Raw genomic sequence first — 57,671 nt, 5'->3', positions numbered from 1 at the left:
TGCGGGCAGATGCAGCTCACCTTGATGCCGCGGTCGCCGTAAGTGATCGACAGCCATTCCGCGAAGCCGATGGCCGCATGCTTGGTCACCGCGTACGGCGCCGAACCGATCTGCGACAGCAGCCCCGCGGCCGACACGGTATTGACGAAGTAGCCGTCACCGCGCTCGAGCATCTGCGGCAGCACCGCCTTGGCCGCGTGGATGTGCGCCATGACGTTGATGTCCCAGATGCGCTGCCATTCCCCGGCGCTGGCGTCGAGCCCCTTGCGCAGGATGATGCCGGCGTTGGAGCAGAACACATCGACCTGGCCGAAGCGGCGCGTCGCCTCGTCCGTCAGCGCCTGCACGGCGCTGGCATCGGCGACATCCACCGCCTGCCCGAATACCTTGCAGTCGGGGGCGGCCGCCTGCACTTCGGCGGCCACCGAGGCAGCGCCGGCGGCGTTCAGATCGGCGATGGCCACGCCGCGCGCCCCGGCCTGCGCGAAGGCCAGGGCCAGCGCACGGCCGATGCCCGTGGCACCGCCCGTCACGACGACGGTCTTGTCTTTGACTTGCATGCGTGTGTCTCCTCGTGTCTGTGTTGTCTTTCAGTTGGCTTCACGCGCGTCGGGTGTTGCCGGCGCGGGTCGTGTCGATCCTTGCTGCCCGGCACCGGCCTGCCACAACCGCGCCTGCAGCGTCTGGGCCAGGTCGCGGATGCGGGGGCCCAGGTTGCCTTCCAGGATTTCGGGTGACAGCCGCGCCGCGGCGCCACCGATATTCAGCGCCAGCACCTCGCCGCTGCCTTCGAGCCGCAGCGGCGCAGCGGCACCGCTGACGGTACGGTCCCACTCGGCATGGGCCACGCAGAAACCGCGCCGCGCGTGGTCGCGCAGCGAACGTTCGATCTTGCCGCGCACCGGCGCCCAGCGCGCGCCATAGTGGCGCTCCAGTTCGGCCAGCGCGGCTTCGCGGCGCGCTTCGTCGAGCCCCGCCAGCCATGCGCGTCCCATCGCCGAGGTAGCCATCGGCAGGCGCGCGCCGGGCGCGAGCCGGATCACCAGCGCGCCGCGCGGCTGGCACGATTCGAGGTAGACCATAGCGTGGCGGTCGGGCATGGCCAGCGCAACGGTGCAGTCGGTCGCGAACGAAAGCGACTGCATCAGCGGCTGCGCGATGTCGCGGATGCCCGCGCCGGAAATATAGCGATGCCCCAGCACCATCGCGCCCTGCCCCAGCCGGTACTTCTCCGTCGACTCGATATAGGCGAGGTAGCCGAGCGAGGCCAGCGTATAGGTCAGGCGCGACACCGAAGGCCGCGGGATTCCCGTGCGGCGCGACAACTCAGCGTTGCCCAGGTAGTCGTCATGCGGCCCGAACGCGCGCAGCAACTCCATGCCGCGCGCCAGCGCGGTGACGAAGTTGCGGTCTTCAGCGGGCTCCGCCGCACCGCAAGGCATGGCGGGCATGACGTGGGCGGCATCGGGCGGCGGGGCCGGGATGGAGGTGGAGCGCTTCATGCAAAGCCGGATGTTGTCCAGCTTCACTAGATACCAGTTCGCGCCTCGCTCAAGCCGGCTATGTAGCGAATACATAGGGGTCATAGGTGCCATGGATGGCCCGGTCCGCCGACCAAGGTGGCCCGCGCATCGCGCACCGGGCGAGCCTGTCAGGGATTTCCTCTAGACCGTGCGCCCTCAGCGAGTCCCGTGGCGCGCAGCTATTTCGCTGTGCGGAATACTGGGCCAGTTTCCTTGACTCCCCTTCGACCCCATGCAAAAGTCGTTGAAAACGAACGACCGTGCGGGAATTGTCACTTCCACGCAACGGCGTTGCCGGCAACGACCGGCACACCGCGGCGCAACAGCGCAGACCGCATCGCATAGGAGACAACCATGCAACACCCGCAGTACGCATCTGTCCGCGAGCACCACCCCCGACTGGCGCAAGGCGCCCACCCGGCCCCGGCACCGCTCGCCGCGGCCCGGATCCTCGACTGATCCCCTCTTTCACATGCGCGGCAGCCCGCGGGCTGCCGCCATGAACCCACGCGCCCGCTTGCGGCCGGCGCGTGCCCTGTTTCGTGAACTTCACGAGGTGAGCCTGTGGCATTGTTCCTTCAACAGATCCTGAACGGCCTGACGCTGGGCGGCGTGTACAGCCTGGTGGCTCTTGGCCTGACGCTGGTCTACGGCATCCTGCACGTGCCGAATTTCGCGCACGGCGCTTTCTACATGGCCGGCGCCTACGTCTCGTACTACCTGATGACCACGCTCGGCCTGAACTACTGGCTGGCGATGCTCGGCGCGGCCGTGGTGGTGGCGATGCTGTCCATGCTGGCCGACCGGCTGGTGTTCCATCCGCTGCGCAATGCGCCCGAGCTGCACGACATGATCGCGGCCATCGGCATCCTGCTGTTCCTCGAAGCCGGCGCGCAGGCGCTGTGGGGCGCGGATTTCCACCGCATGCCGACGCCTTATGGTCAGGTCGTTGAACTGTTCGGCCTGACCGCGCCGCTGCAGCGCCTGCTGATCATCGCCGCGGCGTTCGCGCTGATGGTGCTGCTGCACCTGTTCCTCACGCGGACCATGACCGGCGCCACCATCATGGCCATGGCGCAGAACCGCGAAGGCGCCGCGCTGGTCGGCATCGACGCCACGCGCGTGACGCTGCTGGTGTTCGCCATCTCGGGCGCGCTCGCCGCCATCGCCGCCACGCTCTACGCGCCGATCAACCTGGTCTACCCGAGCATGGGCAACCTGGTCATCACCAAGGCCTTCGTCATCATCATCCTGGGCGGCATGGGCAGCATCCCGGGCGCCATTGCCGGCGGGCTCATCATCGGCATGGCCGAGAGCTTCGGCGGCTTCTATGTTTCGACCGACTACAAGGACATCATCGCCTTCGTGCTGCTGGTGGTGATCCTGTCGATCCGGCCGCAAGGCCTGTTCGCCGGCAAGGCGGCCTGAGGACTACGACGATGAAAGCACTGCAAGGAAAGACCGGCTGGATCCTGCTGCTGGCGCTGGCGATTGCGTTCCCGCTGATCACGCCCAACAGCTACTACCTGACCGTGATGACGCTGGCGTTCATCTACGCCATCGCCACGCTGGGGCTGAACCTCATCACCGGCTACACCGGCCAGCTCAACCTCGCGCACGGCGGCTTCATGGCCATCGGCGCCTACACGCTGGGCATCCTGACGGTCGACCACCAGGTGCCGTTCTGGCTGGCGTTCGCGCTGTCCGGCGTGGTCAGCATGGCGATCGGCTATGTGGTGGGCCTGGTATCGCTGCGGCTGAAAGGCCATTACTTCTCGATCTTCACGATGTGCATCGGCTACATCATCTACCTGCTGATCGAGAAGTGGGAAAGCCTGACGCATGGCACCGTGGGCCTGATCGGCATTCCGGTGCCGGCGGCGATCGGCCCGGTCACGTTCGACAGCGTGCCGGCGCAGTACTACCTGGTGCTGGCCTTCCTGGTGATCGGCACTTACCTGATGCATCGCATCGTCACCTCGCTGCTGGGCCGCAGCTTCATGGCCGTGCGCAACAGCGACGCGCTGGCCGAGGCGCTGGGCATCAACCTGATGCGCACCAAGGTGCTGTCCTTCGTGCTGTCGGTCGGCTATGCCGGTTTCGCGGGCGCGCTCTATGCGGGCCAGGTGCGCTTCCTCGGCCCCGATATCGCGCGCACCGACCTGACCTTCGACATGGTGATGGCGATGCTGGTCGGCGGCACCGGCACGCTGTTCGGGCCGCTGCTGGGCGCGGTGCTGGTGCCGTGGGTCACGCAGACGCTGCAGTTCCTGCAGGACTACCGCATGCTGGTGTTCGGCCCGGTGCTGATCCTGCTGATCATCTTCTTCCCGGACGGCATCGTCGGCTCCTGGCTGAAAAAGCAGGCGCGCAAGGCTGCCGCCGCGCGCCGCGGCAACCGCCGGCCTGCCGCATCCCCCGCCGCCGCACCCGTAGCCACCACCGCCGGAGCCGACCGTGCTTGAGATCCGCAACCTGACCAAGAAATTTGGCGGCCTGACCGCGGTCAACGATGTCTCCGTGACCTTCGAGCAGGGCCATATCAACGCCATCATCGGCCCCAACGGCGCCGGCAAGACCACGTTCTTCAACCTGATCGCCGGCACGCACGCGCCGAGTTCCGGGCAGGTCCTGTTCAAGGGGCAGGATGTGGCCGGCCTGCGCGCCGACCAGATCGCGCGGCTCGGCGTGGCGCGCACGTTCCAGGCCACGGCGCTGTTCGACCGCGCCACGGTGCTGGACAACCTGATCGTGGGCCACCGCCTGCGCACGCGCTCGGGCCTTGGCGATGTGCTGTTCAACACGCGCCGCCTGCGTGAAGAAGAGCGCCTGTGCCGCGACAAGGCCGAAGCCGCGCTCGACTTCGTCGGCCTCGCGCATCTGGCGCACGAGATCGCCGCCGATATCACGCAGGAAGCGCGCAAGCGTGTGGCCTTTGCGCTGGCGCTGGCCACCGACCCCGAACTGCTGCTGCTCGACGAGCCCGCCGGCGGCGTCAACCCGGAGGAAACCGTGGGCCTGGCGGAACTGATCCGCAAGATGGTCCGCCACGGCAAGACGGTCTGCCTGATCGAACACAAGATGGACATGATCATGCGCCTGGCCGACAAGATCATGGTGCTGAACTACGGCGAGAAGATCGCCGAAGGCACGCCGGCGCAGATCCAGCAGGATCCGCATGTCATCGAGGCCTACCTGGGAGCCGACCATGTTGCAGCTTGAACGCGTCTCGCTGTCGTACGGCAGCTTCCGAGCCCTGGACAACATCACGCTGCATGCCGGCGCCGGCGAACTGGTGGTGCTGCTCGGCGCCAACGGTGCGGGCAAGAGTTCCATCTTCCTGGCGATGAGCGCGATCCACCGCATCAGCGGCGGCAGCATGCGCTTCGACGGCCGCGAGCTCTCGGGCATGAAGCCGTCGCAGATCGTGCAGGCCGGACTCGTGCATTGCCCGGAAGGCCGCAAGCTGTTTCCGGCCATGAGCGTCGAGAAGAACCTGACGCTCGGCGCCTACGTGCACCGGCGCGATTCGGCCGGTATCCGCAAGACGCTCGAAGAGGTGTACGAGATGTTCCCGATCCTGCGGCAAAAGAAGGACGACCCCGCAGGTTCGCTGTCAGGCGGCCAGCAGCAGATGGTGGCATTGGGCCGCGCGCTGATGAGCCGTCCGCGCGCGCTGCTGCTCGACGAGCCTTCGCTGGGCCTGGCGCCGCTGGTGGTCAAGCAGATGTTCGAGATCATCCAGCGCATCAACCGCGCGGGCACCACGGTGCTGCTGGCGGAACAGAACGCGTACGCGGCGCTGGGGATTGCACATCGCGCGTATGTGATCGAAAGCGGCCGCATCGTGATGGAGGGCGACCGCGATTCGCTGCTGAAGGATGAAGGCATTCGCAAGGCATACATCGGCGGCTAGCAAGCCGCGCTTCTATCAACCCGGACAAGCGCAGTAAGAATCCATCAAGGAGACAGACATGCAGAGCAACATCATCCGCCGCATTTTCCCGCTGGCCGCCACCGCCGTCGCCGCCATGCTGGCCTCCGGCGCCGCACTGGCCCAGGAAGTCGTCAAGATCGGCTACACCGGGCCGCTATCAGGCGGCGCGGCGCTGTATGGCAAGAACGTGCTGTCCGGCGTGCAGATGGCCGTGGACGAGATCAACGCCTCGGGCCTGGAGGTCAAGGGCAAGAAGGTGAAGCTCGAAGTCGTGGCGCTCGATGACAAGTACTCGCCCGCCGAAGCCGCCATCAACGCGCGCCGCCTGGTGCAGCAGCACAAGACCCCCGCCGTGTTCGTGCCGCATTCGGGCGGCATCTTCGCGCTGCAGGCCTTCAACGAGCAGGAGAAGTTCCTGGTCATGGCCTATTCGAGCGTGCCGCGCATCACCGACGCCGGCAACAAGCTGACCATCCGCATCCCGCCCGCCTACACCGGCTACATCGAGCCCTTCGTCAAGGCGCAGATGAAGCGCTACGGCAAGAACGTGGCGCTGGCGCCGGCCGACCACGACTACGCCAAGGCGTGGGTGCAGGCCTTTGTCCCGGCCTGGGAAGGCGCGGGCGGCAAGGTCGTCGGCAACAACCCGATGTCCTATACCAAGGCCACCGACTTCTACAGCGGCGTGTCGCGCGCCATCACCGACAAGCCGGACGTGATGTTCGTCGGCGGGCCGTCCGAGCCGACCGCACTGGTGGTCAAGCAGGCCCGCGAACTAGGCTTCAAGGGCGGCTTCATCATCATGGACCAGGCCAAGATGGACGAGATGGCCAAGGTCACCAACGGCCTGGCCATGCTGGAAGGCTCGATCGGCGTGCTGCCGCTGGTCAGCGACGGCCGCCCGGCCGCGCAGACGTTCAATGCCAAGTACAAGAAGCTGCATGACGGACGCGATGCCACCACCGAGATGTCGCTGAACTACACCATGGTGTATGCGCTGGCCGGTGCGATGAAGCTGGCCGGCACCACCAGCGATGCCGTTGCGATCCGCGCGAAGATGCCGGAAGCCGTCAAGGCGCTGCCGAAGGACGCCAACCCGAACGAGGTGGAAGGCATCGACGCCAAGGGCGGTTCGGTCGCCGATACCGTGGTGGGCTGGGTGCAGAACGGCAAGATCTCGCCGGTGCGCCTGTCGGAACTGGCGAAGTAAGGCGTTGACATAACGATGCGGGCCGTCAGGGTGCACCCCTGACGGCCCGCATTGCCTTGTGCTGTCGCCGTTCTGCTAGCGGCCGTCGTTGCGGGCTTCCTGATGCCCGCGGTCATGTTGAGCGCGCTGCTGCTGGCGCTGCTGTTCCATCTGCTGCTGTTGCTGCTGTTGCTGCTGCTGTTGCTGCTGCCGCTGGCGTTCCTGCATCTGCCGCTGCTGATCCTGCTGCTGGCGCTGCTGCTCCTGTATGGCACGCTGCTGTTGCTGCATCGCGCGCTGCTGCTCCTGGGCGGCGCGCTGTTGTTCCTGCGCGGCGCGTTGCTGGTCCTGTGCCCGCCGCTGCTGCTCCTGCATCTGGCGCTGCTGCTCCATCTGCTGGCGCTGCATGGCCTGCTGCTGGCGCTGCTGGTCGGCCATCTGCCGCTGCTGCTCCTGCTGGTGGCGCTGTTGCTCCTGCATCTGGCGCTGCTGTTCCATCTGCTGGCGCTGGGCCGCCTGCTGCTGGCGCTGCTGCTCGGCCATCTGCCGTTGCTGCTCCGCCTGCTGGCGCTGCGACTCCATCATGTGGCGCTGCTCTGACTGCTGGCGCTGCTGCTCCTGCAACTGCCGCTGTTGCTCCATCTGCTGGCGCTGCACGGCCTGTTGCTGCCGCTGCTGATCGGCCTGCTGTCGCTGCGTGTCCATCTGCTGGCGCTGCATGGCTTGTTGCTGCTGACGCTGCATCGCCTGCGCCTGGTCTTGCGCTTCATGGCCCTGGCGCTGCTGCTCCCATTGCTGGCGCTCCTGCGCCTGTTGCTGCTGCCGGCGCAGGTCGGCGCCCTGCCGTTGCTGCTCCTGTTGCTGGCGTTGCTGTTCCATCTGCTGGCGCTGCATCACCTGTTGCTGCTGGCGCTGGAGTTCCTGCCCCTGGCGCTGGGCGTCGGGCATCTGGACCAGCCCCTGCACCTGGTCGGGCCGCGTGGTGAAACCGCGGCCATTGCCACGCCAGGGATCGCCGCCCATCGCCGGGGCGCCGCGTTCGGCACCGGCCGGCGGGCGCCGCCCGGCATCGTCGTCGTGGCGCTGCGGCGGTATGGCGGGCCGCGCGGCCACGGCAGCCTGGCTCATGCGCACGTTCGGCGCGACTTGCTGCGCGTCCCTGCCGCGTGGCCGCGTGTCGCCGCCGCGCCATACGGGGCCAGCGCCCGACACCACGCCGCCTTCGCGGGCGAAGCGCCGGGCCAGTTCGTCATGCGCGGGTTGTCCGGGCGGGCGCGCCGCAATCGCCTGGCGCTCGAACCCCTGGCGCGCCTGTGGCGGAAGCTGGCGGACCGGCGCCGCGCCGAGCAGGCTGCCCTTGACCGGCGCTACCGGCGGCGCGCCGCGGGCCTCGCCCTGCGGCAAGTTGCGCCATTCATTGCCGCGCAGATTGCGCGGTACCGGCCGGCCTTCGACGAAATTGCGCGCCGGCATGCCGCGGATCGCGCCCGGTACATCACGGTTCGGGCGCTGCTCGCCGCGGAAGCGGTAGTCGTTGGACAGGTAATTGACGTTCACGCGGTTGATCCGCGTGACATAGGCCGGGCTCGCGCGGTACACGGGCCGGTAGGCGTCGCGCGGGCCAAGCGGATACCAGGCCACGCCCGGGCCGCCGCCCACGCGCACGCTCCAGTTGGGGCCGGCGCCCACAAAGCCGACCAGCGCCGGCGCGTAACACGGCCGCGGCACGCGCGGTCCCGGCACCCAGCCCCAGCGGCTGCCGATATAGGCCCAGCGCCCATAGTGGAACGGCGCAAACCCCCACGGCGCATCGTCGATCCAGGTCCAGCCCCACGGCGCGACCCAGGCCCAGTGGCCGGTGCTGTATGGCGCCCACCCCGTATCCACCGCGCGCGGAAACCATACCGCGCCGTAACCGGCGTCTTCCTGCCAGTCGCCGTAGCCGTCCAGCGCGGCATAGCCGGGCATGTCGCGCGGCACGTAGCGGGCCGAGGGCGACGCGTCTTCGCGCGCATCGCGGGCGGCGGTCCAGCGGTCGAAATCGTCCTCGGGCGGCAGGTTGCCCGGGCCGGCATCGGCCAGGTCGGTCCCGCCAAAACTCATGCGCTCGCCGCGGTTCATCTCCAGCGAGCGGCTGTCGCCATAGATCACGGCGCGGCCATGGCGCATGGTCACGGTGGTGACACTGCCATCGGGCGACACGTCCAGCCGGTAGTCGCCCGGCTCGCGCGGCACGAAGGCCAGGTTGGGCGTGTCGACTTCCACCGGCTGGTCCTGCGGCAACGCGCGCACCCGCAACTGCAGCGTACCCTGCGTGAGCTTGACCTGCGTGGCGTTGTCGTCCAGGTTAAGCACGCTGACGGCCGTCGCGCTGCCCAGGCGGACGGTCACGGCGCCGGCATGCATCTCGGCACGGCCGCCGTTGTCGACCCACAGGCGGTCGCCGGTGGTGATCGGCCGGTTCAGGCCGGCCGCGGCCCACTCGTCAGAGCCGGCCGGGGCAAAGCTGAGGTTGCCCGCCGCCTCGGTCAGGGTAGCGACGCGCGATGGCGGATCGGTCTGCTCGACCACCGCTCCTGGCTCGCCAAGCGGCGAAGGCTGGGCATGACCCGGCCATGGCGCGAAGGTCAGGGCCAGGCCGGCCGTCACGGCCAGCATGGGCAGCCAGGTTGTGACGCTGGCCTTCAGGCGGCGAGGGCCAATGGCGGAATTTCGGTCAGGCGCAGGTGAGCGATACATGGATTCGAGAAGCTGGGAGAACAAGGCCCACGGCGCAAGGCCCACGGCGGCCGGCGGCCGGCGGCCGTCCTGATGTCACCATACATGGAGCAACGTCCCCGGGAGTCCGGCGCGGACAAGACTTTGTAAGCGGTTATTTCCTCTGGCCGCGGCATGGCGGGAGGATACGTGCCGGCGAAGCACGATGGAGGCCGGAACCGGCGGTATGGATGAAGGCGGCAGTGCAAGCGGCCGTCAAAGGCGGAAACAACTCCTTGACTCTCGCCGTCTCCTGGTACCGCCAGCGCCCTGGCAACAACGGGCGCGCGCGGTTCCGGTGTCAGTTCCCTGATTGCTCGCGCAAGTGCTCTGTAAGCCGCTCCGCGGGGACGGGCCGGCTGTACAGATAGCCTTGCGCCTCCCAGCAGCCATTGGCCAGCAGGAAGTCGCGCTGTTCGACCGTTTCGACGCCCTCCGCCACCACGCCGATCTGCAGGCTCTGCCCGACGTTGATGACGGAGCGGACGATGGCGGCATCCACCGGATCCTGCGTCACGTTGCGCACGAAGGACTGGTCGATCTTCAGACGGTCAACCGGGAACGACTTGAGGAAGCTCAGCGAGGCGTAACCCGTACCGAAGTCGTCGCAGGTCAGGGTCACGCCGTCGCGGCGCAGCGCCTGGAGCTGGTCGGATACCTCGTCGCCCTGCTGCAGCGCGATGGTCTCGGTGATCTCGATTTCCAGGCTGGACGGCGGCAGTTCCAGCGCGCGCAAGACATGGCGCACCTCGGTCACCAGCCGGCTTTCGGCCAGTTGCGCGGCGAACAGGTTGATGGCCACGCGCGGCGCCTGGGGCAAGGTCAGCGCCCACGCCCGCGCCTGCGCGCAGGCAGTCTGCAGCAGCCACATGCCCACGTCGCTGGCCACGCTGCTGGCCGCCAGCGCATCGATGAAGCTTGCCGGCGCGAGCAGGCCGCGCGTCGGATGGCGCCAGCGCAGCAGCGCCTCGGCGCCCATGATGCGGCCGTCGCGCAAGTCGACCTGGGGCTGGTAGTGAAGCTCGAACTGGCGCTGCGCGTAAGCCTCGTGCAGCGCCTGCACCAGCGACAGCCGCGTGGTCACGTCCTGGCGCATCTGCGGCTTGAAGAAGCGGATGGTGCGCCCGCCATCGTGCTTGGCACGGGCCAGCGCCAGGCTGGCGGCCGCGAGCGCGTCGGAGGCTAGATCGCCGGCGGCCGGCAGCACGCACGCGCCCACGCTGGCAAGCACGTGATGGCGGCGCCCGCTGTATTCGTGCGGCGAGGACAGCATGGAAAGGATTGCGGCGCAGACGTGCCGAACCAGGGTCGGATCCGAAATGGAAGGCAGCAGCACCGAGAACTCGTCGCTGCCGACGCGGGCGATCACGGCATCGCGCGGCGATGCGTCGCGCAGCCGGCGTGCCACGCCTTGCAGGATCAGGTCGCCCTCGGCATGGCCGTGCATGTCATTGAAGGCGCGGAAATCATCAATGCCGATCAACAGCAATGCGCAGCGGGGCACCGCCTCGCTTTGCAGGCGTGCCTCCAGCCGCTTTAAGAATCCCCCCCGATTCCCGACCCCGGTCAGCGGATCGGTCTCCCCGTCTGGCGAAGCGCCAGCCGCTTTCGCCCCCGACTTGGCCACCATCCCTGCCTCTTTTGCAATTATCGACATTGTTACCAGATCTGCAATTCAGGGAAGTGTGACGAAAACCATGAAAAAAGCAAGCGCTTCGGGAATTCCGGCGTGCGCGCCAATGCGGCTTAGCAACGCCCGGCTCCTGCCAGTCGCGCGGCGTTGAAACCGCCCCGGGGTTACAGTACCCTACCGCGCATTGCCGCACTGCCGGCCGGGCGCCGCGGCTGCCCTGAAGAAGAACACGGAATACGGGAACCAAGCCTTGAACCACTGGACCATCCGCAAGCGCATCCTGGCAAGCTTTACCTTCATCCTGCTGGTCATGGCACTGATGGGGGTTGTGGCCTACAACCGGCTCTCGTCGATCGAGCGGGAAACCAACCTGATGCTCAAGGACGCCCTGCCGGGCCTCCAATACAGCACCAGCATCCGCGGCGCCTGGGGCGAGATCTATGTGCTGGGCTGGGAAACCATCAAGGCCACCGGCGACAGCCAGCGCCAGGAGTACCGGCAGCAAGTGGCCGACGTCCGCGCGCGGCTGGAGCGGCTCGAACAACAGTACGAGACCACCATCACCCGCGACAACGACCGCGCCACCTTCAACCAGTACAAGACGGCCAAGGCCAGGTATGAGCAGGTGGCGCTGCCGCTGTTGCAAGCGACCAGCGGGAAAGGCGTCGATTCCACCGAAGCGCTGCTGCGCGGCGATGCCCACCAGGCCTGGCAGGATGTGCGCAAGCTCGCGCAGGCCATGGTGGACGACAACAATGCCGTGAACGAGCGTTCCGCGCACGGCATCAATGCGGCCGTCAACTCGGCCAAGGTCGGCATCGAGGTGGCGCTGCTGGTCGCGCTGGCGGTGGCGGTCATCTGTGGCTACCTGCTGCTGCGCGCCATCACCGTGCCGATGCGCTCGATCGTCGGCCTGCTGGCCGGCATCCGCGGCGGCGACCTGCGCCTGCGCATGGCACTGAAGCGCGGCGACGAATTCCAGGACGTCGAGGAAGGCTTCAACCAGATGACGGGCGAGCTGACTTCGCTGGTCGGCCAGGCCCAGCGCTCCGCGATCCAGGTCACCACCTCGGTCAACGAGATTGCCGCGACCGCGCGACAGCAACAGGCCACCGCCACGGAAACCGCCGCGACCACGACGCAGATCGGCGCCACCTCGCGCGAGATTTCCGCCACGGCGCGCGACCTGGTCCGCACCATCAACGAGGTCTCGAACGCGGCCGAGCAGACCGCCGGGCTCGCCGGGACCGGCCAGGTCGGCCTGTCGCGCATGGAAGCCACCATGCAGCACGTGATGGACGCGGCCGGCTCGGTCAATGCCAAGCTCGCCACGCTCAATGAACGGGCCGGCAATATCAACCAGGTGGTCACCACCATCGCCAAGGTGGCGGACCAGACCAACCTGCTGTCGCTCAATGCCGCGATCGAGGCCGAAAAGGCCGGCGAATACGGCCGCGGCTTCTCGGTGGTGGCCACCGAGATCCGCCGCCTGGCCGACCAGACCGCCGTCGCCACCTACGACATCGAGCAGATGGTGCGCGAGATCCAGTCCGCCGTGGCCGCCGGCGTGATGGGCATGGACAAGTTCTCGGAAGAAGTGCGCCGCGGCATGTCCGACGTGACCCAGGTCGGCGACCAGCTGTCGCAGATCATCGGGCAGGTGCAGTCGCTCGCGCCGCGCGTGCAGATGGTCAACGAAGGCATGCAGGCGCAGGCCGGAGGCGCCGAGCAGATCAACCAGGCGCTGATGCAATTGTCCGAAGCCGCGCAGCAGACGGTCGAGTCGCTGCGCCAGTCGGGCCAGGCCATCGACGAGCTGACGCTGGTGGCCAACGAGCTGCGCAGCGGCGTTTCACGCTTCAAGGTATAGCGCCGTGGGGCGGGAGGCCACGCGCCGATGAAATTGTTCCTGCTGTTCCGGCTTGGCCATGATCACTATGCGATCGATGCCACCGAGGTCGCCGAGGTGCTGCCGCTGACCGCGCTCAAGCAGATTCCCGGCAGCCCTGCCTGGGTGGCCGGCGTGCTGTCGCGGCGCGGGCAGGCGGTGCCTGTGATCGACCTGTGCGCGCTGGCCACGGGCGTGGCGTCGGCGCAGCGCACCAGCACGCGCACGGTGCTGGTCCATTACCGCCGCCGCGAAGGCGAAGGCGATGCGCCGCGCCTGCTCGGGCTGCGCCTGGAGCAGGCCACCGAGACGCTGCGCTGCGCGCCGGAATCGTTCATCGAAACGGGCATCGACACCGGCACGGCACGCTACCTGGGGCCGGTGCGCGCCGATGAACAGCGCGGCCTGGTGCAATGGGTGCGGGTCCACGCCCTGCTGCCCGACGATGTCCACGCCATGCTGTTCGACGCGGCGCGGGACGCGTGCCTGCCATGAGCACGGCCACCCATATCGAGGCCTTGCTGAAGGCGCGCATCGGGCTGGATGCGCGCTCGATCGGCCCCGGCGCGCTCGAACGCGCGCTGCGCGAGCGCCAGGCCGCGTTGCAGGCGCATGATGTGGCGGCCTACTGGAACCTGCTGCACAGCCACCCCGACGAGTTCCAGGCGCTGATTGAAGCCGTGGTGGTCCCCGAGACCTGGTTCTTCCGGCACCGGGAGGCCCTGGTGGCGCTTGGGCGCTTTGCGGCCGAGCGCGTGTTCGGCGACCCCACGCGGCAGATTCGTGTGCTGAGCCTGCCCTGCGCGAGCGGCGAAGAGCCCTATTCCATCGCCATGGCCCTGCTCGACGCCGGCATTGCACCCGCGCGTTTCCGCATCGACGCGCTGGATATCAGCGCCCGCGCCCTGGCGCGCGCACGTGCCGGCCTCTACGGCGGCAATGCCTTCCGCGGCGCCGCGCTCGATTTCCGCGACCGCTACTTCAAGCCCTGCCCGGGCGGCTTCGCACTGGACGCGCGGGTGCGCGAACTGGTGCAGCCGCGCCTGGGCAACATTGTCGACCCCGACCTGCTGGCCGGCGAGGCGCCCTACGACTTCGTCTTCTGCCGCAACCTGCTGATCTATTTCGATGCCGACGTGCAGCGGCGTACCGTCCAGACCCTGGCCCGGCTGACCGCGAGCGACGGCATGATCTTCGTGGGCCCGGCCGAAGCCAGCCTGCTCAGCGCGCAAGGGCTGCAGTCCGCCGGCGTGCCGCTCGCCTTCGCGTTCCGCAAGTCCCCCACGGAGGAAGCACGGAGCGTGCGCCCGATCCAGCGCAGCACCGCGCTTGCGCCGGCGCCTGCCCGCATGCCGCCGAGGCCGGCCAGGCTTCATGCACGCCCCACGCCGGCGCTGCGCAAGCCCGCACCGCCTCGCGTCGCCGAGCCGGCCGATGCGCTCGCCAGCATCTCGGCGCTAGCCGATCGCGGCGAACTGGACGCCGCCACCGCGGCCTGCGAAGCGCTGATCGCCAGCCAGGGCCCGAGCGCGGATGCCTGTTGCCTGCTGGGCGTGCTCCATGACGCCGCCGGCCGCACGCCGAGCGCGCGCGACGCCTATCGCCGCGCAATCTATCTCGACCCGGGCCACCAGGAGGCCCTCTATCACCTGGCCGCGCGGCTCGAAGCCGAGGGCGACCACGCCGGCGCCGCGCGCCTGCGCCAGCGCGCCCAGCGCCATACCCGTACCGGCTAGCCATGGCTGACGACCTGACTCTTTCCGCCAACACACCTGTCGACAGTACGCCTGTAGACGACTGCTGGCGCCGCATCGGCGTGCGGGGCGACGGCAGCTGCGCGCTGCTGGCCACGCACGTCCATTGCCGCAACTGTCCGACCTATTCCCGCGCGGCCACGGTCCTGCTCGATTCACATGCCATGACCCGGTTGCCCGACGCACCGGCCGACCGCGAACCGGATGCGGCGTCGTCCGGCACCGGCCTGTCCTGCCTGGTGTTCCGCGTCGGCGAGGAATGGCTGGCCCTGCCCACCGAGGCCATTGGCGAAGTCACCGCGCCGTGCCCCGTGCACTCGCTCCCGCATCGCCGCGACGCCGCAGTGCTGGGGCTGGCCAGCGTGCGCGGCAGCCTGCTGGCCTGCCTGTCGCTGGCCCGGTTGTTCGGCATGGACGAGGCACCCGATGCCCAGGCGAACGCGCGGCACGGACAGCGTTTCCTGGTGCTCGGCCAGGGCCGCGGCGCCATCGCCCTGCCGGTGGCCGAAGTCAGCGGCGTGCGCCGCGTGCCCGGCAGTGCGCTGCGGCCGCTGCCGGCCACGCTGGCGCGGGCCTCCACGCGCTACAGCCAGGCCTTGTTTGAAGACCAGGGCCGCAGCGTCGGCCTGCTGGATGCCGCGCTGGTGCGCCAGGCACTGACCCGGAGCCTGGCATGAACCCCGACCAGTTGCGCGACGCTTCGCTGCTCGAACTGTTCGCGCTCGAAGCCGAATCCCAGGCCGAGGTGCTCAATGCGGGCCTGCTCGCGCTGGAACGCGACCCCGCCGCCGCCAGCCAGCTAGACGCCTGCATGCGCGCGGCGCATTCCATCAAGGGCGCGGCGCGCATTGTCGGGCTCGATGGCGGAGTGCACCTGGCGCATGCCATGGAAGATTGCCTGGTGGCCGCACAAGCCGGCATGGCGCTGAGCGCCGCGCATATCGATGCGCTGCTGCAAGGCACCGACCTGCTGCAGCGGATCGGCCAGCCGCCTGATGGCGACCCGGCCTGGGCCGACCGCCAGGGCCGCGCCGAGATCCTCGCCGTGGTGCAACGCTTGCAGGCGTTGCCGGGCGGAGAAGGCGCGTCAGCACCGGTTGCGGCGGAGCCGCCAGTTGCGTCGGCCGACGCCGAGCCCAGCCCCGCCGCGCCGCCCCAGCCAGCCGTGCCACCGGGAGCCGCCCCGGAATCGCACGAGCGCATGCTGCGCGTCGGCGCCGAGTCGCTCGACCAGTTGCTGGCGCTGTCGGGAGAGGCCATGGTGGAATCGCACTGGCTGCGCCCGTTCGGCCGGGCCATGCTGCAGGCGCGCCGGCAACAGGCGCGCGCGCTGCAGGCCCTGGACACACTGAGCGGCGCGCTCGCGGGCAGCGGCGCCGACGCCAGCGCCATGGCCGCTCTGTCCGATGCGCGGCAACTGCTGGCAGACGGCGCGCAAGACCTGTCGCAGCGGCAGGAAGAGCTGGACCAGTACGAGCACCGCACTGCGCGGCTGGCGCGGCGTCTCTACGACACCGCGCTGGCCTGCCGCATGCGCCCGCTGTCCGACGGGTTGGCAGGTTACGCGCGCATGGTGCGCGATCTTGCGCGCTCGCTCGGCAAGGCAGCGCACCTGGAACTGGTCGGCGCCGGCACGCAGGTGGACCGCGACATCCTCGAGGCTCTGGATGCGCCGCTGGCGCACTTGCTGCGCAATGCCGTGGATCACGGCATCGAGCCGTCCGCGGTGCGCGTGGCCGCCGGCAAGCCCGCCGAAGGACGCATCCTGCTGCAGGCGCGGCACAATGCCGGCCGGCTCGTGATCGAGATCGGCGACGACGGCGCGGGCGTGGATCTCGAATTGCTGCGCCACGCGATCGTGCGGCGGCGCCTGGCGAGCGAGGACACCGCCGCGCGGCTGTCGCAGGCCGAGCTGCTCGAGTTCCTGCTGCTGCCGGGCTTCAGCCTGCGCGAGACCGTGTCCGAAGTCTCGGGCCGCGGCGTCGGCCTGGACGCAGTGCAGGAAATGGTGCGCCGCGTGCGCGGCAGCCTGCGCCTGGCGCAGCCGCCCGGGGGCGGCCTGCAGTTCCACCTGGAGCTGCCGCTGACGCTGTCGGTGGTGCGCGCGCTGCTGGTGGAAGTAGCCGGCGAAGCCTATGCGTTCCCGCTGGGCCACGTCCTGCGCGCCGCCACGGTGGCCCGGCAGGACGTGGCGCAGACCGAGAGCCACCAGCATTTCCGGCACGCGGGCCGCGCAGTCGGGCTGGTCAGTGCCGCGCAGGTCCTGCAGCGCCCGGAACGCGCGCTCGACGGCGACGAGATTCCCGTCGTCATCCTCGGCGAACAGGACCGCGTGTACGGCATTGCCGTCGACCGCATGCTGGGCGAACGCCTGCTGGTGGTGCAGCCGCTCGCGCCGGCGCTGGGCAAGATCAAGGATATTGCCGCGGGCGCCCTGACCGATGACGGCACGCCGGTCCTGATCTTCGACGTGGATGACCTGCTGCGCTCGGTCGAGAAGCTCGTCAGCGACGGACGCATCGAGCCTGTACGCCAGGCAGGTATGGCCGCCACGCAGGCGCGGCGCAAGCGCGTGCTGGTGGTCGACGACTCCCTCACCGTGCGCGAGCTGGAGCGCAAGCTGCTGGCCGGGCGCGGCTACGACGTGGTGGTCGCCGTGGATGGCATGGACGGCTGGAACGTGCTGCGCGCCGAGCCCTTCGACCTGGTCATCACCGATATCGACATGCCGCGCATGGACGGGATCGAACTGGTCACGCTGATCCGCAAGGAGCCGCGCCTGCAGCAGTTGCCGGTGATGGTGGTGTCGTACAAGGACCGCGAGCAGGATCGCCAGCGCGGCCTGGAGGCCGGCGCGGATTACTATCTGGCAAAAGGCAGTTTCCATGACGCTGCGCTGCTCGATGCGGTGCACGACCTGATCGGCGAGGCAACTTCATGAGAGTCGGCATCGTCAATGATTCGGCGCTGGCCGTGGCCGCGCTGCGCCGCGCCATCGCGCTCGATCCCGCCTTCGAGATTGCATGGGTCGCCGGGGACGGCGAACAGGCGATCCAGCTCGCGGCTTCGCACCCGCCCGACCTGATCCTGATGGACCTGTTGATGCCGGTCATGGACGGCGTGGAGGCCACGCGCCGCATCATGGCGGCCACGCCGTGCCCGATCGTGGTGGTTACCACGGACCTGGGCCGCAACGCCAACCAGGTGTTCGACGCCATGGGGCATGGCGCCATCGATGCCGTGGACACACCCACGCTGACCGAATCCGATGCCAGGCTGACCGCCGGCCCGCTGCTGCGCAAGATGCGCAATGTCAGGCGGCTGGTGACGGGACGGGTGGCACCGCGTCCAGCCGTGGCCGAAGTAACAGGCCGGCCGGCAGCGTCGCGCCTGGTTGCGATCGGCGCCTCGGCCGGCGGCCCGGCGGCGCTGGCCACGCTGCTGTCCGCCCTGCCCGCGGATTTCTGCGCGGCCGTCGTGGCCGTGCAGCATGTCGACGAAGCCTTCGCACCCGGCATGGCGGAATGGCTCGATGGACAGTGCGCGCTGCCGGTGCGCGTAGCCGCCGCCGGCGAAGTGCCGCAGGCCGGCACGGTCCTGATCGCCGGCACCAACAACCATCTGCGGCTGCTAGGGTCAAACCGCATGGCCTATACCGAGCAGCCCAGCGATTATCTCTACCGCCCCTCCATCGACGTGTTCTTTGAAAGCGTGGTGGAGCATTGGCGCGGACAAGCCATTGGCGTGCTGCTCACCGGCATGGGCCGCGACGGCGCCAGCGGGTTGAAGGCCATGCGCGACCAGGGTTGCCTGACGATTGCGCAGGACCAGGCCACCAGCGCCGTCTACGGCATGCCCAAGGCGGCGGCGGCCATCGGCGCCGCCAGCGAGATCCTGCCGCTCGCGGCCGTTGCGCCGCGCCTGGTGCAGGCCTGCAGCCACCTGTGGCCGGCTCCGAGCCGGGCACTGTAGCGAAGACAACAGAGAAGACGACACAAGATCGCCGATGCCTCATCCAGGAACATTTTGGGGTCGAGCCATCCGGGAAGCCAGCATGCAAGAACTCGAGAACCACGCCATCACCGACACTACCCCAGCGCACACCTATCCCGTCATGGTGCTGCTGGTGGACGACCAGGCCATGATCGGCGAAGCTGTCCGCCGCGCCCTGGCCTCCGAGCCCGACATCGATTTCCACTACTGCGCGACGCCGGACGACGCCGTGGCCGTGGCCGAGCGCACCCGCCCCACCGTGATCCTGCAGGACCTGGTCATGCCCGGCGTGGATGGCCTGACGCTGGTGCGCCGCTATCGCGACTACGCCGCCACGCGCGATATCCCGATCATCGTGCTGTCCACCAAGGAAGAGGCGGCGACGAAGAGCGCGGCCTTCGCCGCGGGCGCCAACGATTACCTGGTGAAACTGCCGGACAGCATCGAGCTGATCGCGCGCATCCGCTATCACTCGCGCTCGTACCTGAACCTGCAGCAGCGCGACGAGGCCTACCGCGCGCTGCGGCAAAGCCAGCAGCAACTGCTCGAGACCAACCTTGAACTGCAGCGGCTCACCAACTCGGACGGCCTCACTGGATTGTCCAATCGACGCTATTTCGACGAATACCTGAACGCCGAGTGGAAGCGGGCCCAGCGTGACAAGAGCCAGCTCGCCCTGCTGATGATCGACGTCGATGCGTTCAAGGCCTACAACGATACGTACGGGCACGTCGCCGGCGATGATGTCTTGCGGCGCGTCGCCGCCGTACTGCGCGACAACTGCTCGCGGCCCACGGACCTGCCCGCGCGCTTCGGCGGTGAAGAGTTCTCGATGATTCTCCCTTCGACTTCGCCCGGCGGCGCGCGGCTGCTCGCGGAAAAAGCGCGGCGTGCGGTTGAAGCGCTCGGCATCGCCCACAACGGGCTGGGCGCGGGCGGCAGCCTGACTGTCAGCATCGGCGCGGCGGTGCTGGTGCCGGAAGAGAACCAGCCCAGTAGCCGGCTGGTCGAAGTGGCCGATGCGGGGCTGTACGAGGCCAAGAGAAATGGCAGGAACCAGGTGGTGATGGCCTGGCCCAAAAGCTAGCCCCAATTCGGGATACGGTGTCGTGCGCCGCCAGTCACGACAGCGCCTCGCATACCGTCCCATCCCCTTCTCCTGTGGGAATCCTCCGACACCGGTTTCGGATACCTGCGGCTGCCTCCGCTGAAAGTTCCTTTCTATCGTTGCAATAAGGCCACCTGACTCGCGAAACGGCGTCAACGGCCTGAAGGGCATCCCCTGCCCTATGCAGCCGCCGCAACGCCGCGGCCGTTCCTGGCACTCGCCCCAAACCAACGCAACGGAGAGAGGTGATTTTATGTTCCGCTCAAGAAAAACCAGTCTTATCCTTGGCCTCGCGATCGCAAGTGCGGCAGTCCTGTCTGCCTGCGGCGGAGGCGGTGACGACGGCATTGCCGCCCGCGTCGGCCTCAGCAAGCCGACGGTCCGCCTGATTCATGCCATACCGGGCGGCCCGAACGTCGACATCTTGCAGAACGGCGTGAAAACCAATCTGCTGAACGAGCCCTACAAGTTCGTGTCGACCTATCGCACGGTCGACGAAGGCAACCAGCTGTTTGCGTTCAACGTGGCCGGTACCAATACCGAGTTGGGGCATACGACCATCAACACCCATACGGGCCACAAGTACACGGCAGTTGCCATGCCAGGCAGCGAAAGCGCGGCGGACGTGATACAGATCGATGATCCGTTCGAAGTGGGCCTGTTCTCGGACAAGGCGCGTGTCAGGGCACTGAACGCATCGTTCAACGCGCAGAACGTGGACATCTACGTGACCGTGCCGGCGGTTGACCTGAACTCCGTCGGCCCGACGTTCTCCGCCGTGGCATTCAAGTCCGCGGTACCTGCATCGGGCCAGGACTCGATCAGCCTGAACGGCGGCACCTACCGGCTGCGCATCACCACGGCTGGCAGCAAGACCGTGATCTTCGATTCGGGCACGCTGACGCTGGCCAACAATGCCGACTGGCTGATCACCACGCTTCCGGTGGACGGCATCAAGGCTACGCTGCCGAACCGCATCAAGGTGCTGGTCGCGCGCGGCGACGACGAATCGCAGGCTGGCCTGGAACTGGTGACCCAACCGAGCCAGTAATTCTTCAACGCCAGGCTGCAATGCAATGGGCCCGCGAAAGCGGGCCCATTTTTCTTGTGTGGACGTAGCTGTCTCAGCCGTCGGCACCGCCATCCCGCTTGAGGATATCGAGATGGGACAGGTAGCGATCCAGTTCGTCGCGGCCGCTGTCGGTGATGCAGTACACCCGGCCGCTGCCCTCGACCAGTTCGGCCGTGATCGCACGCGCGATCATCAGGCTGCGCAGGATCGGGCGCAGCGAGCGGATGTTCAGTTCGATGCCGTACTCGCGCAGCCGGTCGACCAGGTTCATCACGGTCGAAGGACTTGCGTGGACGAGCTTGAGGATGAAAATCCGGGAAAGGACCCGGTCAAGGGAAAACGGTTTCATGAGCGCCGGCGAAGCTCCCACCCCACGACACCGGAATGCTGGGATCCGGTGAAGGGCCGGAGCGGAGTTCCTGTTCATCTTGCGCGGCCCATGACTGCTGCCGCAGTCGGGCACTCTCTACTTCTGCGAACTTCGCGCAGCGCAGGCTGCGCCGCAAGAAAATACGGGGTGCACGAAGGCACCCCGAATACTTGCTTGATGCACGCCGCAGCGAGACGGCGTGGTTCCGGAGCGCCGGGGCTACTCTTCCTGGAACGCTTCTTCGCGCTTGGCCTTGATCGACGGCAGGGCCACCACCGCGACCAGCGCCGCAGCGGCGATCAGCAGGCCCATCGACAGCGGACGGGTCACGAACACGCTGAAGTCACCACGCGAGAGCAGCAGCGAACGGCGGAAGTTCTCTTCCATCATCGGTCCCAGCACGAAGCCCAGCAGCAGCGGCGCCGGTTCGCACTTGAGCTTCAGGAACAGGTAGCCGAGCACGCCGAAGCCAGCCGCCATGAAGACGTCGAAGGTCTGGTTGTTGACCGAGTACACGCCAATGCCGCAGAACACCAGGATCGCCGGGTACAGGAAGCGGTACGGCACGGTCAGCAGCTTCACCCAGATACCGATCATCGGCAGGTTCAGGATGATCAGCATCAGGTTGCCGATCCACATCGAGGCGATCAGGCCCCAGAACAGCGCCGGGTTGCTGGTCATGACCTGCGGGCCGGGCTGGATGTTGTGGATGGTCATCGCACCCACCATCAGCGCCATCACCGCGTTGGGCGGAATGCCCAGCGTCAGCAGCGGGATGAACGAGGTCTGTGCCGCGGCGTTGTTGGCCGATTCCGGACCCGCCACGCCTTCGATGGCGCCCTTGCCGAACTCATGCGAGTACTTCGAGGTCTTCTTCTCCAGCGAGTACGCCGCGAACGAAGCCAGTGCCGCACCACCGCCCGGCAGGATGCCCAGCGCCGAACCGAGCATCGTGCCGCGCAGCACGGCAGGCGCCATGCGCTTGAAGTCTTCCTTGGTCGGCCAGAGATTGGTGACCGCGTCGGTGAAGGTTTCGCGCGATTCCTTCTGCTCCAGGTTCGCGATGATTTCCGCGAAACCGAACATGCCCATGGCCAGCGCGACGAAGTCGATGCCGTCGGTCAGTTCCGGCACGTCGAACGAAAAGCGCGCAGCGCCCGAGTTCACGTCGGTACCGATCAGGCCCATCAGCAGGCCCAGCACGATCATGGCCACGGCCTTCGGCAGCGAACCCGACGCCAGCACCACGGCACCGATCAGGCCCAGCACCATCAGGGAGAAGTACTCGGCGGGACCGAACTTGAATGCCAGTTCCGACAGCGGCGTGGCAAACGCGGCCAGGATCAGCGTGGCCACGCAGCCGGCGAAGAACGAACCCAGGCCCGAAGTCGCCAACGCCACACCCGCGCGTCCTCGCCGCGCCATCTGGTAGCCGTCGATGGTGGTTACCACCGACGACGATTCACCGGGCAGGTTCACCAGGATGGCGGTGGTCGAACCGCCGTACTGGGCGCCGTAGTAGATACCGGCCAGCATGATCAGCGCGGCCACCGGCGGCAGCGTGTAGGTCACCGGCAGCAGCATGGCGATGGTGGCCAGCGGCCCCAGGCCCGGCAGCACGCCGATCAGCGTACCCAGCACGCAGCCCAGGAACGCGTAGGCGAGATTCTGCAGCGACAGCGCCGTCGAGAATCCCAGTGAAAGGTGTTCAATCAATTCCATCTCGGCGCTCCCCTTAACCGGTGATGAATGCAGGCCACACCGGCATCTGCAGGTTGATGCCGTACACGAACGCGCCCAGGCTGATCAGCACCAGCACGACGCTGTTGAGCAAGGCGCCCTTCCAGCTGAACTCGTGGCTGGCCATCGACGACACCAACACCAGCACGAACACGGACAGCACCATGCCGAGCGGCTTCAGCAACAGGCCGAACAGCACCACGGAACCGAGGATCCACAGCAGGGTCTTCAGGTCCCAGCGTGCGAGATGGTCTTGCTCGCCCTTGCTCGACAGCGACGAGATCAGCACCAGCGCGCCGAGCACGGCGAGCACCAACCCGAGCAGGAACGGAAAGTATCCGGGGCCCATTTTCGCGGCGGTTCCCATGGAATAGCCGCGTGCGACCCAGGAAAAGCCCAGACCGACCAGAATAAACATCAGGCCGGAGGCAAAGTCCTTTTGGCTACGTATGCGCAAAACGATTCTCCTCAAAGTTCACGAATGCTGCCGGTGTCGCGCGCTGGCTCTGCTGCGCGAATTGCTGCATGCAAGCGCATGCCCCGACGGTGACCGGAACCTTAAAGAGGCGATCTTTCAGCCGCCTTTCAGTTGTCTTCAATTAGGGGTATTCACCAATGCGCCACGCATCAGACAGGCGTGTCCATGCGAATGTGCATGCGCCCCAATGCATCACGACATGATGTATTAGCGCCAGGCTGGACGGCGTGGAAAGGGAGAACTACGACGGCGGGACGCGCGCCATTGCCATGCGGCATCGACGCGGTTTGAGGAAGGCATTCTGGCGCACGCGGACGAACGCGCCCGTTACCGCAAAGTCGGCAACGGGCGCAACGATGCCATGCCGATCTTTCGATTGCCTTTCAACGCACGGTTTCGACGGTACGGGGCGGCGCTTCATCCGCTTCGGATACCTGGCCCGCGTCTTCGCAGGGCGTGCCCATGCTGGTGTCGGGGGCCTGCCCCACCGCTTTGGGTGCATGGGCCGACACCGGCAGCATATGGCTGGTACGCCAGTTGCCGAAGCGGTAGTAGCCCACCGCCAGCACGACCGACACCACCGATCCCAGCGGAAAGCTCCACCAGATGGCGTCCGCGCCCCAGCTCTTGCCCAGCGCCCACGCGAACGGAAGGCGGATCACCCACATCGACAGGAACAGGATGACCAGCGGCGCCATCACGGCGCCGGTGGCACGCACCGTGCCGAAGATCACGATGGTGAATCCGAACAGGATGAACGACCACAGCACCACGACGTTGATCTGCCGCGCGATGCCGATGGCCACGTTGTCGGTGCCGAGGAAAAGCCCCAGCGAATTGCGGTCGAACAGGTAGACCAGCCCGACCAGCGCGCCGGTCATCGCCAGGTTGAACAGCATGCCCATGCGCGTGATGCGCGTGACGCGGTGCCAGAGCCCCGCACCGACGTTCTGCGCCACCATGGACGACACGCTCGCACCGACCGCCAGCGCCGGCATCTGCACGTAGGTCCAGAGCTGCGATGCCACGCCGTAGGCCGCAGTGGTCTGCGAACCGTATGCATTCACCAGCGACATCATCACGATTGCCGACGACGAGATCACCACCATCTGCAGGCCCATCGGCAGGCCCTTGGCCACCAGCGAGCGGATGATGGCCGGGTCCGGCCGCAGCAGCCCCAGCTGCTCGCGATGCAGCAGCAGGAAATGTCGGCGGCGGTAGAGCAGAGCGATCATCGCGGCCAGGCTCGTGAGCTGCGCGATCAGCGTGGCCAGCGCCGAGCCCGCAATGCCGAGCGCTGGCAGCGGGCCGACGCCGAAGATCAGCACCGGGTTGAGCACCACGTCGAGCACCGCGGACAACAGCATGAAGTAGAACGGCGTGCGCGAATCGCCGGCGCCGCGCAGCGTCATCATCACGAAGTTGTAGAAGTACATGAACGGCAGCGCGATGAAGATGATGCGCAGGTACGTCACTGCCAGCGGCGCGGCGTCGTGCGGCGTCTGCATGGCCGCCAGGATGTCCGGCGTAAAGATGTAGCCGAACACCGACGCCGCCACGGACAGCAGCACGAAGAACGTGGTGCTGGTGCCGACGATCTTGCGCGCCTCGTCCAGGTCGCGCCCGCCGACGGCCTGCCCGATCATGATGGTGTTGGCCATGCTGATGCCGAACACCACGCCGAGCAGGAAGAACAGGATGATGTTGGCGTTGGACGTCGCGGTCAGTGCCGCCTCGCCGAGGTAGCGCCCGACCCAGACGGAGTTGATCGAGGCATTGAGCGACTGGAGGATGTTGCTGCCGAGCACCGGCAGCGAAAACAGCAGCAGCGTGCGGCCGATGGGGCCGGTGGTCAGTCTGGCGTCAGGCTTCATGTCGTCCTTGTGTCGCGCGTCCATGCGTCGCGTCCATGCGTCATCCCGGCTCGAGGCGGTCAGCCTGCCAGCATACGCGATCCCGACGCCGCGCGTTGCCGCCTTGCCAACGGCCCGGATCGCGCGTCTAATGGATCGGAGCCGGAATGCGCCGGAATGCGCCGGGCCACGGCGCGCAGGAGGCGATATGCGCTGCACAAATTGCGGGTTCGAGAACCTCGCAAAGGCCAACTTCTGCGAGGAGTGCGGCGCCGTGCTGGCACGGGCCTGTCCCCAATGCGGCGAGCCCGCCGGCCCGATGACGAAGTTCTGCCGCGGCTGCGGCGCCTCGCTGGCCGGTGCTCCGGCCGGGCGGCCGTCCGTGCCGGCGCCGGCCACCCCGCCTGTCCAGTACACGCCACCGCACCTGGCCCAGCGCATCCTTGCCGAACGCGCGGCCATGGAGGCACGCGGCGATGCCGAGGGCGAGCGCAAGACCATCACCGCGCTGTTCGCCGACATGGCCGGCTCGACCGCGCTGACGCAGGACCTGGACCCCGAGGAAGCGCGGCGCCTGATCGACCCGGTCGCCACGCTGATGATGGAGGCCGTGCACCATTACGAAGGCTATGTCGCCAAGTTCCTGGGCGACGGCATCCTGGCCCTGTTCGGCGCGCCCATCGCGCACGAAGACCACGCGCTGCGCGCGCTGTACGCGGCACTGCGCATGCAGGAGGCGATGCGCCGCCACAGCGACCGCGTCCGCCTGGAACTGGGCATTCCGTTGCAGATCCGCGTCGGCATCCACACCGGCGAGGTCCTGGTGCGCTCGATCCGCAAGGACGACCTGCACACGGACTATGACCCGGTCGGGCACACCATCCACATCGCCTCGCGCATGGAAGGCGTGGCGACGCCGGCGTCGATCCTGATCAGCGAGTCGACCCACAAGCTCACCGAAGGCTACTTTGAGTTCAAGCCGCTCGGCACCACGCATGTCAAGGGCGTGCGCGATCCGCTGGCCGTCTACGAGGTGCTCGGCCTCGGGGCGCTGCGCACGCGCCTGCAGGTCGCGGCGCACCGCGGGCTGGCCCGCTTCGTCGGCCGCCAGACCGAACTGGAGCAACTGCACGCGGCGCTGGAGCGGGCCAGGGCCGGCAACGGGCAGATCGTCGGCGTGGTCGGCGAGGCCGGCGTGGGCAAGTCCCGCCTGTTCCACGAATTCAAGGCCAGGTCGCGGCAGGGCTGCCTGGTGCTGGAGACCTTCTCGGTATCGCACGGCAAGGCCTTTGCCTACCTGCCGCTGATCGAGCTGCTGAAGAACTACTTCCAGGTCACCGCGCAGGACAACGACCGCGGCTGCCGCGAAAAGGTCACCGGCAGGCTGCTGACGCTGGATCGCTCGCTGGAGGTGCATCTGCCCTACCTGCTTTACCTGCTCGGCAGCAGCGACCCGGATTCGGCGCTGCCGACCATGGACGCCACGATCCGGCGCCAGCGTACTTTCGAAGCCATTGCCCAGTTGCTGGTGCGCGAGAGCCAGAACCAGCCGCTCGCGCTGATCTTCGAGGACCTGCAGTGGCTCGACAGCGAGACCGAAGGCTTTCTCGACATCCTGGTCGACCATGTGCCCGCGGCGAGCATCCTGCTGCAGGTGAACTACCGGCCCGAGTATGCGCACGACTGGCATGCGCGCGGCGCCTACACGCAGCTCCATCTGGAGCCGCTGGGCCCGGCCGAGGCCCAGGGCCTGCTCACCGCGCTGCTGGGCGACGATCGCAGCCTGGTCCCGCTGAAACGGCTGATCCTCGACAAGACCGAAGGCAACCCGTTCTTCATGGAGGAAGTGGTCCAGACGCTGAGCGAGGAAGGTGTGCTGCTGGGGCTGCCCGGCGACTTCCGCATCGAACAGGCGCCGGCCCTGCTGCACATTCCGACTACCGTGCAAGGCGTGCTGGCCGCGCGTATCGACCGGCTGCCCGTGGCGCAGAAGGACCTGCTGCAGACGCTGGCGGTGATCGGCAAGGAATTCCCGCTGGGGCTCATCCGCCGCGTCACGCAGCAGGACGACGAGGCGCTGCGCCCGCTGCTGGCCGCGCTGCAGGCCGCCGACTTCATCTACGAGCAGCCGGCTTTTCCCGACGTGGAGTACGCTTTCAAGCACGCGCTGACCCAGGAGGTCGCCGGCCACAGCCTGCTGACCGAGCGGCGCAGCGCACTGCATGAACGTACCGCGCTGGCGATCGAGTCGCTGTTCCAGGGCCGGCTGAAGGACTACTGCGGCGAGCTGGCCCACCACTACAGCCTCAGCGGCAACGTGCCGAAAGCGATCGAGTACCTGCAAGGCGCGGGCGAGCAAGCCGTGCAACGCTCCGCCCTGCCCGAGGCGATCGGCCACCTGAAGCAGGCCCTTGCGCTGCTCAAGCGGCTGCCCGACACGCCTGAACGCGTGCGGCAGGAGCTGTCCCTGCTGCTGACGCTGGGGCCCGCGCTGATCGCCACGCGCGGCCAGGCTGCCGACGAAGTGGAAGCCAACTACCGGCAAGCGCTCGCGCTGTGCGAACAGGGCGAACAGGGCGAACAAGGCGAAGCGGGCAAAGGGGGCAAAGGGGGCAAAGGGGGCGAACCCACGGCGCAGGTCTTTTCCGCGCAGCTCGGGCTATGGGCGTTTTACCAGCTGCGCGCGCAATACAACGTGTCGCTGCCGCTCGGCGAGCGGCTGCTTGGCATGGCCGAGCGCTCGCACAAACCCGACCAGCTCGCCGAGGGCCATCGCGTGCAGGGGTCCACCACGTTCCGTCTGGGCCAGATCAGCGTCGCCCGCGACCACATGGAGCAAGTGCTGGCGGTGCAGCCAGCCGACCAGTCGTCCTATGATTTCCTGCTTGGCTACGGTCGCGACCCCACCGTTCACGCCATGGCCACGCTGGGCTGGATCCTCTGGTACCAGGGCCTGCCGGACCGGGCGCGGGTGCGCTCGCTCGAAGCGCTGGCGCTGGCCCGCCAGCGTCCCGACGCCTTCAATCTGGCGCTGTGCCTGGTCTTCGCGGCGGAGGTGCACCTGTGCCGGCGTGAAGTGCAGAAGGTCGGCGAGTTTGCCGAAGCCGCCATCGCCATCTCCGGCGAACAAGGCTTTCCGATCTACCTGGCCTGGGGCACGGTGCTGCAGGGCTGGGCCGTGGCCGAGCGTGGCGACCACCAGGCGGGCATCGCGCAGATGCGGCAGGGTCTCGACGCCTATGCCGCGACCGGCGCATCGCTGGCAAGGCCGAGCCTGCTGGGGCTGCTCGCCGATGCGCACGGCATGGCGGGTGAATACCGCGCCGGCCTGGCGCTGCTCGACGAAGCCATGCCGCTTGCCGAGCACACCGGCGAACGGCTGGACGCGTCCACGCTGCTGCGCCTGAAGGGCGAACTGCTCCTGGCCGGGTCCGACCATGGCTGGCTGGCACGGGAAGAGGCCGAAGCCTGCTTCCGCAAGGCCGTCGCCATTGCGCACGAGCAGGGCGCCAGGTCGCTCGAGTTGCGCGCCGCGCTGAGCCTCGCGCGGCTGTGGCAACAAGAGGACAAGCCCGATGCCGCGCGCCAGGTACTGGCTGGCGTCTATGGCGCCTTCCGCGAAGGCTTCGAAACGCCCGACCTGCAACAGGCCAAGGCCTTGCTCGACGAGGTCGGCTGAACCGGCGCCGCCGCGAAGGAAGCCCATGAACCGGTTCCAGGCCCGCTTCGAGTCCCTGTGGTCGCGCTGCGGCGGCCAGCGCGCGCACGACACCTATGCGCAACTGTGCGGGCATTACTCGGGGCCGGGCCGCTACTACCACACGCTGTACCACGTGCGCCGCTGCCTGCGCGACCTGGACTGGGCCTGCGCGCAGGTTCCCGATGCCGACGCCGTGGAACTCGCGCTCTGGTGCCACGATGTCATCTACGTGCCGGGCGCGCGCGACAACGAGGCGCGCAGCGCCGACTGGTTCCTGCGCTGCGCCGACGGACGGATTGCGGGCGCCGACGCAATTGCGGCCATGATCCTGGACACCACGCACACCGGCGTTCCCGACGGGCTGGCCGCTTGCTATGCGGTCGACATCGACCTGGCGACGCTGGGCAGCCACGGGGCACGGTTCCGCCGCAACGGGACGCTGCTGCGCGCCGAGCGCGCCGACCTGGACGACCTGGCCTACGATGCGGCCGAACGCAAGTATCTGGGCCGCCTGCTGGCCCGCCCACGCCTCTACCTGACCGACCTGTTCCACGACCGCTATGAAGCGCGCGCCAGGCACAACCTGGCGCTGCGGCTGGCTCAGCCGGTGCCCGGCTGACGGACTGGCGTGCTGACGGACGTGTTGCGGCGCGCTCAGAGGAATTCGCCGCTGATATCCACGCTGGATCGCTGCCCGACCAGGTCATAGGTGCGCTCCAGCCAGGTGCCGGCATGGTCGCGGCCCTTGTCGCGCAGGTAGCAAAGGAACTTCCAGTCCGCGTTGTACTTGCTCGACACGCCGAGCGCGGCCATGGTCTCGTCGTTGCGGACCGAATGGATGCGCATCTCCTTCATCTCGGCCCGGTCGACCTTGCCTTGCTGGATCAGCGAGGTCACGAAGGCAATGGCGCGCATCTCGCGCATCAGCGACGAGTTGAAGCTGACCTCGTTGACGCGGTTGAGGATGTCGGCAGCCGTCCTGGGCACGCCCGGGCGCACGATCGGGTTGATGTGGACGATCACGACATCGTTGGTCTTGCATTGGTAGATCAGCGGGAAGATGGCCGGATTGCCGACATAGCCGCCGTCCCAGTAATGCTGGCCGTCAATGACCACCGACTGGAACAGCGTCGGCAGGCAGGCGGAGGCCAGCACGGCGTCGATCGACAAGTCCGCCCCGGAGAAAATGCGGATCTTGCCGGTTTCCACGTTGGTGGCGCACAGGAACAGATGGCACGGGCCTTCCCGGCGCAATGCCTCGAAATCCACCTGGCTGGCCAGGACGTCGCGCAGCGGGTTCATGTTGTGCGGATTGAACTGGTACGGCGACATCAGGCGCAGCACCATGTCGGCCATGGCATACAGCGGCGAGTTGTCCAGGCCGAAGCTGTGCCCGCCCTTCATCCACGGCACCCAGCGGAACGGGCTGTAGCGTTCGGCCGAGCGCGCGATGGCGAGCCAGAAATCATGCAGCGCCTGGCGCGCCCCGTCGGGTCCGCCCTTGAGCATCCCGCAGGCCAGCACGGCGGCGTTCATGGCGCCGGCGCTGGTGGCGCTGATGCCTTCGATCTCCAGCCTGCCGTCCTCGAGCAGCCGGTCGATGACGCCCCATGTAAAGGCCCCGTGCATGCCGCCGCCCTGGAGCGCCAGCGCGATGGGTTTCCGTTCACCGCTGGCACGCTTGCCCGAGTTTCCATCCATGGCGTGGCTCCTGGTATGCGGCCGGGGGCACTAGGGAACCCGTGCGGCCTTTTTCGTAAAGTGTAGTGAAGATGCGGCCCCATCGCGGCCGCTTTGCGCATGGACGCGCTAGTACTTCCCCGCCCAGGGAGTCGGCCGGATCGCCAGCACGATCGGCGCCGACACGTTAAGCTAGCGGACTTGGCAGCGCACCCACGCACCGCCGGAATGTCCCACACGACCACCAGGAGAACACGCATGTACCAGGATCTTGCCCTCTATATCGACGGGGAATTCGTCAAGGGCGGCGACCGGCGCGAGCAGGATGTGCTCAATCCCGCCACCCAGGAAGTCCTGGGCAAGCTGCCGCACGCCAGCCGCGCCGACCTGGACCGCGCCCTGGCCGCGGCCCAGCGCGCCTTTGAAAGCTGGAAGAAGACTTCGCCGCTGGAACGCTCGAAGATCCTGCGCCGCGTGGGCGAACTGGCCCGCGAGCGCGCCAAGGACATCGGCCGCAATATCACGCTGGACCAGGGCAAGCCGCTGGCCGAGGCGGTCGGCGAAGTGCTGGTCTGCGCCGAACATGCCGACTGGCACGCCGAGGAATGCCGCCGCATCTACGGCCGCGTGATTCCGCCGCGCCAGCCCAATGTGCGCCAGATCGTGGTGCGCGAGCCGATCGGCGTGTGCGCGGCCTTCACGCCGTGGAATTTCCCGTTCAACCAGGCCATCCGCAAGATCGTGGCGGCGGTGGGCGCGGGTTGCACGCTGATCCTGAAGGGGCCGGAAGACTCGCCCAGCGCCGTGGTCGCGCTGGCGCAGCTGTTCCACGATGCCGGCCTGCCCCCGGGCGTGCTGAACATCGTGTGGGGTGTGCCAGGCGAGGTCTCGACCTACCTGATCGAATCGCCGATCGTGCGCAAGATCTCGTTCACGGGTTCCGTGCCGGTAGGCAAGCAGCTGGCCGCGCTGGCCGGCGCGCACATGAAGCGCGTAACCATGGAACTCGGCGGGCATTCGCCGGTGCTGGTGTTCGACGACGCCGATATCGAGCCGGCCGCCGAGATGCTGGCGCGGTTCAAGCTGCGCAACGCGGGCCAGGTGTGCGTCTCGCCGACCCGTTTCTACGTGCAGGAAAAGGCCTATGACAAGTTCCTGGCCCGCTTTACGGAGGTGATCGGCTCGATCAAGGTTGGCGACGGGCTTGAAGAAGGCACGCAGATGGGCCCGCTCGCGCATGAGCGCCGCGTGCTCTCGATGGAACAGTTCCTGGACGATGCCAGCCAGCGTGGCGGCAAGGTCGTGGCCGGCGGCTCGCGCCTCGGCGACAAGGGCTACTACTTCGCCCCCACCGTGGTGACGGACCTGCCGGACGACGCCAGGCTGATGGTCGACGAGCCGTTCGGCCCGGTGGCGCCGGTGACGCGCTTCAAGGACACGGCCGAGGTGCTGCGCCGCGCCAACAGCCTGCCGTTCGGCCTGGCGTCGTATGTCTTCACCAACTCGCTGAAGACCGCGACCGAGGTCTCCAACGGCCTGGAGGCCGGCATGGTCAACATCAACCATTTCGGCATGGCGCTGTCCGAAACGCCGTTCGGCGGCATCAAGGACTCCGGCATCGGCAGCGAAGGCGGCATGGAGACCTTCGATGGCTACCTCGTGACCAAGTTCATCACGCAGGTCTGAGTCCCCGTCCTTCTGTACGGCCTGCCTGGATGGCTTATCGGGCGCCGTTGGCGGATTCGCTGACGGCGCTGCCCCTGGCCTTGCGGTAGTCCTCCGCGTAGGCCTTCCACTGGGCCAGCGACACGGCATGGCCATGCCGTGCCAGCCGCAGCGCCCCTTTGCGCCAGCGCGTGCCGGCCGCAAATTCCTGCAGTTGCTCGATACGGTCGGCCGCGTGGTGTCCGCAGCCGCGCAGGTGCGCCCACGCCGCGGCATGCGCCATGGTCGCGAGCACTTCGCGCAGCGACGAGAAACTATCGCAGTGCGCCAGGTTGACCCGGTCCGCGGTCGGCTGCAGGCTTTTCACCAGATACGACGCCTTGCCCTTGTCCACCGACGATAGCAGCGCGGGCGATGCCGCCTGCATGATCGTCTGGGTGGCGGCCACGCGCCCGGCATCGCTGCTCCAGCGCGGTTGCGCGCGGTTCGGCAGGTCCTGCCAGGCGGACGGCGCCGCGCGCTTGATGTCGATCAGGCGCGGCATGCCGCCGGCGCGTTCGTCGCGCGCCAGCACCACGTAGCGTTCCAGCCCCAGGCTGCCGATGCCGGCCACGCGACGCGCCACGTCTTCGGCGCGGAAGCGGTGGCCGTGCGACTGGCCGGAGTAGGCGTCCAACACCTGCAAGGCCCGCTTGCGGTCCCTGGTGTCGGCGGGCAAGGCGTGCCGGCCGTCGCAGATCAGCCGCTGCTGCCCCTTGCGCGTCTCGGCGCGCTCCGCGACCAGTTCGCCGCGGCGGCGGCGCTTGACCCGCCGCAGCAGCGTGGCCACCATGCCGGTCGCCGTGGCGCGCTCCAGCCAGCGCGGCTTGCCACCCTCCAATACCGCCGCATACTCGGACAGCATCGCCTCGCAGGCGCGCTCCGCGTCCTCGTCCGAGAGGCCGATCTGGCCGGCCGCCACCAGCACGCTGGACAGCACGCGGATCACGTCCACGGTCAGCGGCGCGACCAGCGCGTCGTCGAAGTCGTTCAGGTCGAAGTAGACCAGGCCGTTGTCACCTTTGAAGCTGCCGAAATTCTCCAGGTGCAGGTCGCCGCAGACGTAGGTGGTCGGCGCGTCGAGCAGCGCGTCCGCATGGCCCAGCGATGCCACGTACAGGTGATTGGTGCCGCGAAAGAAGGCGAACGGGTCGGCGGCGATGGCGGCCAGTTTGCGCGTGAAGCGCTCGGGGTCGCGGCCCTGGTTGAAACGCAGGATGGCTTCGGTGGCAGGATGCATGCGTGCGAGGAGGATCAATGGAAGAAGATACCGCGCGTCAGGAACGTGTAGTTTGCCTCTTCCGCCATCAGCCCGACAAGCACCAGCAGGCACAGTGGCGGCACCAGGATCGCGCAGATCAGCGCCATGCGCTCCCAGGCCATGTGCATGAAGACGGCGACGATCAGTCCAGCTTTCATCACCATCAGCAGCAGGATCAGGGTCCAGCGCAGGTAGCCGGTGAAGCCCACGTAGTCCACCATGTACGACAGCGTGGACAGCACGAACAGCAGCAGCCAGATCTTCAGGTAGAGGCTGATCGGATGTTGCTGGCCAGTGTGGGCGGCGTCGTCGGGGCCGTGCGCAGCGCTGGGAGAGGCAGGAGAGGCGGGAGTGGGAGTCGAAGCCATGGCAAGCCTCACCAGAGGTAGAACAATGCAAAGATGAAGACCCAGACCAGGTCCACGAAGTGCCAGTACAGGCCCGCGATCTCCACGATCTGGTAGTTTCCCGAGGCTTCGTAGCGGCCCCGCAAGACCTTGGTCGCCACGATCAGCAGGTAGATCACGCCACAGGTCACGTGAAAGCCATGAAAGCCCGTGATCATGAAGAAGGTCGATCCGAACTGGGCCGCGCCCATCGGGTTGCCCCACGGACGCACACCTTCCTGGACAATCAGCTTGGTCCACTCGAAGGCTTGCATGCTGACAAAGGTTGCGCCGAGCAATGCGGTCGCCAGCATCAGCAGCGCGCACTGGCGGCGCTGGCGCCGGTAGGCGAAGTTGACCGCCATCGCCATGGTGCCGCTGCTGGTGATGAGCACGAACGTCATGATCGCGATCAGGAGCAGCGGCACGTCGTGGCCACCGATACGAAGGCCGAAGACTTCGCTGGGATTGGGCCAGGGCACCGTAGTTGCCATGCGCACCGTCATGTAGCCCGTCAGGAAGCAGCTGAAAACGAAGGTGTCGGACAGCAGGAAGATCCACATCATCGCCTTGCCCCACGACACCTTGAAGGCGCGCTGGTCGGATGACCAGTCCGCCACCAGGCCGCGCAGGCCCGAGGCAACGGCAGCCGGCACGGCAGGCTGCGATGAGACGTTCGAAGACATGGGGTCTCTCCTCCGCGCTACGCGGTGCCGCAGACATAGCGCACGATCTCGGGCGTGAGCCAGCCCAGCGCGGCCAGCAGGACCACCCAAACCGCGAGCAGGAAATGCCAGTACCGGGCGCACAGCACCATGCGCAGCACGGCGCCTTCACCGCTGCCCCGGAATCCGGACGCGTAGGCCCAGCCCGCGAGGCCGCCGAGCACGTGCAGCCCGTGCATGGCCGTCAGCAGGTAAAAGAAGCTGCCCGCCGGGTTGCTCGCGGGACCGACATGGGCGGCCTGCAGCGCCTCCCAGGCCCATAGCTGCGACGCGACAAACGCCGCCGCGCCCACGCCGCCCAGAAGCAGCGCCTGCCGCGCCCCGGCCATGCGGCTCGCGCGCGCCAGTCGCACGGCCGCCTGCATGGCCACGCTGCCTGCCGCAAGCAGCGCGGTGGACAGCCATACCTGCCACGGCAGCGCAATGCGCTGCCAGTCAGGGCTGTCCATGCGCATGGCATAGGCGGTCAGGAACAGCGCGAACAGCACCGTGACCACGCCCATGAAGATCCACAGCCCGATGCTCGCGGGCGCACGGCGGGCGTGCTCGTCGCGGGTGTGGCCGCCGCCCGACGGATTGCCGCCGAAGTCGTCGCGGCTGACTTTGTAGACCGCATCGGCGTTCATGCCACGGCTCCACGTCTGGGGTGCGGTTCAGGCTCGGCGCCGCCGGCCTCGGGCGGCGCATTCTGCGCGATGAAGTCCTCTTTCGCGCCCGGCACGCTGTAGGCATAGGCCCAGCGATAGGCCACCGGCAGGTGCGGCCCCCAGTTGCCATGCGCGGGCGGCGTCTGCGGCGTCTGCCATTCCAGCGACGCGGCGCGCCACGGGTTGCCGTCCGCCTTGCGCCCGTGCCAGACGCTCCAGGCCAGGTTGAACACGAACAACAGCTGCGCCGCCGCCACGATGAAGGCCGCGATCGAGATGTACATGTTCATCACGTGCGCGGATTCCGGGATGAACGCGTAGTTCTCGTACGCGTAGTAGCGCCGCGGCATGCCCAGCACGCCCAGGTAGTGCATCGGGAAAAAGATGGCGTAGGTGCCGATGAAGGTGACCCAGAAATGCACGCGGCCGAGGGTATCGTCCAGCATGCGCCCCGTCACCTTGGGATACCAGTGGTAGATGCCGCCGAACACCACCAGGATCGGCGACACGCCCATCACCATGTGGAAATGCGCGACCACGAAATAGGTGTTCGACAGCGGGATGTCCACGCTCACATTGCCAAGGAACAGCCCCGTCAGCCCGCCGATGACGAAGGTGCTGATGAACGCGATGGCGAACAGCATCGGCACCGTGAAATGGATATCGGCTCGCCACAGCGTGAGCACCCAGTTGTAGACCTTGATGGCCGTGGGAATGGCGATGATCAGCGTGGTGGTGGCGAAGAAGAAGCCGAAGTACGGGTTCATGCCGCTCACGAACATGTGGTGGGCCCACACCACTACCGACAGCACGCCTATCGCCAGGATGGCCCACACCATGGTGCGATATCCGAAGATGCTCTTGCGCGCATGCACGCTGACCAGGTCCGAGACGATGCCGAAGGCCGGCAGCGCGACGATATACACCTCCGGATGGCCGAAGAACCAGAACAGGTGCTGGAACAGCAGCGGGCTGCCGCCCTTGTAGTTGAGCTGCTGGCCCATCGACACCATCGCCGGCATGAAGAAGCTGGTGCCGAGCGTCCGGTCGAGCAGCATCATCACGGCCGAGACGAACAGCGCCGGAAACGCCAGCAGCGCCAGGATGGTCGCCATGAAGATGCCCCACACCGACAGCGGCATGCGCAGCAGCGTCATGCCTTCGGTGCGCGCCTGCAGCACCGTGGTGACGTAGTTCAGCCCGCCCATGGTGGCCGCTACGATAAAGATCGCCAGCGACACCAGCATCAGGATGATGCCCCACTCATAGCCGGGCGTGCCGGGCAGGATCGCCTGCGGCGGATACAGCGTCCAGCCGGCGCCGGTCGGGCCGCCCGGCACGAAAAAGCTGGCCAGCAGCACGAGCACCGACAGCAGGTAGACCCAGTAGCTGAGCATGTTGAGGAACGGGAACACCATGTCGCGCGCGCCCACCATCAACGGGATCAGGTAGTTGCCAAAGCCGCCGAGGAACAGCGCGGTCAGCAGGTAGATCACCATGATCATGCCGTGCATGGTGACGAACTGGTAGTAGCGGTTGGCGTCGATGAAATCGAACTTGCCGGGGAACCCGAGCTGCATGCGCATCAGGTTGGACAGCGCCACGCCCACCAGCCCCACCACGATGGCCGTGATGGTGTACTGCACGGCGATCACCTTGTGGTCCTGGCTCCAGACGTAGCGGGTCCAGAAGCTCTGCGGTCCGTGGTGGCCGGCATCATCGGCGTAAGCCATGCGTTTCTCCTCACTTCGTCGCCCTGGGCGAGGCGGTCGGCGGCACCACGGCGGCATTCGATGTCGTGTACGTGCCGGATGCCGACGATGCCGCCTGCGAGCTGGTCTCGGCCGCCGCGGTGCCCCCCGTCGGTGCTCCGGCCGACGCCGACTCCGGCGGTGCAGCGCCCGTGCCGGCGCCGCTGCCCTGCGCGCGGATATAGGCCATCACGGCGCTTAACTCCTCTTCGGTCAGCGCTATCTTGGGCATGACCGGGCCGAACCCCTTGACCAGGCGAGCTTGCGGATCGGTGATTTCCTCTTTCAGGAACGCATCGTCGACCGGCGCGGTGCTGCCGTCGGAGAATGTTTCGGTGCGCCCATACAGGCCCTTCCACGTCGGTCCCACGCCAGGGTTGCCGTCAATGCTGTGGCATCCCGCGCATCCCTTGCTCTGTGCCAGCGCGTGGCCTTTTGCCGCCAGTGCCGCGTCGGCGCCGCTGGCCACCCCGGCCGGCGCCGGCGGCGATGGCGCTGCCGCCTTGGCGAGCGTCATCGCAAAGGTTGGCTGCTTCGCCAGCCATGTGTCGAAGGCGGCCTGGTCCTCCACCACCACCATGCCGCGCATGTTGTAGTGGCCCACGCCGCAGAGCTGCGCGCACAGGATTTCAAAGCGCCCCGCCTGCGTCGGCGTGAACCAGAACGAGGTCACCATGCCCGGCACCATGTTCATGCGAGCGCGAAACGGCGGCACGTAGAAGTCGTGCAGCACATCGCGCGAGCGCAGCAGCACCTTGACGGGCCGGTTCAGTGGCAGGTGCACTTCCGGGCCGCTGATGACGACGTTGTCCTGCCCGCGCGGATCGTCGGGATTGAGGCCCAGCGGATTGGTGCCGCTGATGAAACGCGGGTCGGAGGTGCCAAGCTGGCCGCTCTTGCCCGGAAAGCGAAAGGCCCATTGCCACTGCTGGCCGATGACTTCCAGCACCATCGCGTCGCGCGGCGGGCGCACGTAGTCCGCGTACACGAACAGCCCCGGGGCGAGCAGCGCCATGACGCCGAGCGCGGTACCGACGGTAAGCCAGAGTTCCAGCTTGCGGCTCTCGGGATGGTAGCTGGCGCGATGCCCGTTGTGCCCGTTCTGCCGCGGCGCACCATGACGGAAGCGCCAGACGATGTAGCCGACGAACAGGTTGATGACGATGAAGAAGATGCCCGTGATGACCAGGGTAATGGTAAGCGTGTCGTCCATCTGCTTCCAGTTGGACGCCAGCGGGGTCGCCCACCACGGGCTCAGGAAATGAAAGAGCACCGAAGCGACGACGATGACTACGAGTGCGATGGCCATCGCCATATCCACCCTCCTCCTCGCACGTGCGAGGGATGCGGAAGTCACGCAGGGTTGAGATAAGACTAGTGCATGCCATCAGGTCACTGCAAGGCAACACGGGCGCCACGATTTGCGCATCGCACAAGCCACCGTGCGGTCTCGCACAAGCGCTGCGCGCATGGAAAAAACGGCGGATGGGACATCATCTCCCATCCACCGTTGTGGTCGCGCGCCGCCCGTGTAGTGGCAAAAGCACGCGGCTAAATCAGCGACGCTGCAGTGCGGCGCACATCCGCCGCCATGCGCTGCCGCATCCGGCGCTCAATGCGATACGTCCTTGCTTTCGAGCTTCCAGTAGCACACCGCGGCCACCATGCCGAAGATCATGTGGCCCACCAGCGTGTACCAGCCGCGCGCGTCCGCGAACCACGTGAAGACGCGCGTCATGACATGGAAGTCGAACACGTAGACCACCGCGCCAAAGACGGCGCCAGCGAGCAGGATCATGCGAACGCTCGAATCCAGCTGGAACGGCGCGATGATGATGGCCAGGACCATCCCCAGCACCGCGCCCAGCACGAAGTGGATCAGCAGTGCCGCCGCCACGGTGCCCACGCTGAACAGCGAGGTCTGCAATACGTCCCGGCCCATCAGGATCGCGGCAATCATGCGCGTGGTGCCCCACGGATTCACGCCCGACACCATCGTGGACCAGAACAGTTCCAGCACCAGCAGCAACGCGCCGGCCGCCAGCCCCGATACCGCGGCTGCGGTCCAGTCCGGCGAGCGCCGCACGTAATGGTGCGAATGCATGTGAAGTTCCATAGCCACCTCCGCCTCTCTGTATTCGCGGGACAGGCCCGCGTATTTGCACAGGATAGGACACGCGGGTCGCAGAGTTAGACCCGGCAGGGCGAAAAAGATGCCAGCGTCCGCGCTCCGCTCGTATGGCATGCCCGCAGGTGGCATGAACGGTACGCGGTATGCGTTGCGCGGCGGCGTATCTCCGCAGGACTGCCGTTGCGCATACGGGTCAATCCCGATGCAAGCGGCCGTCTATTCGCCACACACTGCCTATACTGGAGTCGTAAGGCAGAGAGACAGGAGACCGCCATGATGTGGCATTTTCAGGCGCACGATCTTGTATTCCTGATCCCGATGGCGCTGGTAGGCGTGATCGCCATGGGCTCGATCCCGGTGACCGCCAGGTTCCTGCGTATCAGTTGCCGCACCATGGGCGCACTCATCGGAGCGCTGGTGGCTGTGCTGGTACTGGAGGCGTTGCCGCTGCTGATCTGAGCCGCCAGGCTCGGGTATTTGTCGAGAGAGAGGAGGGCCGCGCATGACGATCGGCCTGATGGCCGCCGTAATGGCGGTACTGCTGTGCTTGACTGTCTTGGTTGCAGTGTGGCGGTGCAGCCACCCCTACCGAATGCGCTATCGGCGCTGCGCGCGGCAACGCGCCGGCCTCTGCAAGCACGCGGCCAGGCATTAGCCGCAGCGGCCATCCGCGTGGCCGGCGCATGCGGCGCGGGCCGGCAACGTCACAGTTCGATCATGGCGAATTCGGCCTTGCCCACGTCGCATTCCGGGCAGCGCCAGTCATCGGGTACCTCTTCCCAGCGGGTGCCGGCCGCCAGGCCGTCTTCCGGACAGCCCAGTTCTTCGTCGTACACCCAGCCGCAGATCACGCAAACCCAGGTCTTGTAGGCCACTGCTGCTTCAAGCTGATCCTGCTGCAAAACTTTCTCCTAAGCGCGGCCGCACGCGGCCCGATACATTTTCCGGGCCGAATGATACGCGGTTTTTACGAGCGGCGAGTTCGAGGGGATGCCGGCACCTGTCGGCGCCGGCCAGCGATGCGATTACTGGCGGATCGAGAAATCCACCCGGTTCGGCGTGCCCTTGTCCTTGATGCCCTCGGCGCTCAGATGCGGCGCGGTCAGGAACAGCCGGTCTTCCGGCACCTTGCCGTCGCGCTCCAGCGCCTGCTTGACGACCAGCGCGCGCTGGTCCGCAAGGTGCCTGAGATCGGTATCCGATACCGTGGCATTGGCCATCAGCAGCTTCTCCATTTCCTCGGGCGGCAGCGACTTGGCAAAGCCGACGAAATTGCGCGGCTTCTTCATCGAGGTGCGCTTGTAGACCTCTTCGAGATACTTCGGGTACTCCTGCTTCGACACCTTGACGTCGGCGCCTTGCTCGCCCGCTTCGCTGTCGCCGGCTTCGTCGCCTTCCTGCGCGCTCTTGCGCAGGTCGCGCCGCTTCTGCTCGGCCACGCGGGCGTCCAGCCAGGCGCGGCGGGCGCCCGCCTCGTCGGTGGCCGGGTCGATGCGGCCGCTGATTTCCAGCTTCAGCGACGGACGGTCGTTGAGGGCCTTGGCCACCGTGGCAATCTTGTCCCTGGCCGCGGGCGCAAGCGTCGCGGTGCCGGGCGTGAATTCCACGTAGCCGAGTTCCTCGCCGCTGCCGCCGCCAAACGCCGAGCCGATCAGCGCGAACGGCGACGTGATCGCCTTTGCCAGCAGGTTAAGGATCACGCGCACGATCACGCCGCCGACGCTGAACTCAGGATCCGACAGCGAGCCTGACACGGGCAGGTTGATGTCGATCACGCCGTGGCGGTCCTTGAGCAGCGACACCGCCAGCAGCACGGGCAGCTTGGTCGCGTCCGGGCTGTCGACCTTGTCGCCAAAGGTGAGCTGGTCGAGGTACAGGTGGTTGCTGGCGTCGAGCTTGCCCTGGTCGATCTTGTAGGCCACGTCGACGGTCAGCTTGCCCTTGGTGATCGGATAGCCGGCGTACTTGGCCGCATACGGCGTCAGGCGCGTCAGTTCCACGCCCGAGGCCTTGGCGGCGATGTCCAGGAAGAGCTGCTCGCCGAGCGGATTGATCTTGCCGCTGATGCTGACCGGCGCATCGTCATCGAGCCGGCCATTGAGCACGAGGTCGGCCGGTGTCGGGTCGCCGGACGCCACCTTGGACACCGAGCCCTTCATGCCGGTCAGGTTGGCGCTGTAATTCGGCTTGACGAAGAAGTCCGAGAAATTGATGTTGCCCTTGTCAACCGATACGCCGCCGATACGTACCTGCGGCTTCGGGCCTGCGGCCGCCTGCGCGGGTGCCGCAGGGGGCGCCGGGGCCGGCGCGGATGCCGCCGGTGCCGATGCCGGGTTCGCCTGCGTCAGGCTCGTGGCCGGCGGCGCCTCGCCCTTGGCCGCGCCGCCCGCCATCACGTCCTGCAGGTTCAGGCGGCCATTGGCGTTCAGGATCACGCGGGCATAGAAGTCCGACAGCGCGATATTGTTCAGCGCCACGCGCATCGGGCCCTTGCTGTCGTCCATGGCGAAATCGATGCCCGACACCGCCAGCGAGCGCCAGCGCAGGAAGTCGTCGCCGGTGACTCGGTCCACGGTGCGCACATTGGCCACCTGCGCGTTGCCGGCAAAGCCGGCGGCAATCGGCTTGCCCGGCGGCGCACTGACGGCCAGCCGGCCCTTGACGGTCAGCGTGCCGCTGCGCAGCGCCGCATTGAGGCGATCGCCCACGTAGGGCTGCACCGGTGCCAGGTCGATCTCGCGCAGGTCGAGCTGCAACTGGCTGGCCGGGGCGGCCGGCAGCACGTTGCCTTCCATATTGATCACGCCGCGCTTGCCCGACTCCGCATGCAGCTTGACCGGCAGCGCCGCCGGGGTCAGCGGCCAGGCGATGGCCCCCGTGGTCAGGCCGATATTGCGGTACTGGTGGATGACTGGCCGGCCGCGGTTCAGCTCCGCGGGCGCGTAGTCGGCCAGGCGCGCCGAGCCGCCGTCGAGCCCGACCTTGCCGAGCCGCACCTTCCAGCCACCGCCGGCCGCCGGTGCCGCGCTGTTCGCGGCCGGCGCGGGCGGCTGCTTGCGCTGGGCTTCGGTCTGGCGTGCGGATTCGCTGGCCCATATGCGTGCCATTTCCAGCAGTTGGCCGCGATGGTCGCGCGTCGCGGCAATCTGCGGCTTGGTGATCGCCAACTGCCCCGCCCCGAAGGTCTGTTTGGCCAGGTCCAGGCCGATATCGTCCAGCACCACTTTGTCGGCCTGCATCAAGGGCAGGTTTGCGCCCTCGGTGTCGGTCGCGCGCGCACGGCGGTTGCGGCGCTCGACACGTTCCGCACGCGCCTGGCGCGCCGCGGGCTGGCCCGACGCTGCCACGGCCGCCGGCATGACCACCGGCTCGCGTGTCGCCACATGCAGCGGCGCCAGTTCCAGCCGCGACTTTTCGAGCACGAACTGGAACACGGGCTGCGCCCACGACATCCGGTAATGAAGCTCCGCGTTGACCGCGGTCTTGCCGAACTGGGCCTGGAGCGCGTGCGGCCACCAGGACGCAAATCCCTGCGGCTGCAGCCCCGAAGTTTCGAGCGTGCCGGCCAGCGTTCGCTGCCGCAACGACAGTTCGCCCACATGCGTGATGGTCTGGCCATCGGCCACTGTGATGGTGGCCTGCAGCCTGGTCGCCTTGTCGGCGTCGGCACTGGCCAGGCCATTCACCTCGGCATCGATGGGGCCCAACGCCAGCTTGCCCGGGCCGGACGGCGCCAGCGCGTCTTCGAAGCCGAAGCGGGCTTGCTTGAGCGTGACGCGGTCGACGGCGTAGCGCCACCCCGCCTCTTGCGGCTTTGCTGCCGCCGTCGGCGCCGATGCCGGCGCGGCCTTGGCTTCAGGCGCGGCTTGCGGCACGAAGGCCGTGACCAGGTTCAGCGAACCGTCCGCGCGCCGCACGGCGGCCACGTCAAGCCCTTCAATATCGACGCTGCGCAGATGGGCGCGTTGTGCCAGCGGTTCCACGCGGTCGATATCGAGCGCCAGCTTGCCATTGCTGACCAGCGGCGCGCCGGCGGCCGTGCGCACGTCCAGCTCGCGCAGGGCTGCGGTGCCTGAGACGAAGATGTCCTGCTTGTCCTTCTGCTGGCGGAAGCCCACAGTCAAGCGCGTGTCGAGCAGTCCGTGCTTGACCTGCGCATCCTTGAGCCTGGGCGCGAACGGCATGAAGCGCGCCACATCGAGCCCGTCGAGGTTGACGTTCAGGTGCGTCTCGCGCGAATCGGCAAAAGGCAGCACGGTGCCATCGAGGGCCAGCGGCGTGCCGTTGATCTGCGCGCTGAGCGTGGGCCGCGTGACGATCTCCACGTCGTGCGGCAGGTTCGACAGGAAGGGCAGCGTCAGCGTCAGGTTGTCGACCTTCACGGCAGAGCCGGCCACCTTGTCCTCATAAGCCACCGAACTGCCCGTGACGGCAATGTTGTTGACCGAGAAGCGGGCCGGCTTGGCATCGGGCGGCTTCGGCGGCTGGGCGGCGAGCTTGTCCTGGATATCGGCAAAGCTCAGGCGGCCGTCGGCCTCGCGCGTCACATGTACGGCCAGGCGATCGATATGCAGCGAGTCCACCACCGGCGCGAGGTGCCAGGCCGAGGCCAGCGAGGTGTCGGCTTCCACCTCGCCCAGTGTCACGGCGGGGGTCTTGCCGTCGCGCTCATAGATAGTGAGGTCGTTCAGCGTCGCCGCCAGTTCGAACGGACGCACATGCGCCGCCCCCAGCGTCACCTTGCGGCCGAGCGCCTCGGTGGCGTTTTTTTCAATCAGCGACTTGATCAGCGGCGGACCGCCAAAGTAGCCCGCGAGGCCAAACACGGCCAACGCGGCCAGCACGCCGCCGGCCGCGCGCACGGCCAGCCTTCGCCGCGGCGTAGCCGTGGCGAACTGGATGGAATTCTTGATTTCCATGTCATTCCCGATGAATCCAACCCCGCCCCGAGTGACGCACAGCACTTTGTGCCCCGGATTTCACTTTTTTTTGACATTATGGCAATGCTTAGACGCAAAGCAAAGCAATCGTCTTTTGTCTTGTCAACACGACAAGGGCTGATCTGATATCTTTACGCCTTTGCGAAGCGTCTCGTCGCAAGCCTGCGGCTTACCCGCCACGTAGTGCCTGCCTCTCCCGCGCTGTACCCCTCCGGCCACACCCTCCACGCAACCCGTGTTGTGCGCTTCGCATGAGATGCCATCCATGCGAGTCCATTCATGTCTACCACCAGCAGTACCGCCCCGATCGCAGGCACGCAGGCCCGGCCCGCGCGACGACTGACCGGGCAGGATTACAAAACCCTCTCCCTCGCCGCACTGGGCGGCGCCCTCGAGTTCTACGACTTCATCATCTTCGTGTTTTTCGCGACGGTGATCGGGCAGTTGTTCTTCCCGCCGTCGGTACCCGACTGGCTGCGGCAGTTGCAGACCTTCGGCATCTTCGCCGCAGGCTACCTGGCCCGTCCGCTGGGAGGCATCATCATGGCGCACTTCGGCGACCTGCTGGGCCGCAAGAAGATGTTCACGCTGTCGATCCTGCTGATGTCGGTGCCCACGCTGCTGATGGGCCTGATGCCGACCTACCACACCATCGGCCTGATGGCCCCGGTACTGCTGCTGGTGCTGCGCATCCTGCAGGGCGCCGCCGTGGGCGGGGAAGTGCCCGGCGCCTGGGTCTTTGTGTCGGAACACGTCCCCGCGCGCCACGTGGGCTATGCGTGCGGCACGCTCACGTGCGGGCTGACCGCCGGGATCCTGCTCGGCTCGCTGGTGGCCACCGGCATCAATTCGGTATTCACGCCGGCGGAGCTGGCTGACTGGGGCTGGCGCGTGCCGTTCCTGATCGGCGGCGTATTCGGCATCGCGTCGATGTACCTGCGCCGCTGGCTGCATGAAACGCCGGTCTTCGCCGAACTGCAGAAGCGCAAGGCGCTGGCGGCGGAAATGCCGCTGAAGTCGGTGGTGCGCGATCACCGCGGCGCCATCGCGGTGTCGATGCTGCTGACGTGGATGCTGTCCGCGGGCATCGTGGTCGTGATCCTGATGACCCCCACGTTCCTGCAGAAGCTTTATGGCTTCGACGCGCGCACGGCCCTGGTCGCCAACAGCGTGGCCACGCTGTGCCTGACGGTCGGCTGCGTGGTTTCGGGCGCGCTCGCCGACCGGTTCGGCGCACGCCGTACGTTGTTCTTCGGCGGCCTGCTGCTGGCCGCCAGCGCCTACGCGCTCTACACCACCGTCCATACCCGGCCCGACTTGCTGGTGCCGCTGTACGCGCTGGCGGGCTTCCTGGTCGGCACCATCGGCGCGGTGCCGTTCGTGCTGGTCAATGCCTTCCCGGCGCAGGTGCGCTTTTCGGGCCTGTCGTTCTCGTACAACCTGTCCTATGCGATCTTTGGCGGCCTGACGCCGATGGTCGTCACGCTGATGCTCAAGAACGATCCGCTCGCGCCCGCGCACTACGTGGTCGCGGTATGCGCCATCGGCATGGCAACGGCACTGTTCGTCAAGGATCCGGCGCGCAGCTGATACCGGCCCGTGCCTGGATGAGAGGAAGGAGGGCCTTGCGCCCTCCTTTTTTCATGGGTGTACGCGCGCTAGCGCCGGTGTCCGCGGAAGAAGTCCCACATCATCGCGCTGGCATCGGGGCCAACGGCGCTGTGATAGCTGTAGTCGCCGTCTCCGCCGCTCCACGCGTGGCCCAGCCCCTCCACTTCCACCAGCGTGACCAGATCGCGGCTCCAGCGCCCGAAGCGCGCTTCATGGAAATGTCCGGCCGGCAGGCGCGCCTGCGCCTCGGAAATGCCGCCCGGACGGTCTTCCAGGCCGTTGTAGGCCAGGAACTGCCGCGCCAGCAGGCGGCCATTGACCGGATGGACCGCATCGTCGTCGAGGCCGTGCACCACGATCGCCGGCAGTTCGGGGCCGCCCGCCGTGGCCCCCGCGGCGTCGAGCAGCCATGCCGGGTCGGCGGTCGACCCGTGGCGCATGGCCCTCAGACCGGCGTGCGGGTTGTCCGCTTCACCGACCACGACCCCGGAGTGCAGGCCTACCGCCGCGACCAGTTGCGGGTAGCGCAAGGCCACCACTGCGGCCATGGCGGCGCCGGCCGACATCCCGGCGACGAAGATCTGGTCCTCGCGCACATCGAGGCGCCGCGAGAGCGTCTCGATCAGCGCCGCGACGGCCTGTGCTTCACGACCTCCCTCGCCGTCGGCCAGGTCAAACCATTGCCAACAGCGCTGCAGCTGGCGCCGCAGCGGCTGCTGGGGATACGCCACGATGAAGCCCTCACGCTCGGCCAGCGCGTTCATGCGCGTGCCGGCGGCGAGTTCGTCGGGAGTCTGGCGGCAGCCGTGCAGCATGACCACCAGGGGCAAGGGGCCGCGGAAGCGGTGCCTGGCGCTGGCCGGCACATACAGGTGATAGGACAACCGCGGCACCAGCTCGCCGGCCAGTGGTGCCAGGCTCAGGCGGTGGGATTCCCAGCTGCCCGGCAACTGCGGCGCCGGATGCCGTGGCGAAAGTGGAGCGCCATGCGGTGTCCGGATACGGCGCCGCGGCGCCAGATGGCTCAACGATTCAACGCGTTCCAGCCACGCTTTGACTTGTGCTTCGGTCTGGGCCTGCGCCCGGCTGAATCGCCGGAATTGCGCCTGCCAGTCCATGGCAAGGCTCTTGGCCATGAGAACTCCTGGTTGCGTGCAATGCATCTCCCCCGGACGTTCTGCGTATTGTTGCGATGCAGCATAGCACATGGGGCCAGCCAAGACCGCACGCAGCGTGGCTTTTCCGCATCGTCAGACGGCGCCCACTTGACGTGCGGCCGCGGCTCCCCATCAATCGAAAAGTTTCAGGCAGAACCACGAAAGAATACAGATCGCGGGGAGATAGCAGGCGTTGCCGCGCATTTATACTAGGCCGTCGCCTCAGGCATCCATGCCCATGCCCGACTCGCCCTCATGCTCGCTCTGCCTCTTTCGCCATGTCTGCCGTGATGCCTCGACGGCCGATCGGTCGCCGGGTGCGCAGAAGCCCTTGCAGCCCGCTCACGTCACGGTAGCCGCCGGCGATGCCTTCTATCGCCAGGGCCGCCCAGTGGCTGCATTGTTTCCGTTGCGGGAAGGCAGTGCCAAGCAGGTTTATGAATCGCCCCTGGGATGGCGGCAGGTCACGGGATTCTCAATGTCAGGCGATGTGCTGGGCCTGGAGCCGAACGAGGCGCCGGTCTACAGCGTCAGCGCCATCGCCTTGCAGGACACCCTGTGCTGTGTCGTGTCGATCGAGGCGCTGCGCACGCACATGGCCGACCCGGCCTTCCGGGATTCCGTGCTGGCCGTGATGCGTCGTCAGTCCGAACGGGAGCGCGTCCTGCTGGTCGCGGTCGGCTCGATGAAAGCTGCCCAGCGGCTCGCCATGCTGCTGCTCGACCTGGACACCGAGCACCGCCGCCGCGGCGGCGCCGACGGCCCGCTTACGCTGGCGATGTCGCGATCGGACATCGCCAGCCTGCTCGGGCTGACGCTGGAAACGGTGTCGCGCCTGTTGTCGCGTTTTGCGTCGGTGGGACTGATCTCGGTCCGGCAGCGGCGCTTGAAGCTGATCGACCGCGACGGCCTGGCCGCAGTCTATGCGGACCTGGAACCGATGCCGCGGCAGACTCGGGCCGCCATGGCACATGCCGCGGCCGGCGACGACCCGCACCCGTTCTGACTCAGTCCACGAGGCGGGTCATCGCGGTCTGTCAGCGATCCGCCACGCGCCTCCACCCGTCCGGCGAGAAGCTTCGGCCAATCAGCATCAGCCCAAGACATCAGGCCAGGATATGACGTAAGCGGTGCTTGTTCGCTCTCCACAAAAAATGCAGTCGAACGACCGCGTCCCGCCATGGCCGCTATTGCGGCCTGGCGGTCCTGCCCTTTGTATCGGCTGGTGCAGCCCGCGCTGTCGTCACCGTTGCTGCTGCGCGCATTCCTGGCGGTATGCCTCTTCCAGACGCTTGCGGTCCGCCTGTCGCTCCGGCGTCGGATACGTGCGCCCGTCAGCCGTGGTGACCGACGAGTTGCCGGTCGACCACTGTGGCCCCGAGGGAAGCGCGTTGATCTGATCCAGCAGCGACTGGCAGCGCTGGCGCTGCGATACCGACAAGGTGCCGTCGGTGGCGTCCACGGTTGCCGTGGCGGGATCCAGCATGCGGGGCGGAGGCGGCGCGACCATCGGCGCCGGGAGCGACGCATCTGACGCCGCCCAGGACTGTACGGCAAGCAGCCCTGCACAGGCCACCATCGATACCTTGCAACCAATCAACTTCTTCAAACTGTGACTCCGGGACAGCGCCCTGCCCGAATGGGATGAGGCAACACGCCTGCTCGATCCGCATGGGATCAGCGCTGGGTTAGCGGGTTAGCGGGGTAGCGGGGCTGCGGTCAACGTTCCTTCCCGCTACCGCTGCGGCCCGCCCGGTTGCGCAGGAGCTCGAGCTTGAGCAGCGCATCCGCCAGCATGCTCTTGAGCCGGGTGTTCTCCTCCTGCAACTCGCGCAGTTTACGCCCTTCGCGTGCATCGCCCTGTCCGGGCTGCCCATAGCGGGCGCGCCAGCCATAAAAGGACGCATCGCTGAAGCCGTACCGCGCGCACAACTCGCGCACCGGCACGCCGCTGGCGGCCTCGGCCAGATAGCTGCGGATCTGCTCTTCCGAATACCGTCTGTTCACCGATTCTCTCCCGCTACGCAACAGTCTTATGCGTGCCGGTAACCGAGCCCGACCCTGCCCCGTACGTTAGCCCACTGCCGAGCCAAAAGGCAATTCAACGTCTTTGCTGGGCGAGTTAAGAAAATTGTGCTGGCCGGCTTTCGTGCGAGGGCAGTATCTGCAAACGTCGCCTGCACTGACGCGTCACAGGATGCACGGATGATTGTCGTCAGCGGAATGCGCCTGTCTTGGCCGCCTGCTTTGGTTTTTCCAATTTGGAATCCAGCATGGCCGTATGTCGCGATCGCCGAATTTTCGCCCGAATCCGGCACGGTCGTTGCGCTGACCATCGGCCGATGGAGCGAGCCCAATCAAAGCGCTGTCCCCTTATGCGTGGCGGTTTTCGGCCGCTTTGCGCCTTGTTCTTATGTCCGGACAAGCGCTCCTGAAATGTGAGCGTTGCATATCGGAATGTCAGTTACTTCCTAGGAACTTTCCAGTTGTTGTATTAAGATTCCTCGGCATCAACTAAATTTCGTACGCCCGCAAACAGCGCTCCACGGAACGCGGACAGACGGGCGGCGCGCCAGTTCTACACCGGCACTCACACGCCCGGTGACGCATCCAGAACTGTCGGCAAGCAAGGGCCTGAAGGATTGAGGAGTCACTGCGCCATTTGTCGACGCGAGTCGCACATTTAGGAGTTGTGTCATGCTTCTTGGTAGCCTGATCCGCCACAACCAGCGCTTGCCGGTTCCTGTTCCCACAGCCACGGAAATCCCTTTTTCCGCTCGCGAACCCGTTCGCTAGGTTCGCGGCGCGACAGGCTATGGCCGCGCCATGCTGTCACATTGTCGTGCCAGAAAATAAAAGAAAAACGAAAACAGAATCCATGGATCGGGAGAAGTCAGAATGCGCCATGTCAGCACGAAGTTGTTGCACGTCTTTGTTTTGGTGATGGAGTACCGTGACCTCAGCGCGGTAGCTGCCTGCACGCAAGGCCGCGTTCCGACGGTCGCCTACAGCCTTGCACGGTTGCGCGAGATCACAGGCGACCCGCTCTTCGTCAAGCGCAACGGCACGCTGGAGCCAACGCCCCACGCGCTGCGCCTGGAACAGACCGCCAGGCAGATCCTGGCCAAATGGAGTGTGCTGGTACGGCCGAACGAACTGGCCCCGGCAAAAAGCCGCCACGGCCGGCGCCTGTCGATCGGGTTTTCCTCGTCCATTGGCGACCCCGTGATCACCGAGATCCTGACCACGCTGTGCGAGCAGTTTCCGCATGACAGCTTCGTGACCAGGCCCGTGATCGCCGACGCCACGCTGTCCGAGAGCCTGGACAACGGCGAGCTCGACTGCGCCTTCGTAGTCGACGGCGGGCATAACCCGGAAAAGGTCCTGCCGCATAACATCCTGGCCACGCCGCGCCGGCTGGTCAGTGCGATGCGCGCCGGCAGCGCGGACGATACGGAAAGCGACTGGATCCTGCTGCAGGAAGACTGCGAAGCCGGCAGTCCGTTGCGCAGCTTCCTCGCACGCCAGGCCAGCACTCCGGGACATCGTGAAACCGTCGTGCCGTCCTGGCATACGCAGATCACGCTGCTGCATTCGGCCGGCGGTATCTGCCCCGTGCTCGATTTCAACGTGCCGCTGGTCACGCGTGATCGCAAGACGCGCCTGCTGACCCCGCCGAGCAGCTTCCCGGAATGGGCCGCGCTGCATTTCTGGGCCCCTGAACGCGCCCACGACAAGAGCGCGCTGCGCGACATCATGGACGTGGGCAATGCCGTGCTGCGCGATCCGCTCAAGGCCATCGACGGCCGGCGCAAGAGCCGGCAGGAGTCGCCACGGCACGCCGCGGCGGCCTGAGCGGCGACCGGGCAGGACAGCCCACACCGTTCGCGTGCGAGCCGTTTCGCGCGCACCGCTGCTATCCGCCCGTACCCGGCCACACGCGCATCGCGGTGCCATCCCGCCGACGGCATCGCAACGTTTGTCTGCAAAATTTTGCGAACTTTCTCAGTCCGCCGCGGCTGCCGGGCCAGTATTCTGGCCTCGCACTAGCCGTGTCACGGCCGCCTCCCGTTTGGCTCGAGACCTGGCACGTGCGCAGATGTTGATGCGTCCTTCGCGCCGCGCGCCGCCATGGCGTGCGGCGATTTTTTGGGGCGCAGCACAGCTGCCATCTCCACGACAAGGACCGCGCCATGACACTGAGAATCCTGCTGGCCGACGACCACCCGGTCGTCTGCGCTGCCGTCCGCGACCAATTGCAGACGCAGCCGGGCTGGGTGATCTGCGGCATGGTCAACAGCGCCACAGAACTACTGACCAGCGTCGAGACCCTGCGCCCGGACATCGTGATCACCGACTATCACATGCCGGGCCACAAGGACTCGGATGGCATCCGGCTGATCTCCACGCTGCGGCGGCACTACCCCTCGGTCAGCGTGATTGTGCTCACCATGATCACCAACCCTTTGATCCTGCGTTCGATTCTCAATGCACGCGTGCAGGGGCTCATGCTGAAGGACGCACCGCTTTCCGAACTGATCACCGTCGTCGCCCGCATCCAGCGAGGCTTTCACTACACTGGCAAGTCGGCGCTCGATATCCTGTCGCAGACCAGCCTGGACAGTCCTCACGAACCCGGCCAGCAGGTTGCGCAACGCCTGTCGGTGCGCGAGACCGAAGTCATCCGGCTCTATCTGAGCGGGCGCTCGGTCAGCGAGATCGCTATCATCCTGTGCCGCAGCGTCAAGACCATCAGCCGCCAGAAGAATTGCGCGATGCAAAAGCTCGGGGCCAGCAATGATCGCGAGCTATTCGAGTGCGCGGCGCGCCAGGGCATCTTGCTGCCGACTTAGCAAGATCCGTCGCGCGATGCCTTCAGTCTGCGTCCGCCAGTTCCGTCGCGCGGGCGACTGCACCGGCGATGCCGGCCTCCAGCTGGGCCAGGCCTCTCGACAGTTCGAGCATGGTCGACTCGGGGACGTTCTCGAGCACGTCCTGTAGAAAGGCCGATCGGCGGGGCATCTTGTCTTCCACCATGGCCCTGCCCGCCACGGACAACGTGACATGCGTGACGCGGTTGTCGCGCTCGGAAGTATTGCGCAGCACCCAGCCCAGCTCCTCCATCGCCTTGAGCTGCCGGGTCAGTGCGCCCGGGTCCATGCCTACGCGCTCGGCCAATGCTTTCTGCGCGATCGCATCCTCCTGCGTCTGCAGCGCAAACAGGATGCGCCAGCGCGGCAACGGCAGCCCGATACGCTGCTCGAACGCCGACGCATAGGCGCGGTAGGTCCGCCCGAATTGCTGTAGCACCGCAAGGCTTTGTCGCTCAAGTTCCATCCATTCTCCCGTTTCCTAGACTGCGGCGTGCTGCTTGCCGTCCGGCGGCCGTTTCAGTCGGCCGCCATGGCCGGTTGCTGGCCGGCGCGCACCAGCCTGACCGGCGGCACGCGCCGTGCGCGCCACAGGCCAACCAGCGCGGCGACTGCGGCAATGACAAGCCCCAGGTGGATTGCCGTTACAAGCGAAACACGCGCCTGCTCCAGCAGCAAGGCGCCATTGTGCCCCGCCTGCTGCAGTTCGGTCAGCAACCCGGCCTGCGCGGCCTTGTCGATCAGTACCTGCGGATCCGACATGCGGCTGAGCCAGTCCAGTGCATTACCGGTCGCCAGCGAATGTTCCACGCCAGCGGTATAGGAACGCGTCACCATCGTGCCAACCATCGCGGTACCGACCATGCCGCCGACCATCCGCAGCGACTGCAGCATCGCCGTGGCAATGCCCAGGTGTTCCCGGCCCACCGTCTGCTGAGCGAATACCGTCAGGTTCGGCATGATGAAGCCGAGTCCGAACCCCGCCAGCAACATGATCGTCAGCAGCAACGGATGTGACATGCTGCGCGTGGCCAGTGACAGCGCCAGGCATGCGGCGGCCAGCATGCCGAAGCCGGCAAACAGCATGGCATTCGGATGGCGAATGCGCGTGATGATGCGCCCGTTCACGATGCTGCCGACCGTGATGCAAACCACCAGCGGCGTCACCAGCAACCCCGCTTCGCGCGGCGAGTATCCGAACCCGCCCTGGAGCAGCAGTGGCGCGTAGATCAGCAGCGCGAACATGGCGAAGCCGACCAGCACCGCAAGTTGAAACAGCGGTGCTACGCCCGGGTGCCGGAACATGTCCAGCGGCAGGATCGGATTGGCGCAGCGGCGCTCCCATTGCCACAGCCCGATCAGCGCCGCCACCGCCACGACCAGCAGCCCGGCGGTCAGCCAGTCGACGCCGCGCTGCGGCAGCAGTTCGACACTCATCTGCATGCCGCCCAGCCCCACGCCGATCAGCAAGGCGCCGAGCCAGTCGACCCGGATCGGCCCATTGTGCGATTGCTGGCGCAGATGCGGCAGGTAGCGCCATACGAACCACAGGCTCAGCGCCCCCACCGGCAGATTCACATAGAAGACGGCGCGCCAGCCATACAACTCGGTCAGGATGCCGCCCAGCGAAGGTCCGACGGCATTGGCCACGCCGAACGCCGCGCTCATCAGCACCTGCCAGCGCAGCCGGACGTGCGAATCCGGAAACAGATCCGGAATGCACGCGAAGGCGGTACCCACCAGCATGCCTCCCCCGATCCCCTGTAACCCGCGCGCCGCCACCAGGAACGGCATGCTCGTCGCCATGCCGCACAGGGCGGAGGCCACCGAGAACACCACGATGGATGCCAGCACGAAAGGCTTGCGGCCGTAGTAGTCACCCAGCCGGCCGAAAATCGGCACGGTGATGACGGAAAACAGCAGGTATGACGTCGCCACCCAGGCGTAATACTCGAAGCCCTGCAACTCGGCAACGACCGTTGGCAGCGCGGTGCCAACCACGGTCTGGTCCAGCGCCACCAGCATCGACACGAAGGCTACCCCCAGCATGGCGAGCAGCGACTCGCGAAACGGGAGGACCTGGCCGCTGCCATGCCGTGGCTGTGCCTTTGGCGTCATGTTGTTGCTCGATCAATCGTTGTAATATCAATCATTATAGGGCGGGTTCGGAAAGTTTTCCGGAGCCTGATTACGCCCGGTCGGGCCGGTTACCCGTGAAGCCGGTCGCGGCTGGCTCTTTTTCCACTCCGGTGCTGGGGTAGCGTTTCGGTAAGTTGCAGCGCATCGCGCATTGCATGCGCTCGGGCACAACTGAGGAGGAACCGCTCGGTCGCAACAGTGGAATGAACTTTAGAACGGGCTGGCGAAAATGCAGCCTGTCTTCGCGGAGGCTTCACGAACGCGAAACCCAAAGCAAAAACCCCTCGCAGCACATGCTGTCGAGGGGTTTTGCGTTGTAAGAGCCTGGCGATGACCTACTTTCACACGGGTAATCCGCACTATCATCGGCGCGGAGTCGTTTCACGGACCTGTTCGGGATGGGAAGGGGTGGTTCCAACTCGCTATGGTCACCAGGCATAAGGGGTTGTGAGGCTGACGCGGTCAACCTCACCAATTCGGGATGTAGTTCTGTAGTCTTGGGTTGTGCTTGTCAACGCACGGCACAGGCGATTCTCTCACCAGGCTAAAACACACTGGTTATAGGATCAAGCCTTACGGGCAATTAGTACTGGTTAGCTTAACGCATTACTGCGCTTCCACACCCAGCCTATCAACGTCCTGGTCTCGAACGACCCTTCAAGGCGGTCAAGCCGCCAGGGAATCCTCATCTTCAGGCGAGTTTCCCGCTTAGATGCTTTCAGCGGTTATCTCTTCCGTACATAGCTACCCTGCGATGCCTCTGGCGAGACAACAGGTACACCAGCGGTACGTCCACTCCGGTCCTCTCGTACTAGGAGCAGCCCCCGTCAAGATTCCAACGCCCACGGCAGATAGGGACCAAACTGTCTCACGACGTTTTAAACCCAGCTCACGTACCTCTTTAAATGGCGAACAGCCATACCCTTGGGACCGGCTACAGCCCCAGGATGAGATGAGCCGACATCGAGGTGCCAAACACCGCCGTCGATATGAACTCTTGGGCGGTATCAGCCTGTTATCCCCAGAGTACCTTTTATCCGTTGAGCGATGGCCCTTCCATTCAGAACCACCGGATCACTATGTCCTGCTTTCGCACCTGCTCGACTTGTCGGTCTCGCAGTTAAGCACGCTTTTGCCATTGCACTTTAGGTACGATGTCCGACCGTACCAAGCGTACCTTCGAACTCCTCCGTTACACTTTGGGAGGAGACCGCCCCAGTCAAACTGCCTACCATGCACTGTCCCCGACCCGGATTCACGGGCCAAGGTTAGAACCTCAAACAAACCAGGGTGGTATTTCAAGGACGGCTCCACGTAGACTAGCGTCCACGCTTCAAAGCCTCCCACCTATCCTACACAGATCGGTTCAAAGTCCAATGCAAAGCTACAGTAAAGGTTCATGGGGTCTTTCCGTCTAGCCGCGGGGAGATTGCATCATCACAAACACTTCAACTTCGCTGAGTCTCGGGAGGAGACAGTGTGGCCATCGTTACGCCATTCGTGCAGGTCGGAACTTACCCGACAAGGAATTTCGCTACCTTAGGACCGTTATAGTTACGGCCGCCGTTTACCGGGACTTCAATCAAGAGCTTGCACCCCATCATTTAATCTTCCGGCACCGGGCAGGCGTCACACCCTATACGTCCACTTTCGTGTTTGCAGAGTGCTGTGTTTTTATTAAACAGTCGCAGCCACCATTTTATTGCAACCCCTTCACCCTTCTGGCGCAGGCCAGTCAAGCTACCAGGGCGTACCTTATCCCGAAGTTACGGTACCAATTTGCCGAGTTCCTTCTCCCGAGTTCTCTCAAGCGCCTTAGAATACTCATCTCGCCCACCTGTGTCGGTTTGCGGTACGGTCTCGTATGACTGAAGCTTAGAGGCTTTTCTTGGAACCACTTCCAATTGCTTCGCAGCACTAGGCCGCTCGCCCCATAGCCTTGAATTACGCGCCCGGATTTGCCTAAGCGCCTTCTCCACTACAGGGACCGGGACTTCCAACACCCGGACAACCTTCCGCGATCCGTCCCCCCATCGCATCATACGACGGTGCAGGAATATTAACCTGCTTCCCATCAGCTACGCATCTCTGCCTCGCCTTAGGGGCCGACTCACCCTACGCCGATGAACGTTGCGTAGGAAACCTTGGGCTTACGGCGAGGGGGCCTTTCACCCCCTTTATCGCTACTCATGTCAGCATTCGCACTTCCGATACCTCCAGCATCCTTTACAAGACACCTTCACAGGCTTACGGAACGCTCTCCTACCACGCACATTGCTGTGCGTCCGCAGCTTCGGTATATAGCTTAGCCCCGTTACATCTTCCGCGCAGGACGACTCGATCAGTGAGCTATTACGCTTTCTTTAAAGGGTGGCTGCTTCTAAGCCAACCTCCTGACTGTTTTAGCCTTCCCACTTCGTTTCCCACTTAGCTATATTTGGGGACCTTAGCTGGCGGTCTGGGTTGTTTCCCTCTTGACACCGGACGTTAGCACCCGATGTCTGTCTCCCGTGATTGCACTCTTCGGTATTCGGAGTTTGCTATGGCGGGGTAATCAGCAATAGACCCCCCAACCATGACAGTGCTCTACCCCCGAAGGTGAGACACGAGGCACTACCTAAATAGTTTTCGGAGAGAACCAGCTATTTCCAGATTTGTTTAGCCTTTCACCCCTATCCACAGCTCATCCCCTAACTTTTCAACGTTAGTGGGTTCGGTCCTCCAGTACGTGTTACCGCACCTTCAACCTGGCCATGGATAGATCATCTGGTTTCGGGTCTACACCCAGCGACTGAACGCCCTGTTCGGACTCGCTTTCGCTACGCCTGCCCTAATCGGTTAAGCTTGCCACTGAATGTAAGTCGCTGACCCATTATACAAAAGGTACGCCGTCACCCGTTTCCAGGCTCCGACTGTTTGTATGCATGCGGTTTCAGGATCTATTTCACTCCCCTCCCGGGGTTCTTTTCGCCTTTCCCTCACGGTACTGGTTCACTATCGGTCGATCACGAGTATTTAGCCTTGGAGGATGGTCCCCCCATCTTCAGACAGGATTTCACGTGTCCCGCCCTACTTGTCGTACACCTAGTTCCACAACGCTGTTTTCGCATACAGGGCTATCACCTGCTATGGCCGGGCTTTCCATCCCGTTTTGCTAACAACACTGCTAAAGAGTACAAGGCTCTTCCCATTTCGTTCGCCACTACTCTGGGAATCTCGGTTGATTTCTGTTCCTGCAGCTACTTAGATGTTTCAGTTCGCCGCGTTCGCTTCCCTGGCCTATGTATTCAGCCAGGGATGACCCATTCGGGCCGGGTTTCCCCATTCGGACATCTCCGGATCAAAGCTTGTTTGCCAGCTCCCCGAAGCTTTTCGCAGGCTACCGCGTCCTTCATCGCCTGTGATCGCCAAGGCATCCACCACATGCACTTGTTCGCTTGACCCTATAACGAGTGTGTCTCAGTGAGACCCTTCGCTACAGGTGAGTTCTCGCATTTGTGCCGTATTCCAAGTCATCTTTCGATCACTTAAATACATTTTGGTTGATACAATCACAACCCGGTATCGCGTTGGTTACTGCAGCGTCTCATCAACGCTCGCGCGACACCTTTACTACATCCCATATTGTTAAAGAACAGCCGATTCGCAGGGCAGACCCGCGATCGCTTGGCAA

Annotated in this window: 45 protein-coding genes and 2 rRNA genes (1 of these 47 running past the window's edge); 22 read left to right on the top strand and 25 right to left on the bottom strand. The window is 66.2% G+C overall.

All coding sequences use genetic code 11. The features are described from left to right. Together AC3FKG_RS20985 and AC3FKG_RS20980 are read right to left on the bottom strand one after the other, a co-directional pair. A protein-coding gene (locus tag AC3FKG_RS20985; protein ID WP_483712010.1) for an SDR family oxidoreductase crosses the window boundary here: on the bottom strand, positions 1-560 show its 5' portion. It extends 253 nt beyond the left edge of the window; the window shows 560 of its 813 coding nt (coding positions 1-560); it begins with the start codon at positions 558-560; the stop codon falls past the left edge of the window. Positions 561-590: 30 nt separating this feature from the next. Continuing rightward, entirely contained in the window at positions 591-1,502 is a 912-nt protein-coding gene (locus AC3FKG_RS20980; RefSeq protein ID WP_488744031.1) for an IclR family transcriptional regulator, read from the bottom strand. A gap of 585 nt (positions 1,503-2,087) precedes the next feature. Here AC3FKG_RS20980 and AC3FKG_RS20975 point away from each other — a divergent pair. Genes AC3FKG_RS20975 through AC3FKG_RS20955 form a run of 5 tightly spaced genes read left to right on the top strand, consistent with a single transcriptional unit; the run spans position 2,088 to position 6,670 of the window. Continuing rightward, positions 2,088-2,951, top strand: a complete 864-nt coding sequence (locus tag AC3FKG_RS20975; protein ID WP_483712012.1) for a branched-chain amino acid ABC transporter permease — start codon at positions 2,088-2,090, stop codon at positions 2,949-2,951. An 11-nt stretch (positions 2,952-2,962) separates the two neighbouring features. Continuing rightward, complete coding sequence (locus AC3FKG_RS20970) at positions 2,963-3,988, top strand: branched-chain amino acid ABC transporter permease (protein ID WP_488744030.1); 1,026 nt, start codon at positions 2,963-2,965, stop codon at positions 3,986-3,988. After that, a complete protein-coding gene (locus tag AC3FKG_RS20965) occupies positions 3,981-4,745 on the top strand; it encodes an ABC transporter ATP-binding protein (protein WP_483712014.1) in 765 nt (254 codons plus the stop codon). The genes AC3FKG_RS20970 and AC3FKG_RS20965 overlap by 8 nt, the downstream gene beginning before the upstream one ends. Then, the gene (locus AC3FKG_RS20960; RefSeq protein ID WP_483712015.1) at positions 4,732-5,439 is read left to right on the top strand and encodes an ABC transporter ATP-binding protein; all 708 of its coding nucleotides are present in this window, start codon (positions 4,732-4,734) and stop codon (positions 5,437-5,439) included. The genes AC3FKG_RS20965 and AC3FKG_RS20960 overlap by 14 nt, the downstream gene beginning before the upstream one ends. Before the next feature lie 58 nt (positions 5,440-5,497). Further along, positions 5,498-6,670: an ABC transporter substrate-binding protein gene (locus AC3FKG_RS20955; protein WP_488744029.1), complete on the top strand. Its 1,173-nt coding sequence runs from the start codon at positions 5,498-5,500 to the stop codon at positions 6,668-6,670. Positions 6,671-6,745: 75 nt separating this feature from the next. Here AC3FKG_RS20955 and AC3FKG_RS20950 read toward each other — a convergent pair whose 3' ends face one another. Both AC3FKG_RS20950 and AC3FKG_RS20945 read right to left on the bottom strand, forming a co-directional pair. Then, complete coding sequence (locus AC3FKG_RS20950) at positions 6,746-9,307, bottom strand: DUF6600 domain-containing protein (RefSeq protein ID WP_488744028.1); 2,562 nt, start codon at positions 9,305-9,307, stop codon at positions 6,746-6,748. Positions 9,308-9,707: 400 nt separating this feature from the next. Further along, on the bottom strand, positions 9,708-11,036 hold the full coding sequence (locus AC3FKG_RS20945) for a putative bifunctional diguanylate cyclase/phosphodiesterase (RefSeq protein ID WP_483712018.1): 1,329 nt from the start codon (positions 11,034-11,036) through the stop codon (positions 9,708-9,710). Positions 11,037-11,289: 253 nt separating this feature from the next. On the opposite strand from AC3FKG_RS20945, the gene AC3FKG_RS20940 reads away from it, so the two are divergent. The 8 genes from AC3FKG_RS20940 (at position 11,290) to AC3FKG_RS20905 (ending at position 20,833) form a co-directional block, all read left to right on the top strand. Then, positions 11,290-12,909 (top strand): methyl-accepting chemotaxis protein, encoded by a 1,620-nt coding sequence (locus AC3FKG_RS20940; RefSeq protein ID WP_488744027.1) that lies wholly within the window; start codon positions 11,290-11,292, stop codon positions 12,907-12,909. Between the two features lie 27 nt (positions 12,910-12,936). Beyond that, positions 12,937-13,422, top strand: coding sequence for a chemotaxis protein CheW (locus AC3FKG_RS20935; protein WP_483712019.1), 486 nt, complete (start codon positions 12,937-12,939; stop codon positions 13,420-13,422). Further along, positions 13,419-14,663 carry a CheR family methyltransferase gene (locus tag AC3FKG_RS20930; RefSeq protein ID WP_488744026.1) on the top strand — a complete coding sequence of 415 codons (1,245 nt, stop codon included), beginning with the start codon at positions 13,419-13,421 and terminating at the stop codon, positions 14,661-14,663. Before AC3FKG_RS20935 ends, AC3FKG_RS20930 begins: the two co-directional genes overlap by 4 nt. Positions 14,664-14,665: 2 nt before the next feature. Continuing rightward, positions 14,666-15,358 carry a chemotaxis protein CheW gene (locus AC3FKG_RS20925; protein WP_488744025.1) on the top strand — a complete coding sequence of 231 codons (693 nt, stop codon included), beginning with the start codon at positions 14,666-14,668 and terminating at the stop codon, positions 15,356-15,358. After that, positions 15,355-17,622, top strand: coding sequence for a response regulator (locus AC3FKG_RS20920; RefSeq protein ID WP_483712022.1), 2,268 nt, complete (start codon positions 15,355-15,357; stop codon positions 17,620-17,622). The genes AC3FKG_RS20925 and AC3FKG_RS20920 overlap by 4 nt, the downstream gene beginning before the upstream one ends. Beyond that, a complete protein-coding gene (locus tag AC3FKG_RS20915; protein ID WP_488744024.1) occupies positions 17,619-18,653 on the top strand; it encodes a chemotaxis response regulator protein-glutamate methylesterase in 1,035 nt (344 codons plus the stop codon). Before AC3FKG_RS20920 ends, AC3FKG_RS20915 begins: the two co-directional genes overlap by 4 nt. An 82-nt stretch (positions 18,654-18,735) precedes the next feature. After that, positions 18,736-19,761: a diguanylate cyclase domain-containing protein gene (locus AC3FKG_RS20910; protein ID WP_488744023.1), complete on the top strand. Its 1,026-nt coding sequence runs from the start codon at positions 18,736-18,738 to the stop codon at positions 19,759-19,761. A gap of 274 nt (positions 19,762-20,035) precedes the next feature. After that, positions 20,036-20,833 carry a DUF4397 domain-containing protein gene (locus tag AC3FKG_RS20905; RefSeq protein ID WP_483712025.1) on the top strand — a complete coding sequence of 266 codons (798 nt, stop codon included), beginning with the start codon at positions 20,036-20,038 and terminating at the stop codon, positions 20,831-20,833. 73 nt (positions 20,834-20,906) lie between these two features. On the opposite strand, the gene AC3FKG_RS20900 is transcribed toward AC3FKG_RS20905, so the two are convergent. The 4 genes from AC3FKG_RS20900 to AC3FKG_RS20885 form a co-directional block, all read right to left on the bottom strand. Then, entirely contained in the window at positions 20,907-21,203 is a 297-nt protein-coding gene (locus AC3FKG_RS20900) for a transcriptional regulator (RefSeq protein WP_483712026.1), read from the bottom strand. A gap of 240 nt (positions 21,204-21,443) precedes the next feature. Then, on the bottom strand, positions 21,444-22,946 hold the full coding sequence (locus AC3FKG_RS20895) for a tripartite tricarboxylate transporter permease (protein ID WP_483712027.1): 1,503 nt from the start codon (positions 22,944-22,946) through the stop codon (positions 21,444-21,446). 13 nt (positions 22,947-22,959) lie between these two features. After that, on the bottom strand, positions 22,960-23,421 hold the full coding sequence (locus AC3FKG_RS20890; protein ID WP_011299768.1) for a tripartite tricarboxylate transporter TctB family protein: 462 nt from the start codon (positions 23,419-23,421) through the stop codon (positions 22,960-22,962). A 404-nt stretch (positions 23,422-23,825) separates the two neighbouring features. Further along, complete coding sequence (locus tag AC3FKG_RS20885; protein WP_488744074.1) at positions 23,826-25,316, bottom strand: MATE family efflux transporter; 1,491 nt, start codon at positions 25,314-25,316, stop codon at positions 23,826-23,828. Positions 25,317-25,503: 187 nt separating this feature from the next. On the opposite strand from AC3FKG_RS20885, the gene AC3FKG_RS20880 reads away from it, so the two are divergent. Further along, positions 25,504-28,974, top strand: coding sequence for an adenylate/guanylate cyclase domain-containing protein (locus AC3FKG_RS20880; RefSeq protein WP_488744022.1), 3,471 nt, complete (start codon positions 25,504-25,506; stop codon positions 28,972-28,974). A 25-nt stretch (positions 28,975-28,999) separates the two neighbouring features. Beyond that, a complete protein-coding gene (locus AC3FKG_RS20875; RefSeq protein ID WP_483712030.1) occupies positions 29,000-29,614 on the top strand; it encodes an HD domain-containing protein in 615 nt (204 codons plus the stop codon). A 35-nt stretch (positions 29,615-29,649) separates the two neighbouring features. Here the strand turns inward: AC3FKG_RS20875 and AC3FKG_RS20870 are convergent, their stop codons facing one another. After that, the gene (locus tag AC3FKG_RS20870; RefSeq protein ID WP_483712031.1) at positions 29,650-30,696 is read right to left on the bottom strand and encodes a patatin-like phospholipase family protein; all 1,047 of its coding nucleotides are present in this window, start codon (positions 30,694-30,696) and stop codon (positions 29,650-29,652) included. A gap of 237 nt (positions 30,697-30,933) precedes the next feature. Here AC3FKG_RS20870 and AC3FKG_RS20865 point away from each other — a divergent pair, with 237 nt between their 5' ends. After that, positions 30,934-32,361, top strand: a complete 1,428-nt coding sequence (locus tag AC3FKG_RS20865) for an NAD-dependent succinate-semialdehyde dehydrogenase (protein WP_483712032.1) — start codon at positions 30,934-30,936, stop codon at positions 32,359-32,361. Between the two features lie 34 nt (positions 32,362-32,395). On the opposite strand, the gene AC3FKG_RS20860 is transcribed toward AC3FKG_RS20865, so the two are convergent. From AC3FKG_RS20860 to AC3FKG_RS20830, 7 genes are all read right to left on the bottom strand, one after another. After that, positions 32,396-33,619 carry a DUF2252 family protein gene (locus AC3FKG_RS20860; protein ID WP_488744021.1) on the bottom strand — a complete coding sequence of 408 codons (1,224 nt, stop codon included), beginning with the start codon at positions 33,617-33,619 and terminating at the stop codon, positions 32,396-32,398. A 14-nt stretch (positions 33,620-33,633) separates the two neighbouring features. Next, entirely contained in the window at positions 33,634-34,008 is a 375-nt protein-coding gene (locus AC3FKG_RS20855; protein WP_488744020.1) for a cytochrome C oxidase subunit IV family protein, read from the bottom strand. An 8-nt stretch (positions 34,009-34,016) separates the two neighbouring features. Next, the gene (locus tag AC3FKG_RS20850; RefSeq protein WP_488744019.1) at positions 34,017-34,712 is read right to left on the bottom strand and encodes a heme-copper oxidase subunit III family protein; all 696 of its coding nucleotides are present in this window, start codon (positions 34,710-34,712) and stop codon (positions 34,017-34,019) included. Between the two features lie 17 nt (positions 34,713-34,729). Continuing rightward, a complete protein-coding gene (locus AC3FKG_RS20845) occupies positions 34,730-35,377 on the bottom strand; it encodes a bb3-type cytochrome oxidase subunit III (RefSeq protein ID WP_483712036.1) in 648 nt (215 codons plus the stop codon). Continuing rightward, positions 35,374-37,131, bottom strand: a complete 1,758-nt coding sequence (ctaD, locus tag AC3FKG_RS20840) for a cytochrome c oxidase subunit I (protein ID WP_483712037.1) — start codon at positions 37,129-37,131, stop codon at positions 35,374-35,376. The genes AC3FKG_RS20845 and ctaD overlap by 4 nt, the downstream gene beginning before the upstream one ends. Positions 37,132-37,141: 10 nt before the next feature. Further along, positions 37,142-38,464, bottom strand: coding sequence for a cytochrome c oxidase subunit II (locus AC3FKG_RS20835; protein ID WP_488744018.1), 1,323 nt, complete (start codon positions 38,462-38,464; stop codon positions 37,142-37,144). A 297-nt stretch (positions 38,465-38,761) separates the two neighbouring features. Further along, positions 38,762-39,265, bottom strand: coding sequence for a hypothetical protein (locus tag AC3FKG_RS20830; RefSeq protein ID WP_483712039.1), 504 nt, complete (start codon positions 39,263-39,265; stop codon positions 38,762-38,764). Positions 39,266-39,556: 291 nt separating this feature from the next. On the opposite strand from AC3FKG_RS20830, the gene AC3FKG_RS20825 reads away from it, so the two are divergent. Further along, positions 39,557-39,739 carry a hypothetical protein gene (locus AC3FKG_RS20825; RefSeq protein ID WP_211958527.1) on the top strand — a complete coding sequence of 61 codons (183 nt, stop codon included), beginning with the start codon at positions 39,557-39,559 and terminating at the stop codon, positions 39,737-39,739. A gap of 245 nt (positions 39,740-39,984) precedes the next feature. Here the strand turns inward: AC3FKG_RS20825 and AC3FKG_RS20820 are convergent, their stop codons facing one another. Beyond that, a complete protein-coding gene (locus AC3FKG_RS20820; protein WP_483712040.1) occupies positions 39,985-40,182 on the bottom strand; it encodes a rubredoxin in 198 nt (65 codons plus the stop codon). 123 nt (positions 40,183-40,305) lie between these two features. Then, positions 40,306-44,199 (bottom strand): DUF748 domain-containing protein, encoded by a 3,894-nt coding sequence (locus AC3FKG_RS20815; RefSeq protein WP_488744017.1) that lies wholly within the window; start codon positions 44,197-44,199, stop codon positions 40,306-40,308. Between the two features lie 300 nt (positions 44,200-44,499). Here AC3FKG_RS20815 and AC3FKG_RS20810 point away from each other — a divergent pair, with 300 nt between their 5' ends. Beyond that, positions 44,500-45,810 carry an MFS transporter gene (locus tag AC3FKG_RS20810; RefSeq protein ID WP_483712042.1) on the top strand — a complete coding sequence of 437 codons (1,311 nt, stop codon included), beginning with the start codon at positions 44,500-44,502 and terminating at the stop codon, positions 45,808-45,810. 68 nt (positions 45,811-45,878) lie between these two features. Here the strand turns inward: AC3FKG_RS20810 and AC3FKG_RS20805 are convergent, their stop codons facing one another. Beyond that, the gene (locus tag AC3FKG_RS20805; protein ID WP_483712043.1) at positions 45,879-46,967 is read right to left on the bottom strand and encodes an extracellular catalytic domain type 1 short-chain-length polyhydroxyalkanoate depolymerase; all 1,089 of its coding nucleotides are present in this window, start codon (positions 46,965-46,967) and stop codon (positions 45,879-45,881) included. 259 nt (positions 46,968-47,226) lie between these two features. Here AC3FKG_RS20805 and AC3FKG_RS20800 point away from each other — a divergent pair, with 259 nt between their 5' ends. Beyond that, positions 47,227-47,994, top strand: a complete 768-nt coding sequence (locus AC3FKG_RS20800) for a Crp/Fnr family transcriptional regulator (protein WP_483712044.1) — start codon at positions 47,227-47,229, stop codon at positions 47,992-47,994. A gap of 237 nt (positions 47,995-48,231) precedes the next feature. Here AC3FKG_RS20800 and AC3FKG_RS20795 read toward each other — a convergent pair whose 3' ends face one another. After that, positions 48,232-48,567, bottom strand: coding sequence for a hypothetical protein (locus AC3FKG_RS20795; protein ID WP_488744073.1), 336 nt, complete (start codon positions 48,565-48,567; stop codon positions 48,232-48,234). A 140-nt stretch (positions 48,568-48,707) separates the two neighbouring features. Further along, a complete protein-coding gene (locus AC3FKG_RS20790; RefSeq protein ID WP_483712045.1) occupies positions 48,708-48,995 on the bottom strand; it encodes a transposase in 288 nt (95 codons plus the stop codon). A 198-nt stretch (positions 48,996-49,193) separates the two neighbouring features. Between AC3FKG_RS20790 and AC3FKG_RS20785 the strand changes: the two genes are divergently transcribed. From AC3FKG_RS20785 to AC3FKG_RS20775, 3 genes are all read left to right on the top strand, one after another. Continuing rightward, complete coding sequence (locus AC3FKG_RS20785; protein ID WP_488744016.1) at positions 49,194-49,430, top strand: hypothetical protein; 237 nt, start codon at positions 49,194-49,196, stop codon at positions 49,428-49,430. Positions 49,431-49,886: 456 nt separating this feature from the next. Continuing rightward, the gene (locus tag AC3FKG_RS20780) at positions 49,887-50,843 is read left to right on the top strand and encodes a LysR substrate-binding domain-containing protein (protein WP_488744015.1); all 957 of its coding nucleotides are present in this window, start codon (positions 49,887-49,889) and stop codon (positions 50,841-50,843) included. Between the two features lie 338 nt (positions 50,844-51,181). Continuing rightward, positions 51,182-51,841: a response regulator gene (locus AC3FKG_RS20775; RefSeq protein ID WP_483712048.1), complete on the top strand. Its 660-nt coding sequence runs from the start codon at positions 51,182-51,184 to the stop codon at positions 51,839-51,841. A gap of 22 nt (positions 51,842-51,863) precedes the next feature. Here AC3FKG_RS20775 and AC3FKG_RS20770 read toward each other — a convergent pair whose 3' ends face one another. The 4 genes from AC3FKG_RS20770 to AC3FKG_RS20755 form a co-directional block, all read right to left on the bottom strand. Then, positions 51,864-52,325: a MarR family winged helix-turn-helix transcriptional regulator gene (locus AC3FKG_RS20770; protein WP_483712049.1), complete on the bottom strand. Its 462-nt coding sequence runs from the start codon at positions 52,323-52,325 to the stop codon at positions 51,864-51,866. 53 nt (positions 52,326-52,378) lie between these two features. Further along, positions 52,379-53,977, bottom strand: a complete 1,599-nt coding sequence (locus AC3FKG_RS20765; protein ID WP_483712050.1) for an MFS transporter — start codon at positions 53,975-53,977, stop codon at positions 52,379-52,381. Positions 53,978-54,320: 343 nt separating this feature from the next. Beyond that, positions 54,321-54,434, bottom strand: a 5S ribosomal RNA gene (gene rrf / locus AC3FKG_RS20760). A 126-nt stretch (positions 54,435-54,560) separates the two neighbouring features. Further along, positions 54,561-57,441: ribosomal RNA gene (locus AC3FKG_RS20755) — 23S ribosomal RNA — on the bottom strand. Positions 57,442-57,671: the final 230 nt, after the last annotated feature.

It is taken from the genome of Cupriavidus sp. 22TCCZM04-2 (assembly GCF_057798895.1).
Note: the sequence above shows the minus strand (reverse complement) of the source record. Positions and strands in the feature narration are given on the sequence as shown.

Excerpts from the sequence above, each read along its gene's own strand:
- AC3FKG_RS20915 (WP_488744024.1), top strand. The coding sequence starts at position 17,619 with ATGAGAGTCGGCATCGTCAATGATTCGGCGCTGGCCGTGGCCGCGCTG.
- AC3FKG_RS20795 (WP_488744073.1), bottom strand. The coding sequence starts at position 48,567 with ATGGTGGCCTGTGCAGGGCTGCTTGCCGTACAGTCCTGGGCGGCGTCA.
- AC3FKG_RS20855 (WP_488744020.1), bottom strand. The coding sequence starts at position 34,008 with ATGGCTTCGACTCCCACTCCCGCCTCTCCTGCCTCTCCCAGCGCTGCG.
- AC3FKG_RS20815 (WP_488744017.1), bottom strand. The coding sequence starts at position 44,199 with ATGGAAATCAAGAATTCCATCCAGTTCGCCACGGCTACGCCGCGGCGA.
- AC3FKG_RS20920 (WP_483712022.1), top strand. The coding sequence starts at position 15,355 with ATGAACCCCGACCAGTTGCGCGACGCTTCGCTGCTCGAACTGTTCGCG.
- AC3FKG_RS20930 (WP_488744026.1), top strand. The coding sequence starts at position 13,419 with ATGAGCACGGCCACCCATATCGAGGCCTTGCTGAAGGCGCGCATCGGG.
- AC3FKG_RS20765 (WP_483712050.1), bottom strand. The coding sequence starts at position 53,977 with ATGACGCCAAAGGCACAGCCACGGCATGGCAGCGGCCAGGTCCTCCCG.
- AC3FKG_RS20880 (WP_488744022.1), top strand. The coding sequence starts at position 25,504 with ATGCGCTGCACAAATTGCGGGTTCGAGAACCTCGCAAAGGCCAACTTC.
- AC3FKG_RS20805 (WP_483712043.1), bottom strand. The coding sequence starts at position 46,967 with ATGGCCAAGAGCCTTGCCATGGACTGGCAGGCGCAATTCCGGCGATTC.
- AC3FKG_RS20800 (WP_483712044.1), top strand. The coding sequence starts at position 47,227 with ATGCCCGACTCGCCCTCATGCTCGCTCTGCCTCTTTCGCCATGTCTGC.
- AC3FKG_RS20830 (WP_483712039.1), bottom strand. The coding sequence starts at position 39,265 with ATGGAACTTCACATGCATTCGCACCATTACGTGCGGCGCTCGCCGGAC.
- AC3FKG_RS20770 (WP_483712049.1), bottom strand. The coding sequence starts at position 52,325 with ATGGAACTTGAGCGACAAAGCCTTGCGGTGCTACAGCAATTCGGGCGG.
- AC3FKG_RS20885 (WP_488744074.1), bottom strand. The coding sequence starts at position 25,316 with ATGAAGCCTGACGCCAGACTGACCACCGGCCCCATCGGCCGCACGCTG.
- AC3FKG_RS20905 (WP_483712025.1), top strand. The coding sequence starts at position 20,036 with ATGTTCCGCTCAAGAAAAACCAGTCTTATCCTTGGCCTCGCGATCGCA.
- AC3FKG_RS20825 (WP_211958527.1), top strand. The coding sequence starts at position 39,557 with ATGTGGCATTTTCAGGCGCACGATCTTGTATTCCTGATCCCGATGGCG.
- AC3FKG_RS20955 (WP_488744029.1), top strand. The coding sequence starts at position 5,498 with ATGCAGAGCAACATCATCCGCCGCATTTTCCCGCTGGCCGCCACCGCC.
- AC3FKG_RS20900 (WP_483712026.1), bottom strand. The coding sequence starts at position 21,203 with ATGAAACCGTTTTCCCTTGACCGGGTCCTTTCCCGGATTTTCATCCTC.
- AC3FKG_RS20980 (WP_488744031.1), bottom strand. The coding sequence starts at position 1,502 with ATGAAGCGCTCCACCTCCATCCCGGCCCCGCCGCCCGATGCCGCCCAC.
- AC3FKG_RS20875 (WP_483712030.1), top strand. The coding sequence starts at position 29,000 with ATGAACCGGTTCCAGGCCCGCTTCGAGTCCCTGTGGTCGCGCTGCGGC.
- AC3FKG_RS20775 (WP_483712048.1), top strand. The coding sequence starts at position 51,182 with ATGACACTGAGAATCCTGCTGGCCGACGACCACCCGGTCGTCTGCGCT.
- AC3FKG_RS20910 (WP_488744023.1), top strand. The coding sequence starts at position 18,736 with ATGCAAGAACTCGAGAACCACGCCATCACCGACACTACCCCAGCGCAC.
- AC3FKG_RS20870 (WP_483712031.1), bottom strand. The coding sequence starts at position 30,696 with ATGGATGGAAACTCGGGCAAGCGTGCCAGCGGTGAACGGAAACCCATC.
- AC3FKG_RS20810 (WP_483712042.1), top strand. The coding sequence starts at position 44,500 with ATGTCTACCACCAGCAGTACCGCCCCGATCGCAGGCACGCAGGCCCGG.
- AC3FKG_RS20945 (WP_483712018.1), bottom strand. The coding sequence starts at position 11,036 with ATGGTGGCCAAGTCGGGGGCGAAAGCGGCTGGCGCTTCGCCAGACGGG.
- AC3FKG_RS20785 (WP_488744016.1), top strand. The coding sequence starts at position 49,194 with ATGATTGTCGTCAGCGGAATGCGCCTGTCTTGGCCGCCTGCTTTGGTT.
- AC3FKG_RS20845 (WP_483712036.1), bottom strand. The coding sequence starts at position 35,377 with ATGAACGCCGATGCGGTCTACAAAGTCAGCCGCGACGACTTCGGCGGC.
- AC3FKG_RS20950 (WP_488744028.1), bottom strand. The coding sequence starts at position 9,307 with ATGCTGGCCGTGACGGCCGGCCTGGCCCTGACCTTCGCGCCATGGCCG.
- AC3FKG_RS20895 (WP_483712027.1), bottom strand. The coding sequence starts at position 22,946 with ATGGAATTGATTGAACACCTTTCACTGGGATTCTCGACGGCGCTGTCG.
- AC3FKG_RS20860 (WP_488744021.1), bottom strand. The coding sequence starts at position 33,619 with ATGCATCCTGCCACCGAAGCCATCCTGCGTTTCAACCAGGGCCGCGAC.
- AC3FKG_RS20865 (WP_483712032.1), top strand. The coding sequence starts at position 30,934 with ATGTACCAGGATCTTGCCCTCTATATCGACGGGGAATTCGTCAAGGGC.
- AC3FKG_RS20935 (WP_483712019.1), top strand. The coding sequence starts at position 12,937 with ATGAAATTGTTCCTGCTGTTCCGGCTTGGCCATGATCACTATGCGATC.
- AC3FKG_RS20970 (WP_488744030.1), top strand. The coding sequence starts at position 2,963 with ATGAAAGCACTGCAAGGAAAGACCGGCTGGATCCTGCTGCTGGCGCTG.
- ctaD (WP_483712037.1), bottom strand. The coding sequence starts at position 37,131 with ATGGCTTACGCCGATGATGCCGGCCACCACGGACCGCAGAGCTTCTGG.
- AC3FKG_RS20780 (WP_488744015.1), top strand. The coding sequence starts at position 49,887 with ATGCGCCATGTCAGCACGAAGTTGTTGCACGTCTTTGTTTTGGTGATG.
- AC3FKG_RS20960 (WP_483712015.1), top strand. The coding sequence starts at position 4,732 with ATGTTGCAGCTTGAACGCGTCTCGCTGTCGTACGGCAGCTTCCGAGCC.
- AC3FKG_RS20835 (WP_488744018.1), bottom strand. The coding sequence starts at position 38,464 with ATGGCGATGGCCATCGCACTCGTAGTCATCGTCGTCGCTTCGGTGCTC.
- AC3FKG_RS20925 (WP_488744025.1), top strand. The coding sequence starts at position 14,666 with ATGGCTGACGACCTGACTCTTTCCGCCAACACACCTGTCGACAGTACG.
- AC3FKG_RS20850 (WP_488744019.1), bottom strand. The coding sequence starts at position 34,712 with ATGTCTTCGAACGTCTCATCGCAGCCTGCCGTGCCGGCTGCCGTTGCC.